This is a genomic window from Pseudomonas akapageensis, from assembly GCF_011355085.1.
Lineage (GTDB): Bacteria > Pseudomonadota > Gammaproteobacteria > Pseudomonadales > Pseudomonadaceae > Aquipseudomonas > Aquipseudomonas akapageensis.
In genome coordinates, this window is the sequence record NZ_VXCP01000016.1 from 221,658 (window position 1) to 277,862 (window position 56,205).

General features: G+C 60.4%; 53 protein-coding genes and 1 riboswitch (2 of these 54 running past the window's edge). Of the genes, 28 read left to right on the forward strand and 25 right to left on the reverse strand.

Features of this window, described 5'->3' with window-relative positions:
- Positions 1–130 carry the end of a type IV pilus twitching motility protein PilT gene (locus tag F2S13_RS13025; protein ID WP_166361343.1) on the forward strand. 905 nt of this gene lie to the left of the window's left edge, so 130 of the gene's 1,035 nt are visible here — the last part of the coding sequence; its start codon lies off the left edge, out of view; the stop codon is at positions 128–130.
- Between the two features lie 44 nt (positions 131–174).
- Here F2S13_RS13025 and F2S13_RS13030 read toward each other — a convergent pair whose 3' ends face one another.
- A complete protein-coding gene (locus F2S13_RS13030) occupies positions 175–795 on the reverse strand; it encodes a C40 family peptidase (RefSeq protein WP_166361345.1) in 621 nt (206 codons plus the stop codon).
- Between the two features lie 248 nt (positions 796–1,043).
- On the opposite strand from F2S13_RS13030, the gene F2S13_RS13035 reads away from it, so the two are divergent.
- Complete coding sequence (locus F2S13_RS13035) at positions 1,044–1,463, forward strand: NINE protein (RefSeq protein WP_166361347.1); 420 nt, start codon at positions 1,044–1,046, stop codon at positions 1,461–1,463.
- Positions 1,464–1,603: 140 nt separating this feature from the next.
- Here the strand turns inward: F2S13_RS13035 and F2S13_RS13040 are convergent, their stop codons facing one another.
- The 7 genes from F2S13_RS13040 to gshB form a co-directional block, all read right to left on the reverse strand.
- On the reverse strand, positions 1,604–2,875 hold the full coding sequence (locus tag F2S13_RS13040) for a dihydroorotase (protein ID WP_166361349.1): 1,272 nt from the start codon (positions 2,873–2,875) through the stop codon (positions 1,604–1,606).
- The gene (locus F2S13_RS13045) at positions 2,872–3,876 is read right to left on the reverse strand and encodes an aspartate carbamoyltransferase catalytic subunit (RefSeq protein ID WP_166361351.1); all 1,005 of its coding nucleotides are present in this window, start codon (positions 3,874–3,876) and stop codon (positions 2,872–2,874) included. Before F2S13_RS13045 ends, F2S13_RS13040 begins: the two co-directional genes overlap by 4 nt.
- Before the next feature lie 12 nt (positions 3,877–3,888).
- Complete coding sequence (gene pyrR, locus F2S13_RS13050) at positions 3,889–4,395, reverse strand: bifunctional pyr operon transcriptional regulator/uracil phosphoribosyltransferase PyrR (protein WP_166361353.1); 507 nt, start codon at positions 4,393–4,395, stop codon at positions 3,889–3,891.
- A 53-nt stretch (positions 4,396–4,448) separates the two neighbouring features.
- Complete coding sequence (gene ruvX / locus F2S13_RS13055; protein ID WP_166361355.1) at positions 4,449–4,889, reverse strand: Holliday junction resolvase RuvX; 441 nt, start codon at positions 4,887–4,889, stop codon at positions 4,449–4,451.
- On the reverse strand, positions 4,889–5,464 hold the full coding sequence (locus F2S13_RS13060; RefSeq protein ID WP_166361357.1) for a YqgE/AlgH family protein: 576 nt from the start codon (positions 5,462–5,464) through the stop codon (positions 4,889–4,891). The genes ruvX and F2S13_RS13060 overlap by 1 nt, the downstream gene beginning before the upstream one ends.
- Positions 5,465–5,525: 61 nt before the next feature.
- Positions 5,526–6,434, reverse strand: a complete 909-nt coding sequence (locus F2S13_RS13065; protein ID WP_166361359.1) for an energy transducer TonB — start codon at positions 6,432–6,434, stop codon at positions 5,526–5,528.
- 107 nt (positions 6,435–6,541) lie between these two features.
- Positions 6,542–7,495: a glutathione synthase gene (gshB, locus tag F2S13_RS13070; RefSeq protein ID WP_166361361.1), complete on the reverse strand. Its 954-nt coding sequence runs from the start codon at positions 7,493–7,495 to the stop codon at positions 6,542–6,544.
- Positions 7,496–7,815: 320 nt separating this feature from the next.
- Between gshB and pilG the strand changes: the two genes are divergently transcribed.
- The 7 genes from pilG (at position 7,816) to trhA (ending at position 18,072) form a co-directional block, all read left to right on the forward strand.
- The gene (pilG, locus tag F2S13_RS13075; protein ID WP_166361363.1) at positions 7,816–8,226 is read left to right on the forward strand and encodes a twitching motility response regulator PilG; all 411 of its coding nucleotides are present in this window, start codon (positions 7,816–7,818) and stop codon (positions 8,224–8,226) included.
- Between the two features lie 45 nt (positions 8,227–8,271).
- Positions 8,272–8,637: a twitching motility response regulator PilH gene (pilH, locus tag F2S13_RS13080; RefSeq protein WP_166361365.1), complete on the forward strand. Its 366-nt coding sequence runs from the start codon at positions 8,272–8,274 to the stop codon at positions 8,635–8,637.
- Between the two features lie 11 nt (positions 8,638–8,648).
- On the forward strand, positions 8,649–9,188 hold the full coding sequence (locus tag F2S13_RS13085; protein WP_166361367.1) for a chemotaxis protein CheW: 540 nt from the start codon (positions 8,649–8,651) through the stop codon (positions 9,186–9,188).
- Positions 9,189–9,204: 16 nt separating this feature from the next.
- On the forward strand, positions 9,205–11,253 hold the full coding sequence (locus F2S13_RS13090; RefSeq protein ID WP_166361369.1) for a methyl-accepting chemotaxis protein: 2,049 nt from the start codon (positions 9,205–9,207) through the stop codon (positions 11,251–11,253).
- A gap of 44 nt (positions 11,254–11,297) precedes the next feature.
- The gene (locus F2S13_RS13095) at positions 11,298–16,850 is read left to right on the forward strand and encodes a hybrid sensor histidine kinase/response regulator (protein WP_166361371.1); all 5,553 of its coding nucleotides are present in this window, start codon (positions 11,298–11,300) and stop codon (positions 16,848–16,850) included.
- Positions 16,843–17,307, forward strand: a complete 465-nt coding sequence (locus tag F2S13_RS13100) for a chemotaxis protein CheW (protein WP_166361373.1) — start codon at positions 16,843–16,845, stop codon at positions 17,305–17,307. Before F2S13_RS13095 ends, F2S13_RS13100 begins: the two co-directional genes overlap by 8 nt.
- 147 nt (positions 17,308–17,454) lie before the next feature.
- On the forward strand, positions 17,455–18,072 hold the full coding sequence (trhA, locus tag F2S13_RS13105; protein WP_166361375.1) for a PAQR family membrane homeostasis protein TrhA: 618 nt from the start codon (positions 17,455–17,457) through the stop codon (positions 18,070–18,072).
- Here trhA and F2S13_RS13110 read toward each other — a convergent pair.
- Together F2S13_RS13110 and F2S13_RS13115 are read right to left on the reverse strand one after the other, a co-directional pair.
- Complete coding sequence (locus tag F2S13_RS13110) at positions 18,069–18,788, reverse strand: 16S rRNA (uracil(1498)-N(3))-methyltransferase (RefSeq protein ID WP_166361377.1); 720 nt, start codon at positions 18,786–18,788, stop codon at positions 18,069–18,071. The genes trhA and F2S13_RS13110 overlap by 4 nt on opposite strands.
- A 54-nt stretch (positions 18,789–18,842) precedes the next feature.
- Positions 18,843–20,249 carry an adenosylmethionine--8-amino-7-oxononanoate transaminase gene (locus F2S13_RS13115; protein ID WP_166361379.1) on the reverse strand — a complete coding sequence of 469 codons (1,407 nt, stop codon included), beginning with the start codon at positions 20,247–20,249 and terminating at the stop codon, positions 18,843–18,845.
- Positions 20,250–20,467: 218 nt separating this feature from the next.
- On the opposite strand from F2S13_RS13115, the gene F2S13_RS13120 reads away from it, so the two are divergent.
- The 3 genes from F2S13_RS13120 (at position 20,468) to F2S13_RS13130 (ending at position 23,666) form a co-directional block, all read left to right on the forward strand.
- Positions 20,468–22,255, forward strand: coding sequence for a flavin monoamine oxidase family protein (locus F2S13_RS13120; protein WP_166361381.1), 1,788 nt, complete (start codon positions 20,468–20,470; stop codon positions 22,253–22,255).
- Between the two features lie 230 nt (positions 22,256–22,485).
- The gene (locus F2S13_RS13125; protein WP_166361383.1) at positions 22,486–23,037 is read left to right on the forward strand and encodes a cytochrome b; all 552 of its coding nucleotides are present in this window, start codon (positions 22,486–22,488) and stop codon (positions 23,035–23,037) included.
- Between the two features lie 32 nt (positions 23,038–23,069).
- Complete coding sequence (locus F2S13_RS13130) at positions 23,070–23,666, forward strand: YceI family protein (protein ID WP_166361385.1); 597 nt, start codon at positions 23,070–23,072, stop codon at positions 23,664–23,666.
- 69 nt (positions 23,667–23,735) lie between these two features.
- Here the strand turns inward: F2S13_RS13130 and rhlE2 are convergent, their stop codons facing one another.
- The 5 genes from rhlE2 to ahcY form a co-directional block, all read right to left on the reverse strand.
- Positions 23,736–25,604: an RNA helicase RhlE2 gene (gene rhlE2 / locus F2S13_RS13135; RefSeq protein ID WP_166361387.1), complete on the reverse strand. Its 1,869-nt coding sequence runs from the start codon at positions 25,602–25,604 to the stop codon at positions 23,736–23,738.
- Between the two features lie 222 nt (positions 25,605–25,826).
- Entirely contained in the window at positions 25,827–26,645 is an 819-nt protein-coding gene (locus tag F2S13_RS13140; protein WP_166361389.1) for a substrate-binding periplasmic protein, read from the reverse strand.
- A gap of 61 nt (positions 26,646–26,706) precedes the next feature.
- Positions 26,707–27,792 (reverse strand): hypothetical protein, encoded by a 1,086-nt coding sequence (locus F2S13_RS13145; protein WP_166361391.1) that lies wholly within the window; start codon positions 27,790–27,792, stop codon positions 26,707–26,709.
- Between the two features lie 76 nt (positions 27,793–27,868).
- Positions 27,869–28,714 carry a methylenetetrahydrofolate reductase [NAD(P)H] gene (gene metF, locus F2S13_RS13150; protein ID WP_166361393.1) on the reverse strand — a complete coding sequence of 282 codons (846 nt, stop codon included), beginning with the start codon at positions 28,712–28,714 and terminating at the stop codon, positions 27,869–27,871.
- Between the two features lie 134 nt (positions 28,715–28,848).
- Positions 28,849–30,258 (reverse strand): adenosylhomocysteinase, encoded by a 1,410-nt coding sequence (gene ahcY / locus F2S13_RS13155; RefSeq protein WP_166361395.1) that lies wholly within the window; start codon positions 30,256–30,258, stop codon positions 28,849–28,851.
- 22 nt (positions 30,259–30,280) lie between these two features.
- A riboswitch (S-adenosyl-L-homocysteine riboswitch) is annotated at positions 30,281–30,387 on the reverse strand.
- 197 nt (positions 30,388–30,584) lie between these two features.
- On the opposite strand from ahcY, the gene F2S13_RS13160 reads away from it, so the two are divergent.
- The 4 genes from F2S13_RS13160 to F2S13_RS13175 all read left to right on the forward strand — a co-directional run bounded on the left by F2S13_RS13160 (position 30,585) and on the right by F2S13_RS13175 (position 33,075).
- Positions 30,585–30,986 (forward strand): acyl-CoA thioesterase, encoded by a 402-nt coding sequence (locus F2S13_RS13160; protein WP_166361397.1) that lies wholly within the window; start codon positions 30,585–30,587, stop codon positions 30,984–30,986.
- 18 nt (positions 30,987–31,004) lie between these two features.
- The gene (locus F2S13_RS13165) at positions 31,005–31,748 is read left to right on the forward strand and encodes a GNAT family N-acetyltransferase (RefSeq protein WP_166361399.1); all 744 of its coding nucleotides are present in this window, start codon (positions 31,005–31,007) and stop codon (positions 31,746–31,748) included.
- 96 nt (positions 31,749–31,844) lie between these two features.
- Positions 31,845–32,678 carry an EamA family transporter gene (locus tag F2S13_RS13170; RefSeq protein ID WP_166361401.1) on the forward strand — a complete coding sequence of 278 codons (834 nt, stop codon included), beginning with the start codon at positions 31,845–31,847 and terminating at the stop codon, positions 32,676–32,678.
- A gap of 13 nt (positions 32,679–32,691) precedes the next feature.
- Complete coding sequence (locus F2S13_RS13175; protein WP_166361403.1) at positions 32,692–33,075, forward strand: MAPEG family protein; 384 nt, start codon at positions 32,692–32,694, stop codon at positions 33,073–33,075.
- Between the two features lie 14 nt (positions 33,076–33,089).
- Here F2S13_RS13175 and mltA read toward each other — a convergent pair whose 3' ends face one another.
- Positions 33,090–34,262, reverse strand: a complete 1,173-nt coding sequence (mltA, locus tag F2S13_RS13180; RefSeq protein WP_166361405.1) for a murein transglycosylase A — start codon at positions 34,260–34,262, stop codon at positions 33,090–33,092.
- 130 nt (positions 34,263–34,392) lie between these two features.
- Between mltA and F2S13_RS13185 the strand changes: the two genes are divergently transcribed.
- Complete coding sequence (locus tag F2S13_RS13185) at positions 34,393–34,842, forward strand: c-type cytochrome (RefSeq protein ID WP_166361407.1); 450 nt, start codon at positions 34,393–34,395, stop codon at positions 34,840–34,842.
- Positions 34,843–34,993: 151 nt separating this feature from the next.
- Here the strand turns inward: F2S13_RS13185 and F2S13_RS13190 are convergent, their stop codons facing one another.
- Together F2S13_RS13190 and ligB are read right to left on the reverse strand one after the other, a co-directional pair.
- Positions 34,994–35,389 (reverse strand): DUF1090 domain-containing protein, encoded by a 396-nt coding sequence (locus F2S13_RS13190; RefSeq protein WP_166361409.1) that lies wholly within the window; start codon positions 35,387–35,389, stop codon positions 34,994–34,996.
- Positions 35,390–35,502: 113 nt separating this feature from the next.
- Complete coding sequence (gene ligB, locus F2S13_RS13195; protein WP_166361411.1) at positions 35,503–37,188, reverse strand: NAD-dependent DNA ligase LigB; 1,686 nt, start codon at positions 37,186–37,188, stop codon at positions 35,503–35,505.
- A 519-nt stretch (positions 37,189–37,707) separates the two neighbouring features.
- Between ligB and F2S13_RS13200 the strand changes: the two genes are divergently transcribed.
- Positions 37,708–38,004, forward strand: a complete 297-nt coding sequence (locus F2S13_RS13200) for a DUF6124 family protein (protein ID WP_166361413.1) — start codon at positions 37,708–37,710, stop codon at positions 38,002–38,004.
- 187 nt (positions 38,005–38,191) lie between these two features.
- On the opposite strand, the gene metK is transcribed toward F2S13_RS13200, so the two are convergent.
- Positions 38,192–39,382, reverse strand: coding sequence for a methionine adenosyltransferase (gene metK / locus F2S13_RS13205; RefSeq protein ID WP_166361415.1), 1,191 nt, complete (start codon positions 39,380–39,382; stop codon positions 38,192–38,194).
- 18 nt (positions 39,383–39,400) lie between these two features.
- Positions 39,401–40,396: an ArsR/SmtB family transcription factor gene (locus tag F2S13_RS13210; RefSeq protein WP_166361417.1), complete on the reverse strand. Its 996-nt coding sequence runs from the start codon at positions 40,394–40,396 to the stop codon at positions 39,401–39,403.
- A gap of 247 nt (positions 40,397–40,643) precedes the next feature.
- Between F2S13_RS13210 and tkt the strand changes: the two genes are divergently transcribed.
- The 6 genes from tkt to fba all read left to right on the forward strand — a co-directional run bounded on the left by tkt (position 40,644) and on the right by fba (position 46,752).
- Positions 40,644–42,641 (forward strand): transketolase, encoded by a 1,998-nt coding sequence (gene tkt, locus F2S13_RS13215; RefSeq protein ID WP_166361419.1) that lies wholly within the window; start codon positions 40,644–40,646, stop codon positions 42,639–42,641.
- A gap of 78 nt (positions 42,642–42,719) precedes the next feature.
- Positions 42,720–43,781 (forward strand): erythrose-4-phosphate dehydrogenase, encoded by a 1,062-nt coding sequence (gene epd / locus F2S13_RS13220; RefSeq protein ID WP_166361421.1) that lies wholly within the window; start codon positions 42,720–42,722, stop codon positions 43,779–43,781.
- 22 nt (positions 43,782–43,803) lie between these two features.
- A complete protein-coding gene (locus F2S13_RS13225) occupies positions 43,804–44,967 on the forward strand; it encodes a phosphoglycerate kinase (RefSeq protein WP_166361423.1) in 1,164 nt (387 codons plus the stop codon).
- 32 nt (positions 44,968–44,999) lie between these two features.
- Positions 45,000–45,221, forward strand: coding sequence for a hypothetical protein (locus F2S13_RS13230; protein ID WP_166361425.1), 222 nt, complete (start codon positions 45,000–45,002; stop codon positions 45,219–45,221).
- 38 nt (positions 45,222–45,259) lie between these two features.
- Positions 45,260–45,586: an MliC family protein gene (locus tag F2S13_RS13235; RefSeq protein WP_166361427.1), complete on the forward strand. Its 327-nt coding sequence runs from the start codon at positions 45,260–45,262 to the stop codon at positions 45,584–45,586.
- Positions 45,587–45,687: 101 nt separating this feature from the next.
- Positions 45,688–46,752: a class II fructose-bisphosphate aldolase gene (fba, locus tag F2S13_RS13240; protein ID WP_166361429.1), complete on the forward strand. Its 1,065-nt coding sequence runs from the start codon at positions 45,688–45,690 to the stop codon at positions 46,750–46,752.
- 55 nt (positions 46,753–46,807) lie between these two features.
- Here fba and F2S13_RS13245 read toward each other — a convergent pair whose 3' ends face one another.
- A complete protein-coding gene (locus tag F2S13_RS13245) occupies positions 46,808–47,479 on the reverse strand; it encodes a polysaccharide lyase family 7 protein (RefSeq protein WP_166361431.1) in 672 nt (223 codons plus the stop codon).
- 313 nt (positions 47,480–47,792) lie between these two features.
- On the opposite strand from F2S13_RS13245, the gene F2S13_RS13250 reads away from it, so the two are divergent.
- The 3 genes from F2S13_RS13250 to F2S13_RS13260 are packed head-to-tail and all read left to right on the forward strand — an operon-like array spanning position 47,793 to position 50,779.
- A complete protein-coding gene (locus F2S13_RS13250) occupies positions 47,793–49,913 on the forward strand; it encodes a putative bifunctional diguanylate cyclase/phosphodiesterase (RefSeq protein ID WP_166361433.1) in 2,121 nt (706 codons plus the stop codon).
- Positions 49,914–49,953: 40 nt separating this feature from the next.
- Positions 49,954–50,466 carry a M48 metallopeptidase family protein gene (locus tag F2S13_RS13255; protein ID WP_166361435.1) on the forward strand — a complete coding sequence of 171 codons (513 nt, stop codon included), beginning with the start codon at positions 49,954–49,956 and terminating at the stop codon, positions 50,464–50,466.
- Between the two features lie 16 nt (positions 50,467–50,482).
- Positions 50,483–50,779: a winged helix-turn-helix domain-containing protein gene (locus tag F2S13_RS13260; RefSeq protein WP_166361437.1), complete on the forward strand. Its 297-nt coding sequence runs from the start codon at positions 50,483–50,485 to the stop codon at positions 50,777–50,779.
- Here the strand turns inward: F2S13_RS13260 and F2S13_RS13265 are convergent.
- Positions 50,770–51,231 carry a GNAT family N-acetyltransferase gene (locus F2S13_RS13265; RefSeq protein WP_166361439.1) on the reverse strand — a complete coding sequence of 154 codons (462 nt, stop codon included), beginning with the start codon at positions 51,229–51,231 and terminating at the stop codon, positions 50,770–50,772. The genes F2S13_RS13260 and F2S13_RS13265 overlap by 10 nt on opposite strands.
- A 279-nt stretch (positions 51,232–51,510) precedes the next feature.
- On the opposite strand from F2S13_RS13265, the gene F2S13_RS13270 reads away from it, so the two are divergent.
- Positions 51,511–52,248, forward strand: a complete 738-nt coding sequence (locus F2S13_RS13270; protein WP_166361441.1) for a substrate-binding periplasmic protein — start codon at positions 51,511–51,513, stop codon at positions 52,246–52,248.
- Here the strand turns inward: F2S13_RS13270 and yccS are convergent, their stop codons facing one another.
- The 3 genes from yccS to dbpA all read right to left on the reverse strand — a co-directional run.
- On the reverse strand, positions 52,249–54,429 hold the full coding sequence (gene yccS / locus F2S13_RS13275) for a YccS family putative transporter (protein WP_166361443.1): 2,181 nt from the start codon (positions 54,427–54,429) through the stop codon (positions 52,249–52,251).
- A gap of 120 nt (positions 54,430–54,549) precedes the next feature.
- Positions 54,550–55,728, reverse strand: a complete 1,179-nt coding sequence (locus F2S13_RS13280) for a BaiN/RdsA family NAD(P)/FAD-dependent oxidoreductase (protein ID WP_166361445.1) — start codon at positions 55,726–55,728, stop codon at positions 54,550–54,552.
- A 137-nt stretch (positions 55,729–55,865) separates the two neighbouring features.
- Positions 55,866–56,205: the final stretch of an ATP-dependent RNA helicase DbpA gene (gene dbpA / locus F2S13_RS13285; protein ID WP_246237887.1), read on the reverse strand. It continues 998 nt past the right edge of the window; the window shows 340 of its 1,338 coding nt (coding positions 999–1,338); its start codon lies off the right edge, out of view; it ends in the stop codon at positions 55,866–55,868.

Consider the following 56,205-nt stretch of genomic DNA (forward strand, 5'->3'; position numbering starts at 1 on the left):
TTCGTCGATCCAGACCGGCGGAGCGTTGGGCATGCAGACGCTGGACATGAGCCTCAAGGAATTGCTCGCAAAAGGCGTGATCACACGTGAAACTGCAAAAGAAAAGGCCAGGTCACCAGATAATTTCTGAGACCTGGCCTTTCTTTGTAAGTGGCCTGGAGGGAGGAGCGCCGATCAGCGCTGGCTCAAGGTCAGGTTTTTCTGCTCGTTGGGCAGGACGCGTTTGGCGACCACATAGTGGTTTTGCCAGTACGGCTTGTTCAGGGTGTCGATGGTGACCGACTTGCCCCGGCGTGGCGCGTGGATGAAGCGATCATTGCCCAGGTAGATGGCCACATGATTGACGCGACGGCTCTTGATGTTGAAGAAGATCAGGTCGCCGGGCTTGAGGTCCTTCTGGTCGACCTTCTGGCCGTGGCCGCTGGCCATGGCGTTGGAAGTGCGTGGAAGGTCCACTTCGTCGATGTCATTGAAGGCGTATTTCACCAGGCCGCTGCAGTCGAAACCTTTGCTCGGGCTGCTGCCGCCCCAACGATAAGGGGTGCCAAGCACGTTGACGGCACGGCTCAGTACATCGCTGCTCTGTTTGGCCGACACCTGGGCATTGGTACTTTTGCCAGCAGTGTACGACACGTGTCTGGCGGTGGTACTGGTGCCCTTGCGGGTGTAGGTAACCTTGGATTTTGCAGAGTATCCGTTGAAACCTTCGGGTAAGCGTTGCTCACGATTGGTGGCGTGGGCGGCCAGTGGCAATAATAGGCAAATAGTTAGCCATGTCTTGAAAAAAGGACGCATTCGGCAGGGCTCATGTTGGTTAGCGCGAAACTTTATAACAGCTTTGTGGTCGTTTTTTGTTCCGTCTGTCGTCTCGAACAGGGGGCGAAAAGTGATCAAGGTGCTTGAATCAGGGGCGATTACTGTGCGCAAGTCAGGCAGGACAAGCGTTTGCGCGGACCGTTCGGTCAGAAGACCACACGTCGGGTCGACACACAAAAGTCACATGTTTCTTTAGAAAATTTCTCTATAAACCGAAGGAGCTGGGAATGAACGGTTATCAACAGGATGTCAATTCGCAAGATACGCACAGCAAGGTGATCGGGTATTTGCTGTGGATTTTCGGTTTCACCGGTGCTCATCGCTTCTATTACGGCAAACCGGTTACCGGGACGCTCTGGTTTTTTACCTTCGGCTTGCTGGGGATCGGCTGGCTGATCGACCTGTTCCTGATTCCGGCGATGGATCGCGAGGCGGACCTGCGCTTTAACGCCGGCTCAACGGACTACAACGTGGCCTGGATTCTGCTGACATTCCTGGGGATTTTCGGTGTACACCGGATGTACCAGGGCAAATGGATCAGCGGGATCATTTATCTGCTGACGGGTGGGTTGTTTCTGGTGGGGGTGTTGTATGACTTCTGGACGCTCAATGACCAGGTGTCGTTGAAGAACGCCCAGCGTCGGTAGGATTGCGAGCGCTTTGCGCTCGATCGCTGCGGTCCGGCGATCCGGCAAGCCAGCTCCCACAGGATTCGGTGCAATACGATCCTCTGTGGGAGCGGCGGTGCGGCGATCCGACTTGCCTGCGATTAAGGCCCGAAGGGCCTTCAGCTGCTATGACTGATATGCCCATCCACCAGGGTATACCGCACCGCCCCCGGCAACGTATGCCCCAGGAACGGGCAGTTCTCACCCTTGGACAGCCACCGCTCACCGGCAACAGTCGAAACGGCCGGGTCGAACAGCACCAGATCCGCTGCAGCACCGACTTTCAACTGCCCGGCCGGCAAGCGCAGGGCCGCAGCCGGGCCGGTGCTCAGGCGAGCCAGCAAGGTTGGCAGATCGAGCAGGCCATCCTCAACCAAAGTCAGGGCCAGAGGCAGGAACAGTTCGACACTGCTGATCCCGGGCTCCGTGGCGCCGAACGGGGCGAGCTTGGCATCACGCTCGTGGGGCTGGTGATGGCTGGCGATGGCCTGGATCACGCCGGATTTCACCGCGGCGCGTAGCCCTTCGCGGTCTGCGTGAGTACGCAGCGGTGGCTGGACGTGATAGAGGCTGGAGAAGCCGGTCAGGGCCTCGTCGGTCAGGATCAGCTGGTACAAGGCTACATCGGCGGTCACCGGCAGGCCACGAGCCTGGGCCTGTTCGATCAATTGAACGCCACGGGCGCTGGTCAACTGGCTGAAATGCGCGCGTACGCCACTCTGCTCGACCAGCAGCAGGTCACGAGCCAGCGCCACGGTTTCGGCAGTCTCGGGGATACCCGGCAGGCCGAGGAAACTGGCGGTGGGGCCTTCGTGGGCCAGGCCGCCCTGGGCCAGGTCGCGGTCTTGGGAGTGAAAGATCACGGTCAGGTCGAAAGTGGCGGCATATTCCAGGGCCCGGCACAGGGTGCGGGTGTTGTGGAAGCTATCCAGGCCATTGCCGAAAGCCACGCAGCCGGCATCGCGCAGCGCTACCAGCTCGGCCAGTTGCTCGCCTTCCAGGCCCTTGCTCAAGGCGCCGATAGGGAACACTTTGCAATGGCCGGCCTCGCGGGCGCGGTCAAGGATCAGTTCGGCCACGGCGGAAGTGTCGAGCACCGGTTTGGTTCGTGGCGGGCAGCACAGGCTGGTGACGCCACCGGCGGCAGCGGCACGGGTTTCACTGGCGATCGAGCCTTTGCGGCTATAGCCGGGTTCGCGCAGCGAGGCGCTCAGGTCGACCAGGCCAGGCGCGGCCACCAGACCCTGGGCTTCGAGGGTCTGGCTGGGGCTGAAACCGGCCGGGGCAGCACCGATGGCAATGATTTTGCCTTCGCTGACATGCAGGTCGCTGACTTGATCCAGGCCGCTGGCGGGATCGATGACGCGGGCACCGAGAATGCTGAGACTCACTGGGCGTTCTCCTGCTCGAACTGACGTTGCGCGGTCTGGCCGCTCATGGCCATGGACAGCACGGCCATGCGGACCGCAATGCCATAGGTAACTTGATTGAGGATGACCGAGTGGGCGCCGTCGGCCACTGCCGACTCGATTTCCACGCCCCGGTTGATCGGCCCCGGATGCATGACAATGGCATCCGGCTTGGCGCCGGCCAGGCGCGCGGTGGTCAGGCCGAACAGGCGGTAGAACTCGCCCTCGCTTGGCAGCAGGCCACCCTGCATGCGTTCACGCTGCAGGCGCAGCATGATGACCACGTCGACATCCTTCAGGCCCTGCTCCAGGTCGGTGTAGACCTTGACTCCGTACTGCTCGATGCCGATCGGCAGCAGGGTTTTCGGGGCGATCACGCGGATGTCCGGGCAACCCAGGGTTTTCAGTGCCAGCATGTTCGAGCGCGCGACGCGCGAGTGCAGGATATCGCCGACGATCGCTACCGACAGATTCTCGAAGCTGCCCTTGTGGCGGCGAATGGTCAGCATGTCGAGCATGCCCTGGGTCGGGTGCGCATGGCGGCCGTCGCCACCATTGATGATCGCCACTTCCGGGCACACGTGCTCGGCGATGAAGTGAGCGGCTCCCGAATCACCGTGGCGCACGACGAACATGTCGGCGGCCATGGCTTCCAGGTTGCGCAAGGTGTCGAACAGGGTTTCACCCTTGCTGGTCGAGGAAGTCGAGACGTTCAAGGTGATAACGTCGGCCGACAGCCGTTGGGCGGCCAGTTCGAAGGTGGTACGGGTACGGGTGGAGTTCTCGAAGAACACGTTGCAGACGGTCTTGCCGCGCAGTAACGGGACTTTTTTCACCGCCCGGGCGCCGACTTCAAGGAAGGAGTCGGCGGTGTCGAGGATTTCGGTGAGCAACTCGCGGGGCAAGCCGTCGAGCGAGAGGAAGTGGCGCAGCTGGCCCTGATCATTGAGCTGCAGCGGGCGCTTGGCGTCGATAGGCGTCATCGCAATGGACTCTTAAAGGGCGAGATCTTGAATTTCAAGTTGGAACGGCGCGGGGCCGGACAATTTTACCCGCTGGTTCGGGGCAAGGGACAGCGTGGCGCCCACCACATTCGGCCTGATTGGCAGCTCGGCGGCATCCAGGTCCAGCAGGCTGACCAGGGTGACACTGGCCGGGCGCCCGTAATCGAACAATTCATTGAGGGCAGCGCGGATGGTGCGACCGCTCATCAGCACGTCGTCGACCAGCACCAGGTGCTGGCCTTCGATTTCGAAGGGCAACTCCGAAGGGCGCACCTGAGGGTGCAAGCCGTTCTGGCTGAAGTCATCGCGGTAGAACGAGACATCCAGCGTACCCAGTGGCGAATCGTTGCCAAGTGCTTCAAGCAGGGCCTGGGCAACCCACACACCGCCGGTCCGGATGCCGATGTAGCGCGGTTCGGTGATAGTGCGACGAGCCAGATAGGCGTTGAGGTCAGTGGCCATCTGACTGATCAGGTCAGCGGGATTGGGTAGGCTCATGCTTGCTCCTCGAGAGGCCGGGTGCGCAATCACGCCCGGCTTGAAATCGTATGTCAGGAATCGAACTGCCCCGCATTGGCTTCCAGCCAGCCTTGCAGCAGCAGTGCCGCGGCGATGGCATCGACAGGGTTGTCGCGGAAACTGCCGCGCTGACCGCCACGAGCCATGCGCTCGCCCTTGGCTTCAAAGGTGGTCAGGCGCTCGTCATGGGTATGCACGGGGATGTTGTATCGGCCGTTGAGGCGTCTGGCGAATTTTTCTGCCCGGGCGCTCATCTCGCTGGGCGTACCGTCCATGTTCAGGGGCAGGCCGACCACGATGGCGTCGGGCTTCCATTCCTTGATCAGCGCCTCGACCTGGTTCCAGTCCGGAACGCCGTTCTGGGCCTTGAGCGTACACAGCTCGCGGGCCTGGCCGGTAATGACCTGGCCAACTGCCACGCCAATCTGTTTGGTGCCGTAATCGAAGCCCAGCAGTAAACGCAATGCTACCATCAGGCGTGACCCGCCTGGCTGGTGAGCAGGCTCAGATTGATGCCCAGTTGGGCAGCAGCCGCTTCCAGGCGCTGCTCGCTGGCGAGGCTGAAGATGATCTCGGGGTCGAACGGGCAATTGAGCCAGGCATTATCGGCAAGCTCCGCTTCCAGTTGCCCGGCTTCCCAGCCGGCGTAGCCGAGGGTAATCAGGCTTTGCGGGGGGCCGACGCCATCGGCAATGGCGAACAGCACATCTTGAGAGGTCGACAGCGACAGACCACCCAGATCGACAGTGGCCTGGTATTGGTACTCGGGGCCGCTGGGGTGCAGGACGAAGCCGCGGTCGGTCTGCACCGGACCGCCGATATAGATCGGCACGTCCTGGCAGCGCGCGGGAGGCTCGATGTCGGGCCGCAGTTGCTCAAGGATATCCGCCAGGTTCAGTTCCTGCGGGCGGTTGACCACCAGCCCCATCGCGCCATTGGCAGTGTGCTCGACGATGTAGGTCAAGGTTTGCGCAAAGTGCGGATCGGCCATGTGCGGCATGGCAATCAGGAATTGATGCTTGAGGTAACTCGGGCTGACGTTTTTCATGACTATTAGTGTGGCGGTGGGTTGGCAGGCTGGCAAGCGAGGAAATGGAACATTGCACGCCTTAATTGCTGGAAAGCCGATCCCCGCGCGCAAAGCGCCATGTCCGAATGATTTCCAGGCGGTCGACATCCGACAGGTCGCCCGTGAAGGGCGCGAACGGTGCTGCCAGCCGCACGATACGCTGGGCGGCCTGGTCCAGCAGTGGCTGCCCGGAAGACTCCAGCACCAGCACTTCATACAACGAACCATCGCTGTTGATCGAAACCATCAGGCGCAGGCTGCCGTAGATCTGTTGCCGGCGCGCTTCGTCGGGGTAGTTGAGGTTGCCGATGCGTTCGACTTTCTTGCGCCATTCGTCCTTGTACCAGGCGCCCTTGTCGCGCATGGTCGAGGCCGCACTCAGGCGGTGGATGCGCGGGCGCTTGGCGTATTGCTGTTGTTCATTGGACAGCTCGGCCTCAAGGCTGGCGATCTCGCTGGAGAGCTGCGAACTGTCGAAGTCCGGGGTCACGGTCTTGGGCTTTTCGACCGGTTTGACGTCCTGCTGGCGCTTGGTTTCAACTTTCTGGGGCTTGGGCGCCTTGGTGACGACGGCAGTTTTGGGCGTCTGCGGTTGCACCTCGGGTTCCGGCTTGGCCGCTGGCGGTGGTGTCACCTTGTTGATCTGGTTGTCCTGGAAGGGGGCGACTTCGGTGGTTTTGGGCAGGGCTTTCTTCTCGAGGGTGCCGCTGCCCTGCTGGTTTTCCTGGGCCAGAAAGTCCGCTTTCTTCGGTGCGACTTCGCTCTTGAAAGTCGCCAGGGTGATTTCCAGGGTCTTGCTGATTTCCTTGGGCGTTTCGAACGTGAAGCTCACGCCCAGCAGCAGTGCCAGGTGCAGCAATGCGGCGAGGAACAGGGTAAAACCGAGCCGATCCGCCGGGCGCACGCCAGCGTGGGAGAGTTCGGCAGGAAGGTCGGCAGGTAGTGTCATTGAATATCCAGCAGCCATGCAGCCAGGGAAAGACCGGCGGTGCGCACGTCCCAGTCAAAAAGGGTGTGCATCATAGCGCACTGTGCGGTCTTTCCCTGTGTCGGGCGTCAACGAGCCTTGAGCTTGCGATCAATGGCATCCATCAACTGCACGCCGATCCGGGTGCCGAAGGCATTGTCGATCTCGCGGATGCAGGTCGGGCTGGTGACGTTGATTTCGGTCAAATGCTCACCGATCACGTCCAGGCCGACGAACAGCAGGCCTTTTTCGCGCAAGGTCGGGCCGACCTGTTCGGCGATCCAGCGGTCGCGGTCAGTCAGTGGACGTGCTTCGCCCCGGCCACCGGCTGCCAGGTTGCCACGGGTTTCGCCGGCCGCCGGAATACGGGCCAGGCAGTAAGGCACCGGCTCGCCATCGATCATCAGGATACGCTTGTCGCCGTCCTTGATCGCGGGCAGGTAGCCCTGTGCCATGATCTGCTGGGTGCCATGGGCGGTCAGGGTTTCGAGAATCACCGAAAGGTTCGGGTCGCCTGGGCGATGACGGAAGATCGAAGCACCGCCCATACCATCCAGCGGCTTGAGGATCACGTCGCCCTGTTGCGCAGCGAACTCGCGCAGGATGTCCGCGCGACGGCTGACCACGGTCGGTGGCGTGCATTGCGGGAACAGGGTGGCAAAGAGCTTTTCATTGCAGTCGCGCAGGCTCTGGGGCCGATTGACCACCAGGGTGCCCGCGGCCTCTGCCTGTTCGAGCAGGTAGGTGGCGTAGACGAATTCCAGATCGAAGGGCGGGTCCTTGCGCATCAGGATCACGTCCAGGTCGCCCAGGGCGGCATCGCTTTCGGCTTCCAGTTCGAACCAGTGCTCCGGGTCGGCGAACACTTTCAAAGGTCGCATCCGTGCACGCGCCTGGCCGGCGCTTTGATAGAGGTCCTGCATTTCCATGTAGAACAACGACCAGCCGCGCTCCTGGGCGGCGAGCAACATGGCCAGCGAGCTGTCCTTTTTATAGGAGATGCGCGCAATGGGGTCCATGACAATCCCGAGGCGAACGCTCATGGGGTAATTCCTCTCGTCGGCAAGGCCACCGTGGCGTGAACAAAAAGTGGCTTGAATAAATTGGCGTCAGGGTGGCGCCCGGGTGGCTTGCGGTCAAGGAAAAACCGCAAGTACGCCATAGGTCGCCGGATGCTTTGCCAGCGTTGATTCCGGGTCGATGGAATGCACAGGGAGAGTGTGCTAAAAAGGTCGGCAAGCGCTCTGCGCGTGCACATTCATAGCATCCACAGACCTGGCCTTCGGGATCATCCCCGCTGGTCGAACGCGACCCCGGCCTCCAGCGGGCAAGCCCCGCTCCTGCAGGCGATGGTAGACCAATCATGGAACAGCATTCCACAGCCTTGAAGGTGATGGTGATCGACGACTCCAAGACTATTCGCCGTACCGCCCAGATGCTGTTGAAAAACGTCGGGTGTGAAGTCATCACGGCCATTGACGGTTTCGATGCGTTGGCCAAGATTGCCGATAATCATCCTGGAATCATTTTTGTCGACATCATGATGCCGCGGCTCGATGGCTATCAGACCTGCGCCCTGATCAAGAACAACAGTGCATTCAAGACGACGCCGGTGATCATGCTGTCGTCCCGGGATGGGTTGTTCGACAAGGCCAAGGGCAGGATTGTCGGCTCTGATCAGTTTTTGACCAAGCCATTCAGCAAGGAAGAACTGCTGGGCGCGATCAAGGCGCATGTGCCGGGTTTCGTCGCAGAAGAACAAAACGCACCATGACGTCCAGCGACCGGTTCGCGACGTCTTTTCCGTATGGGGTACAGCATGGCTCGAGTTCTGATCGTCGATGATTCGCCGACTGAAATGTACAAACTGACTGCAATGCTCGAGAAACACGGGCATCAGGTCCTCAAGGCCGAGAACGGTGCCGATGGTGTGGCACTGGCCAGGCAGGAAAAGCCCGATGCGGTGCTGATGGATATCGTCATGCCCGGCCTCAATGGTTTTCAGGCCACTCGCCAGTTGACCAAGGATCCGGAAACCAGCGCGATTCCGGTGATCATCATCACCACCAAGGACCAGGAAACCGACAAGGTCTGGGGCACGCGCCAGGGCGCCAGGGACTACCTGACCAAGCCGGTCGATGAAGAGACCCTGGTCAAGACCCTGAACGCAGTGTTGGCAGGCTGACGGCGCAAGTGATGGCACCGACGCAGACGGCCTTCGAGCTGCTGCTGGACATCGACCGGCGCTGTCGGTTGCTGGCGGCGGACCTGCCTTCGCAGGAGTCGCGCCTGGAAACCTGGAGCGGAATCGGCTTTCGTATTGCCGAGCACTGGTACGTGGCGCCCATGGGGGAAGTCGCCGAAGTGCTGCATGAGCCCCGCATGAGCTCGATTCCAGGGGTCAAACCCTGGGTGATGGGCGTGGCCAACCTGCGTGGGAGGCTGCTGCCGGTCATGGACCTGTGCGGCTTCCTTGGTTTTGAATTATCAGCGTTGCGCAAGCAACGGCGGGTGCTGGTGGTCGATCATGCAGAGATCTTCGCCGGCCTGATGGTCGATGAAGTGCTTGGCTTGCAGCATTTTCCCCTGCACAGCCTGGATCTCTCGCTACCGGTGGCAGTGCAGGCAAACCTGGCACCATTCATTCAAGGGCATTTTCAGCGGGATCAGATCTGGGAGGTGTTCAGTTTGTTTGCCCTGGCGCAAGCGCCGGGGTTCCTCGATGTGGCACTTTAAGTCGCGAGACAAGGTAATGACCAAGGCAAAGACCGGCACAACGGCGCAGGGCTCGCGCAGTAGCGCACAGATCGCAGGGCTGTTCGTCGCCCTGATTATTTCGATCATTCTGCTGTTCGCCAATTTTGCCTACCTCAATACTCAATCCAACCACGACAAGCAGTACATCGGCCATGCCGGCGAGCTGCGGGTGTTGTCGCAGCGCATTGCCAAAAACGCCACGGAAGCGGCGGCAGGCAAGGCCCAGGCATTCAAGCTGCTGAGCGATGCCCGCAATGATTTCGAACAACGCTGGGGCTACCTGAAAAAAGGTGACCACGACACCGGATTGCCACCCGCACCCAGTGCTGTCCGCGAGGAGATGCGCGCGGTCCAGCGTGACTGGGAGGGCCTGCGCAAAAACACCGATGTGATTCTGGCCAGCGAGCAGACCGTCCTGTCGCTGCATCAAGTCGCGGCAACGCTGGCCGAAACCGTGCCGCAGTTACAAGTCGAATATGAAAAAGTCGTCGAAATCCTGCTGCAGCGGGGAGCCCCGGCGGCACAAGTGGCGGTTGCGCAGCGCCAGTCGTTGTTGGCCGAACGCATTCTGGGATCGGTCAACACGGTATTGGCCGGTGACGAAACAGCTGTCCAGGCTGCCGATGCCTTCGGTCGCGATGCTGCCCGCTTCGGTCAGGTACTTGATGGCATGCTTGGGGGCAATGCGGCGATCCAGGTTACCCAGGTCCAGGACCGTGACGCCCGGGCGCGCCTGGCAGAAATTGCGGAGCTGTTCCAGTTCGTTTCCGGCTCCGTGGATGAAATCCTCGAGACCTCGCCGGAGCTGTTCCAGGTTCGCGAATCGGCCGGCAACATTTTCGGCCTCTCGCAGACCTTGCTCGATGAAGCCTCGCACCTGGCCAACAGCTTCGAGAATCTCGCCAGCGGGCGCTCGCTGGATACTATCGGCGGTTATGTTCTGGGCCTGGTTGCACTGGCTTCGATCATCCTGATCGGTCTGGTGATGGTCCGCGAGACGCACCGGCAGTTACGCGAGACGGCCAAGAAGAACGAGCGCAACCAGCATGCGATCATGCGTCTGCTGGATGAAATCGGCGAGCTTGCCGACGGCAACCTGACGGTGACGGCCTCGGTGACCGAGGATTTCACCGGCGCTATCGCGGACTCGATCAATTACTCCATCGACCAACTGCGCGATCTGGTGGCGACGATCAACCTCAGCGCCGAGGAAGTGGCAACGGCGGTCGAAGATACCCAGGCGACGGCCAGGCAGCTGGAACGCGCGTCGGAACATCAGGCGCAGCAAATCAGCGAAGCATCGATGGCCATCAGTGACATGGCCCAGTCGATCGATCGGGTATCGGCCAACGCCTACGAGTCGGCCAAGGTGGCCGAACGGTCGGTCGACATTGCCAACAAAGGTAATGAAGTGGTGCATAACACCATTCACGGCATGGATAACATTCGCGAGCAGATCCAGGACACCGCCAAGCGGATCAAGCGTCTGGGTGAGTCTTCTCAGGAGATTGGCGATATCGTCAGCCTGATCGACGACATTGCCGACCAGACCAATATCCTGGCCCTCAACGCAGCCATTCAGGCGTCCATGGCGGGCGAGGCGGGGCGCGGCTTTGCGGTGGTGGCAGACGAGGTTCAGCGTCTGGCAGAGCGTTCATCTTCGGCGACGCGGCAGATCGAAACCCTGGTTCGGGCGATTCAGGCCGACACCAATGAAGCGGTTATCTCCATGGAACAGACCACAGCCGAGGTCGTGCGCGGTGCGCGGTTGGCGCAGGATGCCGGTGTCGCCCTGGAAGAGATCGAGGGCGTTTCGCAAAACCTGGCCGAGCTGATTCAGCGCATCTCCAATGCCGCACAGCAGCAAACCTCGTCGGCCGGGCAGATCTCTCATACCATGTCAGTGATCCAGCAGATCACCACGCAGACCTCGACCGTTTCCACGGCAACGGCGGAAAGCATTGGCAACCTGGCGCAAATGGCCAGCGAAATGCGCCGTTCGGTGTCGGGCTTCACCTTGCCGCAGGCTCAGGAGGCGCGTTGATCGGCGCGCGCTGGGAGCAGGCATGAATCATTACTGGAGTCGTTATGGCTGATCGGCACGACTATGTCGCCCTGGAGTGGGTCAAAGGCGAGATTGCCGAAACGCTGAAACTGGCCCGCCAGGGGCTGGAAGCCTTTGTTGCCGACGCGCATGAGACGGACGGGATCAAGCATTGCCTCGATTGCCTGCATCAGGTCCACGGCAGCTTGCAGATCGTCGAGTTCTATGGCGCGGCCCTGCTCGCCGAGGAAATGGAAAAGCTCGCCCTGGCACTGCGTGGGGGAAAAGTATCCCGACAGGCCGAGGCGGTGAGATGGCTGCTCAAGGCCATGGTGCAGCTGCCTGACTACCTGGAACAGGTGCAGAGCGCCCGGCGTGACTTGCCGCTGCAAGTGCTGCCTTTGATCAACGAGTTGCGCAGCGCCCGGGGTGAGGCACTGCTTTCGCAGGCTAGCCTGTTCAGGTTGACGTTGCTGACGCCCTCGGAACTGGATTCCGGCCAACCCGCTGAAAGCGGGCCTCCCCAATTACTGACCGGACATGCGCTCGTCGCTGATGAGCATACTCGACTGGAAGGCCCCGACCGCGATGCGATGCGTTCGGTGGTGGCGGCCTTGTGCGAGGAGCTGGTACGGGTCAAGGAGCACCTGGACCTGTTCGTGCGCAGTGACAGGGAGCACACGGGCGACTTGATGAACCTGCTGCCGCCACTGCGGCAAATAGCCGATACCCTGGCGGTACTGGGCTTTGGCCAGCCGCGAAAGGTCATCATCGACCAGTTGTCCGTGGTCCAGGGGCTGGCCCAGGGGCACCGGGAACCCAGTGACTCGGTATTGATGGATGTTGCCGGGGCCTTGCTCTACGTCGAGGCGACGCTGGCCGGCATGATCGGGCCCAACGAGCAGGCCAGTCGGGAGCAGAGCCCCCTGCCGACTACGGATATGACCCTGATCTACCAGTTGGTCATCAAGGAGGCGCGCTTCGGCCTGCAGCAGGCAAAGGACTTGATTGTCGACTATATCGATTCGAATTGGGATCGACAGCGGCTGGCGCCTCTGCCGGAATTGCTTACGCAAATTCGCGGTGCACTGGCGATGATTCCCCTCCATCGTGCAGCCGGCTTGTTGCGAACCTGCAATGACTATATTCAGGCTCATCTGCTGTCCGAGCAGGGCCAGCCCCAGGGCGTCGAGCTCGAACGCCTGGCCGATGCGATTACCGGCATCGAATACTATCTGGAACGCTTGAGCGATGACCCCGAGTCCTCCGGCGAACAAGTTCTCGATGTTGCCGAGCAGAGTCTCGTCGACCTTGGCTATGAGCCTGTCGAACTCGAGGTGCCGGCACTCGGCGAAGTCCTCGGCCCGACCGAGGAGCCAGTGCTTGCGGACATGCCGCCATCGGACAACTCGCAGGGGGTGCAATCGCTGGCCGACGCGCTGGCTCACCCGGTTTCGGGTTTCAATCCGCCCGCCCGATTCGTGCCGAGCAGCCTGCTGCCGCCGCCCGCCCATGAGCCACCGGTGGATGATGAGCTGCGCGAAGTCTTTCTCGAAGAAACGGCAGAGGTACTGCAGGTGTTGCATGAACACCTGCCGCGTTGGGCCGCCAACCCGGGCGCAGAGCAGGAACTGATCGAATTGCGCCGGGCTTTCCACACGCTCAAGGGCAGTGGCCGCATGGTTCATGCGCTGGTGTTGGGCGAACTGGCGTGGGCTGCGGAAAACCTCCTCAATCGGGTGCTGGAACAGAGTGTCCGGCCAGTGCCCGAGATTGCCGACCTGCTCGATGAAGTGCTTGAACTCTTGCCGGCACTGGTCTGCGAGTTTGCCGAACAGCGTCAGCGTCAGCGCGACGATGTCGACCTGTTGGCGGCTCGCGCACACCTGTTGGCCAAGGGCGAACGACTGCCGCTGGATCCTGTCACTCATGACGCGGCCATCGATCCGCAATTGCTGGAAATCTTCCGCAATGAGGCGCTCAACCATCTGGCCAGCCTTGACCGTTATCTGCACGTGACGCACGAGCAGTTACCCTTGATGGTCAGTGATCCTTTGCAACGCGCCTTGCATACACTCAAGGGCAGTGCCTACATGGCCGGGGTGCTGCCGATCGCTACGCTGGCCACGGCTCTGGATCTGCTTGCGCGAGAATTCAAGGCTCACCTGATCCCGTTGGAAAGGGAAGACATCTCACTCCTGCAAGCGGCCGAACCCTTGTTGCGTCAAGGGCTTGACCATCTCTCCAGCGACCCGTTGAAACCGATTGAAGGTGCGCAAAGGCTGATCGAGCGCATCGAGCAAGCGGTAGCCTCGCGTCTGGAGGCCATTTTGAGTGCGCCCAGCAGTAACCTGCGACTCAAGCGCGATCCGCAATTGATTGCCGGTTTTCTCGCCCAGGGCATGGATATTCTGCTCGATGCCGAATCGCTGCTGCGCCGCTGGCAGTTGCATCCCGGCGAGCGTCAGGAGCTGACAGCCCTGCTCGATGAGTTGACGACGCTGGGCGAAGGGGCGCACCTGGCGGACCTGGTTCAGGTTGATGAGCTGTGTGAGGCATTGCTCGATCTGTACGGTGCAGTGGAAGAAAGCAGCCTGGCGGTCAGTGAGCGCTTTTTCCACGAGGCCGAGAGCGCTCATGAAGCCTTGATCAACATGCTCGATCAACTTGCCGCTGGCCAGGAAGTCGATGCCCGGCCCGACCGGGTCAATGCCTTGCGCGATCTGCTTGAAGAGGGCTTGCACCCTTCGGCAACCGGTCTGATTCAGAGCGGCAGCGATCGAACCACGACCATCACCGAATTGTCCACGGCGACACAGCGCATTGCCGGCAGCAGTACGTCCACTCCCGAGCTTGACGACGAGATCGTTTCAATTTTTCTCGAAGAAGCCGTCGATATACTCGACAGCGCCGGCCAGGCCCTGCAGCGCTGGCTGCAAGACCCGGACAATGCGGTGCCGCTGTCGTCATTGCAACGCGATTTGCACACGCTCAAGGGCGGTGCACGGATGGCTGAAATAGGCCCGGTTGGCGATCTTGGCCATGAGTTGGAGTCTCTCTACGAGGGGCTTGTCGACCGACGCTACAGCCATTCGGGCGAACTGGCCCGCTTGCTGCAAAACAGCCATGACCGGCTGGCCCAGATGCTCGAACAACTGCAGAACCAGCAGCCCCTGAGTGAGCCGATCGCGTTGATCGAAGCGATCCGGGCGTACCGCCAGAACAGCGGCCAGCCGTTGGCTGCCGACGCCAGGCCAGCGGTGCCGGACCTGGTGTCTTCTACCGGCGAACAGGATGCGCCAGCGGCTGACAATGAACTGCTGGAAATCTTCCTCGAGGAAGGCTTCGATATCGTCGAAAGTTCGGGGGCCGCGTTGCTGCGCTGGCAGGCCGAGCCGCGAAACACGCTGGAAGTGGAAAACCTTCTGCGCGACCTGCACACCCTCAAAGGTGGCGCACGCATGGTCGAAATTGCCGCCATCGGTGACCTCGCCCACGAGTTGGAATTTCTTTACGAAAGCCTGTCGGCCGGCCATTTGCAACCCAGCGCCGAACTGTTCAGCCTGTTGCAGAATTGCCACGACCGGTTGGCGCACATGCTCGATGCCGTGCGTCTGCATCAGCCGGTGATTGCCGCCACGGCCTTGATTGAATGTATTCGCACCTTCAGCAGCCCGTCGCTTGAAACGCAGCCTGAGGCAGAGCCCGCGACTGCCGCGCAGGAAAGCGCGCCAGTGCCCGAGCGAGCGCCGGCGGACATGGTCAAGGTCGCGGCGGAGCTGCTGGACGACTTGGGTAACCTGGCGGGCGAGACTTCGATTTTCCGGGGGCGGATCGAGCAGCAGGTCAATGATGCCCAGATCGCCTTGAACGAGATGGAAACCACCATCGAGCGGATGCGTGATCAGTTGCGCCGGCTCGACACCGAGACCCAGGGCAGGATCCTCAGCCAGCAGAGGGTGGATACCGAGCGTCAGGATTATGAAGAGTTCGACCCTCTGGAAATGGACCGCCATTCGCAGCTGCAGCAGTTGTCGCGAGCGTTGTTCGAGTCTGCCTCCGACCTGCTGGATCTGAAGGAGACCCTGGCTGCACGCAGCCATGAAGCGCAAACCTTGCTGGCCCAGCAGGCACGGGTCAATACGCAATTGCAGGAAGGTCTGATGCGTACGCGCATGGTGCCCTTCGGGCGCATGCTCCCGCGTTTGCAGCGGATTGTCCGACAGGTGTCCAGCGAGTTGGGCAAGCAGGTCGAGTTCGTAGTCGGGAATGCCGAGGGCGAGATGGATCGCAGCGTTCTGGAGCGCATGGTCGCGCCACTTGAACACATGCTGCGCAATGCCGTCGACCATGGCCTGGAACCTCGCGAGGTGCGTCTGGCCGCCGGCAAGCCGGAGCAGGGCCTGATTACCCTGAACCTGGTGCACGAGGGCGCCGACATCGTTATCGAGATGAGCGATGACGGCGCCGGTGTGCCACTTGAAGCTGTCCGTCGTAAAGCGATCAAGCGAGGGCTGCTGGATCCGGCGGCCGAGATCAGCGACCACGACGTGATGCAGTTCATTCTTGAACCGGGCTTCTCCACAGCCGAGAAGATTACCCAGATATCCGGCCGTGGCGTGGGCATGGATGTAGTGGCCGAGGAGGTCAAGCAGCTGGGTGGCTCGATGGTCATCGATTCGAGCCCGGGCAAAGGAGCACGCTTCCTGATACGCCTGCCGTTCACGGTCTCGGTCAATCGCGCCTTGATGGTGCAATGCGGCGAGGAACAGTACGCGATCCCCCTGAACACCATCGAAGGCATTGTCCGGGTGCTGCCCTCCGAACTCGAGGGCTACTACCAGCTCGAACCACCGCGCTATCAGTACGCCGGGCACAGCTACGAATTGCGCTATCTCGGCGAGCTGCTGCAAGGCCCCCGCCAGCCCAAACTGTTGGGGCAGAACTTGCCGTTGCCGGTGCTGCTGGTGCATTCCCACGACCACCAGGTCGCGGTCCAGGTCGATGCGGTGGCCGGTTCACGGGAAATCGTGGTCAAAAGCCTGGGGCCACAGTTCAATGCCGTACAGGGGCTTTCCGGTGCCACCATTCTGGGGGACGGGCGCGTCGTCCTGATTCTCGATCTGCTGGCCCAGATCCGTGTGCTGCAGGCGCGGCATTCGGCCCAGGTCTCGTCGCGGATTGAGGGGGCGTCGCTGCGCACCGCCGATGTCGAGCAGGCAAGGCCGTTGCTGGTGCTGGTCGTCGACGATTCGGTGACGGTGCGCAAGGTGACCAGCCGCCTGCTCGAGCGCCACGGGATGAACGTCCTGACGGCCAAGGACGGGGTCGATGCCATGGAGTTGATGCAGGAACACACCCCCGACATCCTGTTGCTGGACATCGAAATGCCGCGTATGGATGGCTTCGAAGTGGCGACCCAGGTACGGCGCGATGCCCGGCTCAAGGACTTGCCCATCATCATGATCACCTCGCGAACCGGGCAGAAGCACCGGGACCGGGCCATGGCCATCGGCGTCAATGATTACCTGGGCAAGCCCTATCAAGAGTCGGTATTGCTCGAGAGCATTGCTCAATGGAGTAGAAGCCATGCTTGATCATTTGTCGGGCACGACGCGTAGTAGCGTGACTGGGTTGCTGCTGCCACTCGCCGACCGTTGCCTGCTGCTGCCGAATGTGGCCGTCGCCGAGTTGATCGGCTATCAGCACGCCACGGCAGGGCCTTTTGAACCGGCCTGGAGTCTGGGGCAAATCAGCTGGCGCAAGCAGCGGGTGCCGCTGATCAGTTTCGAGGCAACCTGCACCGGGCAGCCGGTAATCGGCGAGCGGGCGCGAATCGTTGTGCTCAATGCCTTGGGTGACAGCCGGCTTCGTTTCATTGCTCTGTTGGTCCAGGGTATCCCGCGCTCGTGCAAGATCGATAACCAGTTGAACTATGTCGACGTACCGCTGCTGCCGCTGGAGCGTGCGGCCGTGCAAGTGGGGGAGCAGGTGGCAAGGGTGCCGGATCTGGATGGGCTTGAGAGGATGCTGATGGAGGCAGGACTCGCCTGACGCTCGTTCCCACGCTCTGCGTGGGAATGCATCCTGCGATGTTCTGCGTCGCACCCGGACGACGACGCTGGAGCGTCTGACCCGGCATTCCCACGCGGAGCGTGGGAACGAGAGGCGCTGCCTTCAAACACAGGAGGACTGAACTGCATGTACCACGGCGAGCGTTTCAACGCCTGGACCCACCTGGTGGGTGCCGTGCTGGCTTTTATCGGTGTTGCCTGGCTGATAGTCATGGCAAGCCTGCAAGGGGATCCATGGAAGATTGTCAGCATGGCGATCTATGGGGCTACCTTGCTGGTGCTCTACAGCATTTCCACGGTCTATCACAGCGTCCAGGGGCGGGCGAAGGTGATCATGCGCAAGCTCGATCACTTGTCGATCTACTTGCTGATTGCCGGCAGCTACACGCCGTTTTGTCTGGTTACGCTGCGGGGCCCCTGGGGCTGGAGCCTGTTCGGCATTGTCTGGGGGCTGGCGCTGATCGGCATGCTGCAAGAGATCAAGCCGCGCTCGGAAGCGCGTGTCCTGTCGATCATCATTTATGCCGTGATGGGCTGGATCGTGCTGGTCGCGGTCAAACCCTTATTGGCCGCCCTGGGCCGTGCAGGCTTCACCTGGTTGGCCGCGGGCGGGGTGTTCTACACCGTCGGTATCATCTTTTTTGCCTACGACAGCCGATTCCGCCACTGGCATGGCATCTGGCACTTGTTTGTCATTGCCGGGAGTCTGCTGCACTTCGTGGCGATTTTCTTCTACGTGCTCTAGAAGTCTCCCCAGAGCTGCTGGGCAACCGCCAGCGCCACCACAGGGGCCGTTTCGGTGCGCAGCACGCGCGGACCCAGGCGGGCGGCGTGAAAGCCCGCGGCCTTGGCCTGGTCCACTTCGCTATCGGTCAATCCACCTTCAGGGCCGATCACAAATGCCAGGTTCGCAGGTTTTGCATGACTGACCAACGGCTCGGCCACCGGGTGCAGCACCAGCTTCAATTCGGCTTCGGTGTGCTTGAGCCAATCACTCAGGGCCAGGGGCGAATGGATCACCGGCACCGTGGAGCGGCCACATTGCTCGCAGGCGCTGACCGCAATCTGCCGCCAGTGGGCCAGACGCTTGTCGGCGCGTTCGTCCTTGAGGCGAACTTCGCAGCGCTCGCTGACAATCGGGGTGATTTCAGTGACACCCAGCTCGGTGGCTTTCTGGATCGCCCAGTCCATGCGTTCGCCACGGGACAGACCCTGGCCCAGATGAATGGGCAAGGACGATTCCCGCTGGCCGGTGAATTGCTCATCGAGTTGCACTCGTACGCGTTTCTTGCCGACTTCCAGCAATTGGCCGCGGTATTCCTGGCCGCTGCCGTCGAACAGTTGCACGGCATCGCCTTCGACCATGCGCAGAACACGGCCGATATAGTGGGCCTGGGCCTCAGGCAGTTCATGCTCACCCAGGCTCAGGGGAGCATCGATGAAAAAGCGCGACAATCTCATGGTCTGACTCTTTAAAAAACGGGAACAGGCGCATTGCTGCGCCTGGAAGCAGGGTTAGCCCGGATCGCGGAAGCCCGGGTGGAAATCGGCCGGCACCTGTACGCTGAGGTTCGAGCGGGTCGCGATGTCGATGCCTTCGCTGGCAACTTCGGCCAGGAAATCGATCTGCTCCGGGGTGATCACATAGGGCGGCAGGAAGTACACCACACTACCCAGCGGACGCAGCAGGGCGCCGCGTTCCAGAGCATGTTGGTAGACTTTCATGCCACGGCGTTCCTGCCAGGGGTAGGCCGTCTTGCTGGCCTTGTCCTGAACCATTTCGATCGCCAGGGCCATCCCGGTCTGGCGAATTTCGGCGACATGGGCGTGATCGGCCAGGTGCGCGGTGGCGCTGGCCATGCGCTGGGCCAGTGCCTTGTTGTTCTCGATGACGTTGTCTTGCTCGAAGATATCCAGGGTCGCCAGGGCCGCGGCGCAGGCCAGCGGGTTGCCGGTGTAGCTGTGCGAATGGAGAAAGGCGCGCAGGGTTGGATAGTCGTCGTAGAAGGCACTGTAGACATCGTCGGTGGTCAGGCAGGCCGCCAGTGGCAAGTAACCACCGGTCAGGGCCTTGGACAGACAGAGGAAGTCCGGGCGGATGCCGGCCTGCTCACAGGCGAACATCGTGCCGGTACGGCCGAAGCCCACTGCAATCTCGTCATGGATCAGGTGTACGCCATAACGGTCGCAGGCTTCGCGCAGCAGCTTGAGATAAACCGGGTGGTACATGCGCATCCCGCCGGCGCCTTGAATCAACGGCTCGACGATCACGGCGGCGACACTGGCGTGATGTTCGGCCAGGGTCTGCTCCATGGCCTGGAACATGTTCCGCGAGTGCTCTTCCCAACCCATGCCCTCGGGGCGCAGGTAGCAATCGGGGCTGGGTACCTTGATGGTGTCGAGCAGCAGCGCCTTGTAGGTTTCGGTGAACAGCGGCACATCACCGACCGACATCGCCGCAATGGTTTCGCCGTGGTAGCTGTTGGTCAGGGTGACGAAGCGCTTTTTATCCGGCTGGCCACGATTGACCCAGTAGTGGAAGCTCATTTTCAGCGCCACTTCGATGCAGGATGAGCCGTTGTCGGCATAAAAACACCGCGTCAGCCCGTCGGGTGTGATTTTCACCAGGCGTTCCGATAGCTCGATCACCGGTTGGTGGCTGAAACCGGCCAGGATGACATGCTCGAGCTGGTCGACCTGATCCTTGATCCGCTGGTTGATACGCGGGTTGGCATGCCCGAATACGTTGACCCACCAGGAACTGACGGCATCGAGGTAGCGCTTGCCCTCGAAGTCTTCAAGCCAGACGCCTTCCCCGCGTTTAATCGGGATCAGCGGCAGTTGTTCATGATCTTTCATCTGGGTGCAGGGGTGCCACAGGACCGCGAGGTCGCGTTGCATCCACTGGTTATTGAGGCCCATATTTTCTCTCCTGGCAGCAACGGTCTGGACGTGCTCGGCAAACAATGCCGCAAGCCTATGCAATGCCCGGCCGCGGGACAACCCATCAAACCCAATCTATGCTTTGCAAACGCCCCCCCAGTTCACCGCTGGCAGGGCTTTGAGGCGTGGCGTATCCTGCGCGCTCAATTGACCTTCCGGGGAATATTTCCCCATTGCCTTGATCCGGAGTTCGCAGAATGTCTGCTGGTTGGCTACGCGCCTGTGCGCTGGTTTTGATAGGACTGTTCAGCGTTTCGGCGCTGGCCAAGGACAAGCAATCGACGGCCATTGTGGTCGGGGGCGGCTTGGCGGGGCTGACGGCAGCGTATGAGCTGCAGAACAAAGGCTGGCAGGTCACGCTGCTCGAAGCCAAGCCGGACATGGGCGGTCGCTCGGGCCTGGCCGCCAGCGAGTGGATCGGCAACAGCAAGGCTCAGCCGGTGCTCAATAGCTACCTGGACGCCTTCAAGCTGAGCACGCTGCCGGCGCCGGAGTTTGTACGTGTCCCCAGCTATCTGATCGATGGCGAATATTTCACTGCCGCCGATCTGGCCACCAAGCAACCGGCAACCGCAGAAGCACTCAAGCGCTACGAAAAGACCCTGGACGAACTGGCGGCCTCGATCAGCGATCCGGAAAACCCGGCCGCCAACAGCACGCTGTTCGCCCTGGATCAGATCAACGTATCGAACTGGCTGGACAAGCTGCAACTGCCCACGACCGCGCGCCAGCTGGTCAACCAGCAGATCCGGACCCGCTATGACGAACCTTCGCGCCTGTCGCTGCTGTACTTCGCTCAGCAGACCCGGGTCTACCGTGGTGTCAGCGACCGCGACCTGCGCGCCGCACGACTGCCAGGCGGTAGCCCGGTATTGGCCCAGGCTTTCGTCAAACAGCTGAAAACCATCAAGACCAGCTCCCCGGTCTCGGCGATTACTCAGGACAAGGACGGCGTGACCGTGAGCGTCGGTACGGTCAGCTACAAGGCTGACTATGTCGTACTGGCGGTACCGCTGCGGGCGCTGAACAAGATTCAGCTGACGCCATCGCTCGATACGCTGCACCTCAATGCGATCAAGGGCACCAACTACGGTTGGCGCGATCAACTGATGCTGAAATTCAGCAATCCGGTCTGGGACAGCAAGGCTCGCCTGTCCGGTGAGATCTACAGCAATACCGGCCTGGGCATGCTCTGGATCGAACCGGCCATCAAGGGTGGCGCCAATGTGATCATCAACCTGTCCGGCGATAACGCCCGACTGCTGCAGACCTTCGGCGACAAGCAAATGGCCGACCAGGTACTGATTCGCCTGCACGCCTTCTACCCGAAGGCGCGCGGTGCCTTCACCGGCTATGAAATTCGTCGCTACAGCACCGACCCGGGCACGGGCGGCGCGTACCTGGCATTCGGCCCTGGCCAGATCAGCAAATACTGGCGCCTGTGGGAGCGTCCGGTACAACGGGTAGTCTTCGCTGGTGAGCACACCGACGCCTTGTACCCGGGCACCCTGGAAGGCGCACTGCGCAGTGGTCAGCGGGCCGCATCCCAGGTCCAAGGCCTGTCTGCGGGTAAATCCTTCGACCCGGTGAGTGCTGCACCGGTAGCTGCAGCGGCTGCTGTCGCCGCCAAGGAAAGCAAAGGCGGGTTCTTCTCCAACCTGTTTGGTGGTTCGGACAAGGCTGCCAGCAAGCCGGTCGAAAAAGTGGCCGAAGTTCCTGCGCAGCCGGTACCGGCGCCAGTAGCTCCTGTGGCAGCTCCCGTAATCGCACCTGCACCTGTCGCTGCTCCGCAGGCCAAGGTCGAACCGGTGAAGACCGCGCCTGTTAAAAAGGCTCCAGCCAAAGCCCAGCCGGCGAAGAAACCGGTCGCCAAGGCCGAAGCGGTCAAGAAGCCTGCGGCACAGGCCAAGCCGGCACCGGCCAAGGAACAAGCCGCTAAAAAGCCTGCTGCCAAGCCGGCGACCGTCGCTGACGCCAAGTCATAACGGCACACGTTGCATCACCTTCAGGCGCGATCGTCCGATCGCGCCTATTCTTGATCCGGTCGCATGCTCATGCGATCGGTTCAAGGCTCCCAGGATGTTTATTAATGTTTCCTTAACGTGCCCGTCTCAGATTACCGATCGTATTTCCCGATATTTCAAAGCGAAATTTTCCGCTTTAATTCGATACGTAAATCTTTAGTCTTGAGCACAGTTCTTACAGGAAAACGGCAATGCAATTGCGCAACACTACCTCTCGCTATGGTTGGGTCAGCATCACGCTGCACTGGGGTGTAGCCCTTGTTGTGTTCGGTCTGTTTGCGCTGGGCCTGTGGATGGTCGGTCTCGACTACTACAGCACATGGCGCAAGGATGCTCCGGACCTGCACAAAAGCATCGGTCTGACACTCTTCGCTTTCATGCTGTTGCGCCTGCTCTGGCGCTTCATCAGCCCGCCACCGCCGTCGCCATCCAATCACGGGCCATTGACCCGGCTGGGAGCCAGGCTCGGTCACGGGCTCCTGTATGTCGGCCTGTTCGCCCTGATGATTTCCGGTTACCTGATTTCCACCTCGGACGGGGTCGGCATTCCGGTATTCGGGATGCTCGAAGTGCCCGCGTTGATCAGCGGGCTTCCCGACCAGGCCGACGTCGCCGGCGTCGTTCATCTCTACCTGGCGTGGGCGCTAGTGATATTTGCCGGTGTCCATGCATTGGCTGCCTTGAAACACCACTTCATTGACCGTGACGCGACCCTGACACGCATGCTGGGACGCAAAGCCTGATGTTCAACCTCAACTCCAAAGGAATAGAATGCATGTTGAAAAAGACTTTTGCCGCTCTGGCGATCGGGACTGCGCTGTTGTCGGCAGGCAACGTGATGGCAAACAACTATGTTGTCGACAAGGAAGGCCAGCATGCCTTTGTCGACTACAAGGTCAGCCACCTGGGTTACAGCTACATCACCGGTACCTTCAAGGATATCGATGGCAAGTTCAGCTTCGATGCTGCCAAGCCTGAAGATGCCAAGATCGAGTTCAACGTACGCACTGCCAGCAACTTCACCAACCACGCTGAACGCGACAAGCACATCGCCACCCCTGATTTCCTGAACGTGGGCAAATTCGGCGAAGCCAAGTTTGTCTCCACAAGCGTCAAACCCACCGGCAAGAACGCCGATGGCAAAGAAACGGCTGACGTGACCGGCGACTTGACCTTGCTGGGCGTGACCAAGCCAATCGTGGTGAAAGCGACCTTCCTGGGTGAAGGCAAGGATCCATGGGGCGGCTACCGTGCTGGCTTTGAGGGTGTCACCCGCATCAACCGTATGGACTTCGCCAAAATGAAGGACTTGGGGCCGGCTTCCAATGAAGTAGAGCTGTACATCTCGTTTGAGGGTGTCCAAGCGAAGTAATCATTTCGCCTGACACAAAAAAATGCCCCCGGTCTCGCGACCGGGGGCATTTTTTATGTCTGCGATAAATCAGCGGTTGCGGGTCAGCAACGCTGGTTTCTCGCCGCGTGGGCGGCTTGGCAGTTGATCCAGCTGCTCAGGCGTCGGGAATCGATCGATTTTCGATTCCTTGTGCATGATTTTCGGCTGGTTCTGGCTTTCACGCGGGTTTTTCACCGCGGGTTCCTGCCGGGCCGAGTCGTCGCGTGCCGGACGGCGATTGCGCGCCCCGCCTTCACGACGCGGCTGGCCGTCACGCGCTGCACCATCGCGAGCGCCGTTACGGGGTCCGCTGCGTTTTCCGGAAGCATCACCAGTGCTGGCACCGCCGCCACTGCGTGGGCCACTGCTGCGACCCTGATTGCGCGGAGCTTGCCCGGCACCACCGGCCCCGGCCTGAGCTGGAGCGCCCGGGCGACGGTTGCGGCCCTGGTTCTTGTTCTGGTACGGGCTGACGTAGTCGGCCCGGTTACCAAAATTGTCGATCTCGTCATCCAGGAACTCGTCCGGTGCGCGGTCGGCGCGAGCCACCGGTGCGGCCGGCTGAGCGTCCTGGGCCTGACGTGGCTTCTTGTCACGGGGTTGGCGTTCTTGACGCGCCCCGGCGGGCTTTTCCTTGCCTTTATCCTTGCCTTTATCCTTACGGCCACCACCGCTGGCGTTAGCGCCATCGGCGCGTGCACCACGGGCGTTGCGAGGATTGTTGGCTTGCGGGCGTTCACGCACCTCAGGCTTTTCGGCCTCTACTGCACTGGCATCGAAACCGAGCAGATCACCGTCCGGGATCTTCTGGCGGGTCATGCGCTCAATGCCCTTGAGGAGCTTTTCTTCGTCAGGCGCGACCAGCGAAATCGCTTCACCGGTGCGACCGGCACGGCCGGTCCGGCCGATGCGGTGCACATAATCTTCTTCGACGTTAGGCAGTTCGAAGTTGACCACATGGGGCAACTGGTCGATGTCCAGGCCACGGGCGGCGATATCGGTGGCGACCATGATCCGCACAGCACCGGCCTTGAAGTCGGCCAGGGCTTTGGTGCGGGCGTTCTGGCTCTTGTTACCGTGGATGGCCACAGCGCTGAGGCCATGCTTTTCCAGGTATTCAGCCAGGCGGTTGGCGCCGTGCTTGGTGCGGGTAAAGACCAGCACCTGTTCCCAGGCGCCGGCAGTAATCAGGTGCGCCAGCAGTGCACGCTTGTGGCTGGCCGCCAGGCGGAACACGCGCTGCTCGATCCGCTCGACCGTGGTATTCGGAGGCGTGACTTCGATGCGCTCGGGGTTGTGCAGCAGCTTGCCAGCAAGGTCGGTGATGTCCTTGGAGAACGTTGCCGAGAACAGCAGGTTTTGCCGCTTGGCCGGCAAACGCGCCAGAACCTTCTTCACGTCATGGACAAAGCCCATGTCGAGCATGCGGTCTGCTTCGTCCAGTACCAGGATTTCGACGTGAGACAGGTCGACGCTGCCTTGGCCGGCGAGGTCGAGCAGACGACCGGGGCAAGCCACCAGTACATCGACGCCACGGGCCATGGCCTGAACCTGTGGGTTCATGCCGACGCCACCGAAGATGCAGGCGCTGACGAACTTCAGGTCACGGGCATAGACCTTGAAGCTGTCATGGACCTGGGCTGCCAGTTCACGGGTTGGGGTCAGGACCAGTACGCGCGGTTGGCGCGGGCCGTGACGTTGGGATTTGTCCGGATGACCGTTGGGGAACAACCGTTCCAGGATCGGTAGGGCGAAGCCGCCGGTTTTACCAGTACCTGTCTGTGCCGCGACCATCAGGTCGCGACCTTGCAACACGGCGGGGATAGCCCGCTGTTGCACCGGAGTAGGCTGGGTGTAGCCCGCTGCCTCGATGGCGCGGACTAGAGCCTCGGAGAGACCGAGGGAAGCAAAGGACATGAGTAATCCTGTTCTAGTGAGGGCCTTGCCCAATGGGATGATCTTGCCTGGCGCGACGGGCATCCTGTGATGCTGTCGCGTCCGGTCCTGCCGGGTCTGCAATGCACATCCGAAGGCGTCCAGAGGGGCTTGAGCCGCACTGTCCTGCTGGTCGGAATGCCTTTGGCGAGGCCGAGCGTCCGGGCGTAAGCCTGGCGGGAATGCCCGAGTATAACAGAGCAATCACGGCGCGCTGCTTTCCTGCTGCTCAACGGTTTGCCGCACTTCCAGGCGACTGACCTCGGGAAAGGTTGTGCCGGCAGTGTCCTGATAGTCGTATCGAGCACTGAGTTGTGCGTACGCCGGTTCACGCTTGAAGCGTTTGAGCTCGGCGGCGAAGCGCTGTGCCAGAAGGTCCATGCCGACATTGCGGCGTACGGCCAGATACTGTTTCTGGCGGCTTATCACCAATGGCAGCTCGCTGATCTGGTTCTGAAGCCCCAGGTCTTTGACTACCTGACGCCCGACCCTGCGGTCAGTAATGAACAGATCGATCCTGCCTTTGACCAGCTTGCCGAAGTTTGCCTCATGGGTGGGCCCGGGCTCGCGTTTGAATGCGCTGGATTCCCTGAATGCTTCGCTGTAGGTGTATCCGGGCGAAATGCCAACGGTCAGGCCCTGCAGATCATCGAGGGTCTGGACCGGGTGCGGGCGGGCGTTTGCGTAGAACAGTACGAACTCCACCTCGGATAGCGCTTCGCCGGGGTAGAACAGCTGGCTTTCGCGCTCCCTGGTCTGGAATATATCCAGGGCGCCATCGGCCTGGCCTTGCTCAAGCATTGCCAGGCAACGCTTCCAGGGCAGGAACTGCCATTCGACGTCTATGCCCAGGCGCTGGAAAACCAGTGCTGTGGCCTCGTAGTCCAGCCCCTTGGGTTTGCCGTTTTCCAGATAGACATACGGCGGCCAGGGTTCGGTGACAATGCGCAACTTCTCGCCATGAGCGGTCAAGCTCAGGCAAGTGAATAGCAAGGCTGTCAAAAGCTGGACAATAGATGGCATGGCTGGAGAGTACGACGACCGGCCGAGGATGGCTAGAGGCGTAGCGCTCTGGGTTGCACCTTCAGCTGGCTTGTTGGTGTGTCAAGTGCTGATAGATCACCTTGCGCTGGCTGCCCAACGCCAGCCGCAGGATCGGCTGATTCAGCCAGCGTTCGAGCAACTGGGGCTCCAGCGGCTTGCCCAGGCGTTTTTCAGCGTTCGCCTTGGCCTTTTCCCACCAGACTGGCGCGCAGGCCTGATCGAACTCGTTTTTATGCCGGTAGCAACCGTAGAGAATCTCGAGGGAAAACTGGCGTTGTTGCGCCGGCATTCCCACGGTGAGGCATTTGTAGCCCAGGCGCTGGATTGCGGGTGGGCGAGGCAGTTGCGCAGTGACCAGACGCGTATCGTCGAGTGCTTCCTGCGTGAGTGGGGCGGCTTCGTGCTTGCGTAGCCAGGCTTGTATCTTTGCCCGGAAAAGCTCTTTTCGGCTCCAGTAATGGTGAATCAGGTCGGGGCACTCACGCACCTGGCAGGATCGATAGGCTGCCACCGACAAACAGAACTCTTCAAGGTTGTAAGGGCCTTCAACCATCAAGGGGAAGCATTCGTCGATCAGCTCGATGGTTTTGTCGAGTACGTGGACGTCACTTTGATGCAGGCCAATGACGCCGGAGTTGAGCAGGGGCGTCTGGTCGTCCGCCAGGCCTCGCGCGCTCAACAAGGGCGCCAGATAGCGGTAGTGCGGGGTGGTTTTATGAGTACCGAAACGTTGGAGAATGGCATTGCACAGCAGGGTGCCAGGCTCGATGCGACGAAACAGTTCCAGGGGGGATGCATGGAAAAAGGTGTCGGTGTCGATCAGCAGGGCCAGCGTCGACTCGTCCAGCACTTTGCGCAAGGCAACGGGTTTGGCCCGAAAGTGATAGCCATGGGGGCCGCTCCAGGATTGGCGTGTGGTCTCGTCCAGCGGGCGCACACGCACCGGTAGCTGGCGATAAGGCTCGGCGTTGTCGCTGAAAACCTGGATGTCGAGTGGTTCGCCCGGGGTTTCGCGCATGCCGGCGAGGGCACTGGCAATACTGAAGACGGCTTCCTGATGGTAGGTGTCCTTGCCATATACCAGGTAGACCAGTTGCGGGGCGGTGCTGCTGTCCGTCGAAAACATTGGGCGTCATTACCCCTGAGTCGGTACCGGAAAAGGCCTTGAGCTTACGCCAAGGCCTTTTTCAGGGGAATGCAGGTTAACGCGGCAGCTGGAGATTGTTCCAGATCGCCAGGCTTGGCTCTGCCTGATTCAGGGTATAGAAGTGCAGCCCTGGTGCCCCGCCTTGCAGCAGGCTTTCGCACATTTCGCTGATGATCTGTTCGCCAAACGCCTGGATGCTTTGTACATCGTCGCCGTAGGCTTCCAGTTGTTTGCGAATCCAGCGCGGAATCTCTGCACCGCATGCATCGGAGAAGCGCGCCAGCTTGCTGTAGTTGGTGATCGGCATGATGCCCGGCACGATCGGAATGTTCACACCCAGCTTCTGTACGCGCTCGACGAAGTAGAAGTAGCTGTCGGCATTGAAGAAGTACTGGGTGATGGCACTGTCGGCGCCGGCATTGGCCTTGCGAACGAAGTTGTTCAGATCGTCTTCGAAATTGCGCGCCTGCGGGTGCATCTCAGGGTAAGCGGCGACTTCGATATGGAAATGATTGCCGGTTTCTTCACGAATGAAATCGACCAGGTCATTGGCATGGCGCAGCTCGCCGCTGGCCATCCCCATACCTGACGGCAGGTCACCGCGCAGGGCAACGATGCGCTTGATGCCAGCGGCCTTGTACTGGGCCAGCAACGAGCGCAAATCGTCCTTGCTGTCGCCGACACACGAGAGGTGCGGAGCAGCAGGGATTTTTACTTCGCTTTCCAGTTGCAGCACGGTATTGAGCGTGCGGTCGCGGGTCGAACCGCCAGCACCATAGGTGCAGGAAAAGAAGTCCGGGTTGTAGCTGGCCAGCTGACGGGCAGTGGCGAGGAGTTTTTCTTGCCCAGCATCGGTCTTGGTCGGGAAGAACTCGAAACTGTAGCGACGTTCTTGGGACATGGTCGTATCCTTGGAAGCTCGAAGGCCGGACGCTCCCCGTGTAGGAGCTGGCTTGCCAGCGATTCAGGCAACGCGGTGTGTCAGACACACCGCATCGCGGGCAAGCCCGCTCCTACAAAGGGAGCGGGGGCTGATCAGTAGCGGTAAGCGTGAGGCTTGAACGGGCCTTCGACGGTAACGCCGATGTATTCAGCCTGTTGCTTGGTCAGCTTGGTGACCACGCCACCGAAACCGCGGACCATTTCCAGGGCCACTTCTTCGTCGAGTTTCTTTGGCAGGACTTCAACGGTCAGACGCTCGGCCTTCTGTGCAGGCGACAGGTCGGCGTACTTCTGGGAGAACAGGAAGATCTGCGCCAGTACCTGGTTGGCGAACGAACCGTCCATGATCCGGCTTGGGTGGCCAGTGGCGTTGCCCAGGTTCACCAGACGGCCTTCGGCCAGCAGAATCAGGTAATCGTCGTTTTGAGCGTCGAAAGCGCCCGGGCCGGTACGGTGGATTTTGTGTACCTGTGGCTTCACTTCTTCCCATGCCCAGTTCTTGCGCATGAAAGCCGTGTCGATTTCGTTGTCGAAGTGACCGATGTTGCAGACGACAGCGCGCTTCTTCAGGGCCTTGAGCATGTTCGCGTCGCAAACATTGACGTTACCGGTGGTGGTCACGATCAGGTCGATCTTGCCCAGCAGTGCGGTGTCGATGCTGGCAGCGGTGCCGTCATTGACGCCATCGATGAACGGCGAAACCAGCTCGAAACCGTCCATGCACGCTTGCATGGCGCAGATCGGGTCGACTTCGGACACCTTGACGATCATGCCTTCCTGGCGCAGGGACTGGGCCGAGCCCTTGCCCACGTCACCGTAACCGATGACCAGCGCTTGCTTGCCGGACAGCAGGTGGTCGGTGCCGCGCTTGATCGCATCGTTCAGGCTGTGACGGCAGCCGTACTTGTTGTCGTTCTTGCTCTTGGTGACCGAGTCGTTGACGTTGATGGCCGGGATTTTCAGCTCGCCCTTGGCCAGCATGTCCAGCAGGCGGTGTACGCCGGTGGTGGTTTCTTCGGTCACGCCGTGGATCTTGTCCAGCATGGCCGGGTATTTCTTGTGGATGATCTCGGTCAGGTCACCGCCGTCGTCGAGGATCATGTTGGCATCCCAAGGCTGGCCATCCTTGAGGATGGTCTGCTCGATGCACCACTCGTATTCTTCTTCGGTTTCACCTTTCCAGGCGAAAACCGGGATGCCGGCAGCAGCGATTGCGGCAGCGGCCTGGTCCTGGGTCGAGAAAATGTTGCAGGACGACCAGCGTACTTCGGCACCCAGGGCAACCAGGGTTTCGATCAGCACGGCAGTCTGAATGGTCATGTGGATGCAGCCGATGATTTTCGCGCCCTTGAGCGGCTGCTCACCAGCGTACTTGCGGCGCAGACCCATCAGAGCCGGCATTTCCGATTCGGCGATGATGGTTTCGCGACGGCCCCAGGCGGCCAGGGACATGTCGGCGACTTTGTAGTCGTTAAAATCTGCAGGCGTGATTACAGCGCTCATGAAAGAGCCTCCATTCGTAGTGTGCGAATGGGCGCCGTTGTGCGTTTAAGGCCCGGCCGGAACATTCTGGCCAGACAACGCCCCATCCGAGCCTGACAGGACCAGCCTGCTGCAGCGCCCCTCGGACAGGTGGCGGGAAAACGGTAGCAAGTGAAGATGACCGTTTTGAAACGGAGGCGATTATAGCCGTGCCGACGCTTCTGCCAAAGGATTTCCGTCGGGCGATGTTCGAACGGTTAATTCAGACCATGGTCGATACTCCATAGAGCCCCGTCCGTGGGTCTGCCATGATGGTTGTATCAATCGGCAGACGGTCAGGAGTGAGCATGAATTTCCACACCCGCAAATGGGTCAAGCCCGAAGACCTCAATCCCAATGGCACCCTGTTCGGTGGCAGCCTGTTGCGCTGGATCGACGAAGAAGCGGCGATCTATGCCATCGTCCAGCTGGGTAACCAGCGTGTGGTGACCAAGTACATCTCTGAAATCAACTTCGTCAGCGCTTCTCGCCAGGGCGACATCATCGAACTGGGCATCACCGCCACCGGGTTCGGTCGCACGTCCATTACGCTGCAGTGTGAAGTGCGTAATAAGATCACCCGCAAGAGCATTCTCACGATCGACAAAATGGTCTTCGTCAATCTGGGTGAGGACGGCTTGCCTGCGCCCCATGGCCGCACTGAAATCAAGTACATCAAAGACCAGTTCGGTGCTGATCAAGTGGAGTGAAGCAAGGGGGGCTGACAGATGAGCCTGGCACGCACCCAGCAGGGCAATTTTCTGGAAGTTCTTCAGCGAATGTCGACTGTGCCCGGCTGGGAAATCCTGCAATCCGATCGAGTGATGGCGCTCAAGGCGCCCGGTGAGATTCCCTTTGTCAATATGGCCTGGGGAATACCGAGCGTTGAGTCCATCAAGGCAGTGCGGCAATTTTATACGGGGCGCCCCTATTGCTGGCTTGCCGAAGGTCATCCATCAGGTCTTGAAGATTACGGTTTCCTGGCGGCTACGGAGTTTCCGGAGATGCTGCTGTCTCTGGACACCTATCCCTCACTCACATACTCCTCAAAGATAACGGTAGAAGAAGTCTCTTCCGATTCGCAGCTTCAGGTTTGGTCGGCAACGGCTGTCGATAGCTTCGGATTCGATATCACCTGCTTCCGGGATTTCTTCTATCCCATCATCAGGGTTGCGGGCTGCCAGCCTTTTCTGGCCTGTTACGAGGGGGTGCCGGCGGCTACTGCACTTATCTACAACGGACAGTTCGAAGTCGGCGTCTATACGATGTCGACAAGGGTGGAGTTTCGCCGCAAAGGGCTTGCAAGTGCTGTCCTGGCAGCCGCGCTGGAAGTGGCCAAAGCAAATGGCGCGCGCTGTGCAGTGCTTTATGCCACCGAAATGGGCGAGCCTTTGTATGATCGGTTGGGTTTTGCAGTGACCAACCTCTTCAATGAGTTCAGTTTTGTGGGTAGCAAGCCAAGAGGGAATTGATTTAATTGTCATGGGCGTAAATAGTGGGCCGCCGCAGTAAAAGCAGCTGCGTACCTGTGACTCATCAATTCCGTCGACCCGGACAAGGAGCGGACCGTGCTGGCGACAGCCCTGGTGTTAATGGCGGCGCTATTGCATGCGGCCTGGAATACCCTGATCAAATTCAGCGCGGAGCGCCTGCTGGTCGTGGCCTGCATGGACGCCGTGGCGTTGCTGGTCGTGGTGCCACTGCTGGGTTTCGTCTCGCTCCCACCTGCTGCAATCTGGCCTTGGCTCATTGCCTCGGCGCTGTTCGAATTGCTCTATCGCTACCTCTTGATCAAAGCCTATCGGGTCGGCGACCTAGGCCTGGTCTACCCTTTGATGCGCGGTCTTTCGCCGCTGGTGGTGCTGGCCCTGACCCTGATATTTGCCGGTGAGGTACTCAGCACTCAGCAGATCGTCGGCATCCTGTTGATTCCATTCGGGATGCTCTGCCTGCTTTGGCAGGGTGGTGGTGGCGATCGCCTGCCTTGGTCGATGTTGCCGGTGGTCTTGCTGATAGGCCTGTGCATCGGCTGTTACACCTTTCTCGACGGGCAGGCCTTGCGGCGCTGGCCGCAGCCTCTGGATTACCTGGTGTGGTTGACCCTGATCAGTGCCTGGCCATTCCCGCTATTGGCGCTGACCCGCAAGCGGCCTGCATTTTCGTTGTTCTGGCGCACGCAATGGCGACTGGGGCTGAGCGTCGGTTTCTGTGTGTTGTTCAGCTACGCTTTGGTGCTCTGGGCCATGCAGTTGGGCTCGATCGCCGAGGCGGCGGCATTGCGCGAGATCAGTGTGATTCTGGTGGTGTTGCTGGGGATGCGTTACCTCAAGGAGCCGTTCGGCCGACCGCGACTTCTAGCGTGCACTCTGGTGTTGGTCGGCATGCTCGTGATGAAACTCTGAAAAGGATCTACCCATGATTGTTGCTTTCTGGTGTGTATTGATCGCCATCTTCCTGCCTTTCCTGTGCGCCGTGATCGCCAAGGCTGGCGGTGGCTACGGGCTGAAGCAGAACCACGATCCACGTGCCTATCTCGACAGCCTCCAGGGTTATGCCCGGCGCGCCAATGCAGCGCAATTGAACAGCTTCGAAATCATTCCAGCGTTCGCGGCGGCGGTGATCATTGCCTACATCACCGAAGGTGCAGACCTGGTGACCATCAATGTATTGGCAGTGATGTTCATCACCAGTCGTCTGCTCTACATCATTTGCTACCTGGCAGACTGGGCCGTTTTGCGTTCGCTGGTGTGGTTCGTCGGCATGGGCATTGTCGCCAGTTTCTTCTTCGTTTCGATGTGAGTGGGCACCGACACCTATTGGGCGTCGGCGACCTGAGGAACCTGAGGCAGCGCGACCCCCTTGGGCCACAGCATCCAGATCTGGCCTTGCTGCTTCATGTCCCCGGCCAGCTTGCCGGCGGCATCTCCGGTCCCCCAGAACAGGTCGGCACGGACTTCGCCGGTGATAGCGCCGCCGGTATCCTGGGCGGCCACGGGGCGTACCAATGCACTGCCATCGGGCGTGGTGGTCGACAGCCATAGCAGGCTGCCGAGAGGAACCACTTTGCGGTCCACCGCGACGCTATAGCCGGCGGTCAACGGAACATTGAGCGAACCCCGCGGCCCCTCGTTGCTGTCCGGGCGGGTGCTGAAAAAGACATAGCTGGGGTTGCTTGCCAGCAGTTCGGGGATCCGCGTCGGATGGGCCTTGGCCCAGGCATCGATGCTGCCCATGGTGACGTCTTCTTTTTTCAATTCGCCTTGTTCGACCAGCCAGCGGCCGATGGGCCGATAGGGGTGACCGTTCTGATCGGCATAGCCGATCCGTAGCTGCCGCCCGCCCTCGAGCTGGATGCGCCCCGAGCCCTGGATCTGCAAGAACTGCAGGTCCATCGGATCGGTCAGCCAGGCCAGCACCGGAGCTTTCACGCCCTGTGCGTTGATAACGCCTGCAACATCGTAAGGCTTGAGGGTGCGGCCCTCGATCCGCCCGCGCAGGCGTTTGCCCTTGAGTTCCGGGTAGACGCTGTCGAGCGCGACCACGATCAGGTCTTCGGGCACGCCGTAGACCGGAATGTTGTGCTCGCTGGTTTTCACCAGGCTGCCAGGGTAGACCGGTTCGTAATAGCCGGTGATCAAGCCGTTGGGCGTGCCATTGGCCGAGCGCAGGCCGTAGACATCCAGATGCTCCTGAAGAAAACCTCGAATGGCTTGCGGCGTCTGGGTCACGCCGGCCGCTGCGCTGCAGGTTGGGGCCCAGTTGGCATCGGCCTTGAGTCGCTCGCAAGCGCTGCGCCAGGAAGCGAAGCCGGCCAGCAGGTCATTGTCGGAAACGGCAGGCAGTGCGTCCCAGCTTGCATTGGCATAGGTTGCAACGGCATGCGTGTGGGGTTTTTCATTGTTGCCGCCATTGCAGCCGGCAAGCAGTGTAGCCAGCGGCAAAGCCAGGCTCAGGCTGCGGCACCACTGCTTGTAAGGGATGTTCATGAAGTTTTTTCCTTGGAAGGTTACCGGGTGCCTTCGAGTGCCCGTGCAACCCGCATTATTAATGTGGCTATTGGTCTTTGCCGATGACGCGAGGATACTGGCCGCCGTTTTCTCGTGATTTGAAGCCATCATGACTCTTAAAAGACTTTCCGTTGTATTGCTGGCCTGTCTGTCCCTGTCCGCCTGCGGCGGGGTCGATCCGAACTCTCCGCTGGGTCAGCGCAAAGCCATTTTCAAGCAAATGCTCAAGACCAGCGAAGACATGGGCGGAATGCTGCGTGGTCGCCTGCCGTTCGACGGGCAGAAATTCGCCGATGGCGCGGTCAAGCTCGACGCCTTGTCCCATGAACCCTGGAAGCATTTTCCGCAGGTCAGGGAAGAGGATCACACCAGCGCCAAGGCCGAAGTCTGGCAGAAACAGGCGCGTTTTCAGGAGCTTGCACGGTCGCTGGAATCGGCGACAGGAGAGCTGGTCATCGCCACGCGAAACCAACCACTACAAGCTCCGAACTTGACTGCCCCGATGCAAAAAGTCGAAGACAGCTGCAAGGCCTGCCACACCGAGTTTCGCGATCACTGACAAACTTCGTAGATACACTCGTTCCCACGCTCTGCGTGGGAATGCCTCCCCTGACGCGCAGTAAAGCGACGCAGAGCGTCTGTCACTGCATTCCCACGCAGAGCGTGGGAACGAGGTCACAGCTGCTACGGAAGTGGGCGGTCACATCGGATCATTTGTCCAGTTCGTCCAGTGCCTCTTGCAGCTCCTTGCGCGATTCGGCCAGTTTGTCCTTGCGCGAATTGATCTTGTCCGGATCGCCTTTGCTCATTGCTTTTTCCAGGTCGGCCTGACGCTTGCTCACTTCATGTCTGGCCTCGAGCACTTTGTTTTCGCGCTCTTTCTTCAAGGATGCATCGTTGCAGTTGGAGGTCACTTCACTCAACGCAGTTTCCAGGCCCGCCTGCTGATCGCTGTTGCCGTTGGCGCGCGCTTGTTCGAGCTGATCGCTGATGGCCTGGCGCTTGGCTGCGCAGCCGGTGAGGCCTGGCGCGTCTTCGGCTGCCATGAGCGGTGTGCACAGCAATGCGCAGACTGTGATCAGGGCCAGGCGAGAGGGGAAATTCATAGAGGCTCCATAGGCAAGATAGCGCTGGAGACTCGCTACTTGCGGTTGTTCAGTCAGACCCGTTGGAATCGAACCGGGTTCCATGCCCCGAATCCTGCCGCGATCGCGGGAAATTAGAAACCCTCGATTTGAGCCGCACGCAATTTATTGCTTACCGCGATGACCTGTGGATGGCGAAAAAAAGCACTCAATTGCGCAGCGCGACCGGGGCCGATACCAGGTTCGGCTTGCCATTGCGCTTCGCTGCGTGCTGCCAGGGTTACCCAGTTGCCTTCCAGTTCGAGACCTTTGGGGGCGGGTAGGCCAAGCGCAGTCAGCCAGGTTCGGAAAGACTGGTCTCTGGCCGAGCGCAAACTGTCGAGCAGTTTAGCGCCGCTGCGCTGGCCCAGCCCGGGAATGTTTGTAAGGTTTTCGGTCTGCAGATCGAGCCAGTCGACCAGCCCGTTGACCTGCCCACTAGCGATCAGTTTCTGCCAGGTACCGGGGCCGATGTGCTTCAGGGCCAGCCCTTGCTTGCCGCCCAGCCAGTCCAGTCGGGCGAGGAACTGTTTCTCGCAGCCGGGCGTGGGCTGCCAGCAACTGAGTGCATGATAGGCACCCTCTGCAGGAGGGCTGACTTCGGCTCGATGTACGCTGCGCAAAACCACTCCATCGAGCCGAGCGATTGTCAGGCCGGCGAGGCTGACAGCGACTTGATCGCCGGGGCGGATATCAAGGCTTTTCCAGCGATCAAGGGATCCGACGCTGACCTGTCTGATCAGGCGATCATCCAATTGCACGGGTTCAAGCGTGAGCACCGGCGTGATCCGACCGCTACGGCCAACATTGAAATTGACCTGGCGCACTTCAGCCAGTGCCTGGGCCAGCGGGTATTTCCAGGCGGCTATCCAGTATGGCGCCCGGGCCTGCCAGCGTTCAGCTGCTGGTCGTCGGCTTTGGCGCAGGACAACACCGTCACTGGCAAATGGCAGCGGGGCGCGGTACCAGCGTTCGCGCCACTGGGCGGCTTCGGCAAAATTCGTGATGGGCATGCTGTAGCGCGCAGGCTCGGCAAAGCCCAGTTCGACCAGGCCGGTCAATCGTTCGGCCTGAGTCGTCGGGCCTTGTGGCCAGTCCCAGGCGAACAGGCCAAGTTCGGCACCTTCAGCAGCACTCAACTGGTGACGGGACATGAAACCGGCGACCTTGCTACGAGCGTTGAGACTGCCCGAATGTGCCTGCACATGGTCCGGCAAACGCCAATAGAGTTCGCCTTGAAGCAACAGGTCGATGGGTTTGGGCAGTTGTTGGACAAGGCTTGTGAGCGCGGGAATATGACGACTCCAGTCATGGCCCGTGGCGCCGTCACCACGGCTGATGAGTTGCGTCAGTATTCCCTTTCGGTAAACGAGCGTGACCGCTACACCGTCGATCTTGGGCTGAATCCACAGGTCGTTACGCCCGCGTATCCAGGCCTCGACTGCCTTGTCATCGGCCAGTTTGTCCAGGCCGGTATGCGGTATGGGGTGCTTGAGTGGCCCGCTGGCTGTCTTCAGCGGGTTGCCATCGGTAGCGACTGGCTGGGCGAAGCACTGACGCAAACCCTGGAGCCGGGCACGGCTCTGGTCATACAGTTCGTCGGCGACCAGGGAAACGCCTTGGCGATGATAATGGTCGTCCCAGCCGGCAATGCGCTGGCTCAGGGCTTCGATTTCAATTCGCGCCTGGGTGGGTGGCCACTCCGGGCAGATGAAGGCATGCGTCTGGCCTGCACAAAGGGCAAGCAGCAGGGCGCAGAAGGACTTCAGGTTGGGCAACATGCTGAGCATCCTTGCTCGATGAAGAGGAACTCAAAGCCTAGGAACAAAAAAGCCTCGGCGTCAGCGAGACTTTTAAGCGGATATGTCGGCCTAATCGCTGGCAAGCCAGCTCCCACAGGGCACCCACTGAGATCTGTTGTGAACTCTGTGGGAGCTGGCTTGCCAGCGATAGCGGACTACCTGTAGGCGAATTCTTTATTTCTTGAGTGACATTTCCCAAGCATAATCAGCACGCCTTGAATGCGGTTGCGCCAGTGTTTACCGATGGCTAGTCTTGCCCAGTCGTTGACAATTCAACGACCGGGCTTGGTAACCCACGGAACGAAAGGCGCAACAGCGCCCATTCTACGATTGCAGGCGTTTTTTTCATGTCTGCATTTGCGTTTTATGGCGGCTGTGCGCGGGAGGCATTCGTGCCTGCCGGGTTCCTTTCGTCCCGGTTTACCAACCTGCGTACAGCTGCCACCCTAATTCGCTTGGTAACGAACGTGGCAGCTCCACTACGAGAGGAGCTACACCATGATCAAAATAGTCCCCGATCCACCCGCATCAACCCCCTCACTGTTCACCTACGAAAAACCCTTCGGCACCGTCGACAGCAACGGCCAGCCCATGTTCACCGTACGCGGCGGCATCCCGGCCGAAGACGCCCTGGCCCATGCCACGACCTTGATCGAATACGCCGAAGCCATGGCCTGGGATGTGGTCGATCACTTGCACCTGAATGACAAATCGCTGGTGCTCGGGCTGATTCATCAGCTTGATGCGGCGCAGGCGTTTATTGGCGCGGTGCTGGAGCAGCCCGGTACTCGCTGACCAACGCCGATCCCTCGTTCCCACGCTCCGCGTGGGAATGCATCCCGTGACGCTCTGCGTTACGCTCCGGGGCGACGACGCTGGAGCGTCTTGCTCTGCATTCCCACGCGGAGCGTGGGAACGAGAAAAATAGATAAAAAAAGCCCCGGCCGGTTTTCCGGTCGGGGCTTTTTGCCAGCGGCGGCGCTTACAGGCCAGCAGCAGCGCGCAGTGCGTCGGCGCGGTCGGTACGTTCCCAGGTGAACGTGGTGAAGGTGTCGTCGCCGACGGTCTTCAGTTCCGGAGTGCGGCCGAAGTGGCCGTAGGCTGCGGTTTCCTGGTACATCGGGTGCAGCAGGTCGAGCATTTTGGTGATCGCGTATGGACGCAGGTCGAAGTGCTCGCGTACCAGCTGGATGATTTTCTCATCCGCCAGTTTGCCGGTGCCGAAGGTGTTCAGCGAGATCGAGGTCGGTTGAGCGACGCCGATTGCGTAGGAAACCTGAATCTCGCAGCGATCGGCAAGGCCCGAGGCCACGATGTTCTTGGCAACGTAACGGCCGGCGTAGGCGGCGGAACGGTCAACCTTCGATGGATCCTTGCCGGAGAACGCGCCACCACCGTGACGGGCCATGCCGCCGTAGGTGTCGACGATGATCTTGCGGCCGGTCAGGCCGCAGTCGCCCACCGGGCCACCGATGATGAAGTTTCCGGTCGGGTTGATGTGGAACTGAGTGTCCTTGTGCAGCAGCTCGGCTGGCAGCACGTGCTTGACGATCAGCTCCATCACGCCTTCGCGCAGGTCTTTGTAGGAAACCTCAGGGTTGTGCTGGGTCGACAGAACGACAGCATCGATACCCACGACACGGCCGTTTTCGTAGCGGCAGGTCACCTGGGACTTGGCGTCCGGGCGCAGCCAAGGCAGCAGGCCGGATTTACGAGCTTCGGCCTGACGTTCCACCAGACGGTGGGAGAAGCAGATCGGCGCAGGCATCAGTACGTCGGTTTCGTTGCTGGCGTAGCCGAACATCAGGCCCTGGTCGCCAGCGCCCTGATCTTCCGGCTTGCTGCGGTCAACGCCTTGGGCGATGTCTACCGACTGCTTGCCGATGATGTTCATGACGGCGCAGGTGGCGCCGTCGAAGCCGACGTTGGAACTGTTGTAGCCGATGTCGACGATGACTTTACGGACGATGTCTTCCAGATCGACCCAGGCCGAAGTGGTGACTTCGCCGGCGATGATGGCAACGCCTGTTTTCACCAGAGTTTCGCACGCAACGCGAGCGAATTTGTCTTCGGCAATGATGGCGTCCAGCACCGCATCAGAAATCTGGTCGGCGATTTTGTCCGGATGCCCTTCAGACACGGACTCGGAGGTGAAAAGGGAGTATTCGCTCATCTCGACGGTTTCCTAAATTTACCGATGGTGAGTGTCGCCAGTCGGTCGCTGAAAATGGCGGACCTGAATCTGGAAACCATTACGTAAGCCTACATAGAGGCTGTCCCCGGGAACGAGTCCCGCAGCGGTGGCCCAACGGGCCAGATCATCCTGTTCAAAACCCAGCCAGAGATCACCGCAGGCCTCCTTGGCCCAACTCTGGTCGTGGCTGCACAACTCTGTCACCAACAAGCTACCACCGGGTTTCACCCGTGTGGATAATTGCTTGAGGGCGTCGGCCGGCGCGGTGAAATGGTGCAGTACCATGTTCAACACGACGCAATCGGCCTGGCTACCGGGCTCGCTCAATGCATCGGCCAGTTGCAGGGATACGTTAGCCAAGCCTTCGCGCAGGCAAACCTTGCGTGCCAGCTCGAGCATTGCCGGGCTGTTGTCCAACGCGGTGACCTGCGCGAAGCGCCTGGCCAGCTCGGGGAGGAATTCACCATCACCCGGGCCCACTTCAAGTGCGACGGCCTGGCTGTCGAAATTGAGGTTGTCGAGCAAGGCCAGCAGGCTTTCGCGATATTGCGCAAGGCCGGCAATCAAATCCTGCTGGGCGCGGAATTTCTCCTCGACCCGGGAAAAGAAATCCTGACTGGCAGCAGCACGCTGCTGCTGGACCTGGCGGATGCGCATTTGCACATCAAGCGGCAGATCCAGGCTGTCGACCTCTTCAAGCAGCGCCGCATGCAATCGGCCGCCCACGTCAGTGGGATCGGGCAGGGCGCGGCGATAGAAGATGGCATTACCTTCGCGCCGGGTCGCCACCAGGTCGGCCTGGGCCAGGACCTTCAGGTGATGGCTCATGCCGGACTGGCCGATGGCGAAGATCTGCGCCAGTTCCAGAACGCCGAACGAATCATTGGTCAAGGCGCGCAACACATTCAGCCGCAGCGGGTCACCGCCGGCCTTGCACAGGGCAGCCAGCTCGTCGCAGTGTTCATGGCCGATAGTGGGTACGCGCAAGTTCATGGGGCGGCAGTCTAGTGAGCGGGGGCGCTGCCTGCAAGGGCAATATCAAAAAGTTTTGATATTGCACGATGAGCGGAGTCGAAATGCCCGTTAAGCGGTCAATAATCAGGCGTTGCCTCGGGTTTGCCCGCTCAATGACAGGAAAAATGCGATCAACGACCATCTGTCATTGCCCAGAGGCATGTTTCTCGGGGAAAATGCCTGTCTTTTTTCCGTTTCGTTCTATTTAAGCCCCAGGAGATAAGCGATGCCCAGCCGTCGTGAGCGTGCCAACGCCATTCGTGCCCTCAGCATGGATGCCGTGCAAAAAGCCAACAGCGGCCATCCCGGTGCCCCAATGGGTATGGCGGATATCGCCGAAGTACTTTGGCGTGACTTCCTGAAACACAACCCAAGCAACCCGGCCTTTGCCGACCGCGACCGTTTTGTCATGTCGAACGGCCACGGCTCGATGCTGGTCTATTCGTTGCTGCATCTGACTGGCTACGACCTGTCGATCGACGACCTGAAAAACTTCCGTCAGCTGCACAGCCGCACGCCGGGTCACCCGGAATACGGCTACACCCCGGGTGTCGAGACCACCACCGGTCCTCTGGGCCAGGGCCTGGCCAACGCCGTGGGTTTTGCCCTGGCGGAAAAAGTGCTGGCAGCCCAGTTCAACCGTGAAGGTCACAACATCGTCGACCACCACACCTATGTGTTCCTGGGTGACGGTTGCATGATGGAAGGCATTTCCCACGAAGTCAGCTCCCTGGCCGGTACCCTGGGCCTGGGCAAACTGATCGCCTTCTACGACGACAACGGCATCTCCATCGACGGCGAAGTCGAAGGCTGGTTCACCGACGATACGCCAAAGCGTTTCGAAGCCTACAACTGGCAGGTGATCCGCAATGTCGACGGCCATGACGCCGACGAAATCAAGACCGCCATCGAAACCGCGCGCAAGAGCGATCGGCCAACCCTGATCTGCTGCAAGACCACCATCGGCTTCGGCTCGCCGAACAAGCAAGGCAAGGAAGACTGCCACGGCGCGCCACTGGGTGCCGAGGAAATCGCCCTGACCCGTGCTGCGCTGAAATGGAACCATGGCCCGTTCGAAATCCCGGCTGATATCTATGCCGAGTGGAACGCCAAGGAAGCCGGTGCTGCTGTCGAAGCCGAGTGGGACCAGCGTTTCGCTGCTTACTCCGCTGCGTACCCGGAGCTGGCTAACGAGCTGATCCGTCGCCTGAGCGGTGAGCTGCCGGCTGACTTCGCTGAAAAAGCGACCGCTTACATCGCTGAGGTCGCTGCCAAGGGCGAAAACATCGCCAGCCGCAAGGCCAGCCAGAATGCCCTGAATGCATTCGGCCCGTTGCTGCCGGAATTCCTCGGTGGTTCGGCTGACCTGGCCGGTTCCAACCTGACCCTGTGGAAAGGTTGCAAGGGTGTCAGCTCTACGGATGCCAGCGGTAACTACATGTTCTACGGTGTGCGCGAGTTCGGCATGAGCGCGATCATGAACGGTGTAGCCCTGCACGGTGGTTTCGTGCCGTACGGCGCGACCTTCCTGATCTTCATGGAATACGCGGCCAACGCCGTGCGCATGTCCGCACTGATCAAGAAGCGTGTGCTGTATGTGTTCACCCACGACTCCATCGGTCTGGGCGAAGACGGCCCGACGCACCAGCCAATCGAGCAGTTGGCCAGCCTGCGCTGCACGCCGAACCTCGATACCTGGCGTCCAGCTGATGCGGTCGAATCGGCCGTGGCCTGGAAGTACGCTATCGAGCGCAACGATGGCCCGTCGGCGCTGGTGTTCTCCCGCCAGAACCTGACGCATCAGAACCGCACGGCCCTGCAGATCGGCGACATCGCTCGCGGTGGCTACGTGCTGCGTGACTGCGCTGGCGAGCCGGAGCTGATCCTGATCGCAACCGGTTCGGAAGTGGGGCTGGCTGTTCAGGCCTTCGACAAACTGACCGAGCAAGGCCGCAAGGTGCGTGTGGTTTCCATGCCGTGCACCTCGGTGTTCGATGCCCAGGACGCCAGTTACAAGCAGTCGGTACTGCCGCTGCAGGTCAGCGCGCGGATCGCCATCGAAGCCGCTCACGCCGACTACTGGTACAAGTATGTTGGCCTGGAAGGCCGCGTCATCGGCATGACCACCTTCGGCGAGTCGGCGCCTGCGCCAGCCCTGTTCGAAGAGTTCGGATTCACCCTGGAAAACGTCCTGGGTACGGCTGACGAGCTGCTGGAAGACTAAGTAGCTAGCTGAGCTCAGCTCCCACAAAAGCAGGTCTTTGTTGTACCTGACAATGGCTTCAGTACTTGCGAGCGCCTCATGCCTCAATCGCGTCCCTACAAAGTTGCACTCAACGGCTACGGCCGTATTGGTCGTTGCGTCTTGCGAGCGCTGTTCGAGCGAGGGGCGAAGGCCGGTTTTGAAATTGTTGCGATCAACGATCTGGCCGATATGGCCAGCATCGAATACCTGACACGCTTCGACTCCACCCACGGGCGTTTTCCCGGTGAGGTGAAGGTCGAAGGAGACTGTCTCTATATCAACGGCGACTGTGTGAAGGTTCTGCGCAGCGCTACGCCTGAAGGCATCGATTGGGCCGCCCTGGGCGTCGATCTGGTGCTGGAATGCTCGGGTGCCTATCACACCCGCGAAGACGGCCAGCGGTTCCTCGATGCCGGCGCTCCCCGGGTGCTGTTCTCGCAGCCGATGGCCAGCGAAGCGGACGTCGATGCCACGATTGTCTATGGCATCAACCAGGATCGCCTGACCGGCAACGAACGTCTGGTGTCGAACGCATCCTGCACGACCAACTGCGGTGTCCCCCTGTTGCGTCTGCTCGATCAGGCCTTCGGCCTGGAGTACGTTTCGATCACCACCATTCACTCGGCGATGAACGATCAGCCGGTCATCGACGCCTATCACCACGAAGACCTGCGGCGTACCCGTTCGGCCTTCCAGTCAGTGATTCCGGTGTCCACCGGCCTTGCCCGAGGAATCGAACGCTTGCTGCCGGAACTTGCCGGGCGAATTCAGGCCAAAGCAGTGCGTGTGCCGACCGTCAACGTGTCGTGCCTGGATATCACCTTGCAGACCGCTCGCGATACCGATGCGACCGAGGTCAACCGGGTCCTGCGCGAAGCCGCCTCGAGCGGCCCGCTCAAGGGGCTGTTGGCCTACACTGAATTGCCGCACGCCAGTTGTGATTTCAACCACGATCCTCATTCGGCCATTGTCGATGCGAGTCAGACCCGTGTTTCCGGCCCGAGGCTGGTTAACTTGCTGGCCTGGTTCGACAATGAATGGGGTTTTGCCAATCGCATGCTCGACGTTGCGGAGCACTATCTGCACGTCTTACACCAACCCAGCCTGCAAAAACTGTAAACAGCCCTGAAGGACTGCATTCATGACCGTGTTGAAGATGACCGACCTCGATCTGCAAGGTAAACGCGTACTGATCCGCGAAGACCTCAACGTCCCTGTGAAGGACGGCGTGGTCACCAGCGACGCGCGCATCCTTGCCTCGCTGCCGACCATCAAGCTGGCGCTGGAGAAAGGCGCGGCCGTAATGGTTTGCTCGCACCTGGGGCGTCCGACCGAAGGCGAGTTCTCGGCCGAAAACAGCCTCAAGCCCGTTGCCGATTACCTCAGCAAGGCGCTGGGCCGTGAAGTCCCGCTGGTTGCCGAGTACCTCGACGGCGTCGACGTGAAGGCCGGTGACATCGTCCTGTTCGAAAACGTGCGCTTCAACAAGGGCGAGAAAAAGAACGCCGACGACCTGGCGCAAAAATACGCTGCGCTGTGCGACGTGTTCGTCATGGATGCCTTTGGCACCGCGCACCGTGCCGAGGGTTCGACCCACGGCGTGGCCAAATTTGCCAAGGTCGCTGCTGCCGGTCCTTTGCTGGCGGCCGAGCTGGAAGCACTGGGCAAGGCCCTGGGCGCTCCGGCCAAGCCAATGGCTGCCATCGTTGCCGGCTCCAAGGTTTCCACCAAGCTGGACGTGCTCAACAGCCTGAGCCAGATCTGCGACCAGTTGATCGTCGGTGGCGGTATCGCCAATACCTTCCTGGCGGCAGCCGGGCATAAAGTCGGCAAGTCCCTGTACGAGCCAGACCTGCTGGACACTGCCCGCGCCATCGCGGCCAAGGTCAGCGTGCCGCTGCCGGTCGACGTGGTGGTTGCCAAGGAGTTTGCCGAAAGCGCCGCTGCGACCGTCAAGCTGATCGCCGATGTGGCCGATGACGACATGATCCTGGACATCGGGCCACAGACCGCCGCGAATTTCGCCGAGCTGTTGAAGTCGTCGAAAACCATCTTGTGGAACGGTCCCGTCGGAGTCTTCGAATTCGACCAGTTCGGCAACGGTACCAAGGTGCTGGCCAAGGCCATCGCCGAGAGCTCGGCGTTCTCGATTGCTGGTGGTGGCGACACCCTGGCGGCCATCGACAAGTATGGCGTTGCGTCTGATATCTCCTACATTTCGACCGGCGGCGGTGCTTTCCTCGAGTTCGTCGAAGGCAAGGTCCTGCCGGCTGTAGAAGTGCTGGAGCAACGGGCCAAGGCCTGATTCCCGGCATGCTCGGCAAAGGGAGAGTCCTGATGGTCAAGGCATTGCCGCTACTCATCATTGCAGGCCTGGTCACCGGCTGCGCCAGTTCGTCGCAGCCGGCGTCGGAACAGACGCCAGGCCAGCCGAAAGGCGGCTGTTATCAGTCCGAGTGGCAGGCGGAAACAGTGCCAGTGATCAACAAGCGACTGGGCCCCGACGGCCTGGAAAAGTATGACGTCGAGAACCAGCAAAAAGCCCGCGGTTGTCCTTGAACGATCCGGGCAGCTGCTGTTCTGATTAAGGATGTGTAATGAAGGGACTTATAGCCCTGGCAGCAGTTGCAGTGCTCGGCGGTTGCGCAAGCTTCCAGAGCCAGACTCCGACGCCGGAAAACTGGACGCGCTGGGTTTGCGATACCCAGACCGAAGTGCTCTGGCGTTTTGCCGACACTGACCGTCAGCAAGTCGATGTACGCCTGGGTGGCGGTGATCAGGTGTATCGTTTGAAGTCTGAGCCCGGTGCATCGGGTGCGCTTTACAGCGATGGCGTCCTGGCGTTCCACACTAAAGGTGATGAAGGCCTGATTTACTGGGTCGCCACCAACGATTTGATAGGCCGGGGCTGCAAGGCACCGTGACTGGCCGGATCGGCTCGAGCCGATCCACACTACTTGAATAGCAGCCGCCGCTACGGCAGGCTTGCACGATTAACGACCCTCGTCCGGGAGAGATACAGATAATGGCACTCATTAGCATGCGCCAGATGTTGGACCACGCCGCTGAATTCGGTTACGGCGTTCCAGCTTTCAACGTCAACAACCTTGAGCAGATGCGCGCCATCATGGAAGCCGCTGACAAGACTGACTCTCCGGTGATCGTCCAGGCTTCGGCCGGTGCACGTAAATACGCCGGCGCGCCTTTCCTGCGTCACCTGATCCTGGCCGCAATCGAAGAATTCCCGCATATCCCGGTGTGCATGCACCAGGACCACGGCACCAGCCCTGACGTCTGCCAGCGCTCGATCCAGCTGGGCTTCAGCTCGGTAATGATGGACGGTTCCCTGGGTGAAGACGGCAAGACGCCGACCGACTATGACTACAACGTCCGTGTGACCCAACAGACCGTGGCCATGGCTCACGCCTGTGGCGTGTCGGTAGAAGGCGAGCTGGGCTGCCTGGGCTCCCTGGAAACCGGTATGGCCGGTGAAGAAGACGGCATCGGCGCTGAAGGCGTTCTGGATCACAGCCAAATGCTGACCGACCCGGAAGAAGCCGCTGACTTCGTCAAGCGCACTCAGGTCGACGCTCTGGCCATCGCCATTGGCACCAGCCACGGTGCCTACAAGTTCACCAAGCCACCTACCGGTGACGTGCTGGCCATCGACCGCATCAAGGAAATCCACAAGCGCATCCCCAACACTCACCTGGTGATGCACGGTTCTTCCTCGGTACCGCAAGAGTGGCTGGCGATCATCAACCAGTACGGCGGTGACATCAAAGAGACCTACGGCGTACCGGTTGAAGAAATCGTCGAAGGCATCAAGTACGGCGTGCGCAAGGTCAACATCGACACCGACCTGCGCCTGGCTTCCACCGGCGCCATGCGTCGCCTGATGGCCACCAACCCGAGCGAGTTCGACCCGCGCAAATTCTTCGGTGCCACCGTCACCGCCATGCGTGATGTCTGCATCGCCCGTTACGAAGCTTTCGGCACCGCCGGCAACGCCTCGAAGATCAAGCCGATCTCCCTGGAAGGCATGTACCAGCGTTACCTCAAGGGTGAGCTGAACGCCAAGGTCAACTGAGTTCGACCCGGTATGAAAAAACCCGCAGCGATGCGGGTTTTTTTATGCGCGGGGTTCAGGTCTTGTTGTGATCGATATCCAGCTTATAGAACGTCACTTTCCCGCCCTCGCTGGTGTAGCCGGTATTGTCCTGGGTATAGACACCGGCCTTGAAGTACAGCGGCTTGTCGCGCCAGGTCTTGCTGATCGGGCTATCCCAGTGAGAGCCGGCCGCCGCAATACCCAACGCGCCACCCGGACTCAGGTGAATCAAGTAGGAAAACTGCCTGTTGAGCGCCACGTTCTCGGCGATGATGATGACCCGGCCTTCATCGTCGTCGGGGCGGATGCGGACCTTGGCAACGATGTTGCCTCTGTTTGTGCTGCTCTTGTACTGGTACTCCACCTTCACAAGAGGCTTGGTACTTCCGTAGGCGTGTATCTGGCCGATCACGACCTTGCCTGATGAGGGCACCTGGTTCACGGCCAGGGTCGCCCTGAGCAAGTTATCTGCGCTTGGGTAAGTCCAATTGTGCAAGGTGCCATTGGAATAGGTTTCGCGAAGTTCGGTGCGAGGGTAGATGGCATTCTCGGTTTTCGAACCGGTGACCGGTGCCCAGAAGAACAGCGTGCCGTTCTCGGAATTGAAGTATTGGTCCTTGAAACCATTGACCAGGCGGGGGGTGTCGATGGTGGCAGGTGGGCTGCCGACAGGAACGCTCAAGTTCCAGGTAGCGAGGTCAATCATGTTCAACCTTCTCGTCATGCACGACCTGAAACGGCCGGAAAAATCGACCCGATGGCTTTGGCACGGGCTTGCGCGGCGGTCTTTATATCGCCTGGCAGCCGGATTGTTAATGCTGTTTTGCCGAGCGCAGGGCGGCTGGCTTTTTGCTACGACTGCTGCATGCCCGGCAGGAGCGGCGTTGCGGGCTATGACCGTTAGTCGGTTCGGGGGCAATTAATGGCGTGATGGCACTTTGGTTACTTCAGCTTTATTGGATCCACGGCTAGAGTTAGTTTCAGCCAAACTCCGGTATGTCTCTGCAACGAGAAGCAGCATGGAATGCGTGCAACCCCAGACTCACGATGGCGACTCGGTGATACTGGTCGTCGATGATTATGTCGAAAACCTGATCAGCATGCGTGCTCTGCTCGAGCGTCATGACTGGAAGGTGTTGACTGCACAATCAGGCGTCGAGGCGCTCAACGCCTTGCTTGAGCAAGAAGTCGACCTGGTGCTGCTCGATGTACAGATGCCCGGCATGGATGGCTTCGAAGTGGCGCGTTTGATGCGCGGCAGCCAGCGTACATGCCTGACGCCCATCATCTTCCTGACGGCCAACGAGCAATCCCAGTCTGCCGTTCTCCAGGGCTATGCCAGTGGTGCCGTGGATTATCTGTTCAAACCCTTCGACCCGCAGATCCTCAAACCCAAAGTACAGGCACTGCTGGAACATCAACGTGATCGGCGTGCGCTGCAGCGCCTAACCCATGATCTGGAAGCGGCCAGGGCATTCAACGCTTCGGTTCTGGAGAACGCCGCCGAAGGTATTCTGGTGGTCGATGAAAGCGGCCGGATCAGTTTTGCCAACCCGGCCATTTCGCGCCTGCTCAACGCCACGGTGCAGGAATTGCAGGGTGTGGAACTGTTGCGGTTCATCCAGTCGCCACCGGTGACCATTTGGCGTGAGTCGGCGTTTTACCGGGCTTATCTCAATCATGACACCTACAGGGTTCATGATGCGGTACTGCGCACCGCGCCTGGCCAGCTGTTGCCGGTGGCCTTGTCTTGCGCGCCATTGCCCGGAGAGCAGCGGGCCATGGTGGTGACGATTCTGGATATGTCGGTGGTACGCAGCCTGCACCAGCAGCTCGAGTATCAGGCCGTGACCGACCCCTTGACCGGTCTGCTCAACCGCCGCGGTTTTTATCAGACCGCGGAAAGTACGCTATTGCGTAACGAGCGCTCGGACAATGTACAGGCGTTGCTCTACCTGGACCTCGATGGCTTCAAACGCATCAATGACTGCCATGGGCATGATGCGGGTGATCGAGTGCTGCGCTGGGTTGCAGAGCAGTTGAAGGAGTGCCTGCGCCCCTATGATGTCGTGGCGCGCATGGGAGGGGATGAATTCACCGCGTTGCTCGATTCGCTGGAGTATCCCGAACAAGCCGCCAACGTCGCGGAAAAGCTCATCGAGCGCATGTCGGTCTGCCGCCAGATTGACGGTCTGGATGTCACCCTGGGTGTCAGCATCGGGATCGCGACCTATCCCGAATGCAGCGCTACGCTCGATGGTTTGCTGCGCGCAGCCGACGCCGCCATGTACGCCGCCAAGCAGGCCGGGCGGCAGCAGTATCGCTTCTATGATCAGGACCTCAACGGAAGGGCCCGCTCGCGGTTGTTGCTTGAGAGCAGCGTGCGCAGCGCGATCGAGAACAAAAACTTCACGATGGTGTATCAGCCGCAGGTGGCACTCGAAGGCGGGCGCCTGCGAGGATTCGAGGCATTGCTGCGCTGGCACCATCCCAGCGTCGGTGATGTTTCGCCAGGCCTGTTTATTCCATTGCTGGAGGAGGCTCGCCTGATCAATCAGCTGAGCAGCTGGATCTATTCCGAGGCTGCAGTCCAGCGCAGATCCTGGAAAGGCCGTTTCGCTCCGGACCTGGTGTTGAGTGTGAGCCTGAGTAACGCGCAATTCACCTTGCCCAACCTGGTCACCGAGTTGCGGCATGTGATTGCCTGTAACGAGTTGCAGCCCTGGCAGTTGGAAGTCGAGGTAACCGAGAGGATCTTGATGCTGAATCTGGAAGAGTCCGGCAAGCAACTGCGACGTCTGCGTGAGTTGGGCGTGCGCATTGCCCTGGATGATTTTGGAGCGGCAAACTGTTCCTTGAGCCTACTGCGTGATTTCCCGATCGATACCCTCAAGCTTGACCGGAATCTGATCGCGCAGGTCACGCAATCGCCCCGCGACGATGCCTTGGTGCGCAGTATTATCGACCTGTGCAGGCAGTATGAAGTGGCCGTGATTGCCCAAGGAGTCGAGACCTCGAAACAATCCCGCTGGTTGAGGGATAACGGTTGTGAATTCGTCCAGGGCTTGCTTGTGGCCCAGCCAATGACGGTTGAAGACGTCGATGGTTTTCCGATGAGGTTTGACTGGGGGGCGCTTTAGTTCGATACACTGATGCTTCCACCCTATCTATCGCTGCCCCATGACCCCGCTCAAGTACCTGCAAGCCTACCCTCAGACCCTGCAAGATCAGGTGCGCCAGATGATCGCCCAGGACCGCCTGGGTGCGTATTTGCAGCAGCGCTATCCCGATCGCCATGCCGTGCAGAGCGACAAGGCACTCTATGCCTACGTATTGGCCTTGAAGCAGGCGCATTTGCGCAACGCGCCAAACCTGGACAAGGTGTTGTTCGACAACCGCCTGGATCTGACGCACCGGGCGCTGGGCTTGCACACGGCGGTCTCTCGCGTACAAGGTGGCAAGCTGAAGGCCAAGAAGGAAATCCGCATCGCCTCGTTGTTCAAGGAGGCTGCACCGCAGTTTCTGCGAATGATCGTGGTGCACGAACTGGCGCACTTGAAAGAGTCGGACCACAACAAGGCGTTCTACCAGCTCTGCGAGTACATGCAGCCCGGTTATCACCAGTTGGAGTTCGACTTGCGCGTCTACCTGACTTACCGTGACCTGCCCGGCGTCGCCATTACTGCTCCGTGACCAACAAGGATTTTCGATGGAAGTCAGCAAGACCAAAACCAGCTTCTACCGCCGCCTGTACGTGGCCTGGCTGATCGACAGCCAGGTCGCCACCAGTGTTCCGGCCCTGACGGAGGTCACCGGAATGCCGCGGCGCACGGCCCAGGACACCATCGCGGCCATGGCCGAGCTGGATATCATTTGCGAGTTCGAACAGCAGGACGGCGCCCGCAACCATGCCGGGAACTACCGCATACGTGATTGGGGAGCCATCGACAAACGCTGGATCGCCCAACACCTGGAGCAGATCAAGCAGGTGCTCGGTTACCCGTGATGGCCGCGGCGCATGCCGATGTGCGGGATGTTGTCCTCGAGGTACTCGGTGCCTGTCGCTACAAAGCCATAACCGGCGTAATAGGCTTGCAGGTGAGCCTGGGCCGACAGGTAGACCGGTAGTTCAGGCCAGCGTTTTTCGGCTTGCTTGAGCGCTTGCTCCATCAACGCGTGGCCAAGCCTTTGACCGCGAGCGGCCGCAGCGACCACCACACGGCCGATCACCACGTCACCGCCCTGAGTCTCGGGATCGAGCAAGCGCAAGTAGGCGACCAGCTCGCCATCCTGCCAGCCCATCAGATGGCAGGTATCCCCTTGCAGATCCTGGCCATCGACGTCCTGATAAGGGCAATTCTGTTCAACCACGAATACTTCCGTGCGCAGCTTCAGGATGGCGTAGAGTTGCTCCTTGCCGAGGTCCTCGTGATGTTTGCAGATCCAGTCGATGGACATGATGGTTTCCTTGAATAGATGACGGACCCTTCGATCATAAAGCGAGATCGGGCTGTGTCGCATCGCTGAAATCAATTGAATCCCTTTTTTCTGTGCAACTCCAGGAAACGGTGGAGCAGCCGTGCTAGAGGGGCCGCCGATCGGTGGCTGAAATCGCGGTCGAAAAGTGAAGGCATTTTGCTATTTATGCCGCTGCCCCAATCCGACTTCTTTGTGTAATCTGCATTCGGACGATAGTGCTAACGCTCTAACGATTTGGCCCGTTATAGGATCTTGAGCATGCTGCAATCGCTTCGAGTCTTGGGATTGCTCGGGATGCTACTGATGGCGGGTACGGCCTCGGCCGATCGGCTGCGCCTGGTGGCGGATGCCTGGCCGCCTTTCACCGATGCGACCATGGTCAATGGCGGGCTCGCCACCGACATCGTCAGCACGGCATTGGCTCGCGCCGGCTTTGCCAGCGAGTTCGAACAAGTGCCGTGGGCGCGCGCCATGCTCGGGTTGGGCGAAGGGCGCTACGATGTGCTGGTGAGTGCCTGGTACAGCGAGGAGCGGACCCGATTGGGCCAGTTCTCGTCCGGTTACCTGGTGAACCGGATTCGCCTGCTCAAACGCAAGGACGACGCCGTTGATTACAACGCGCTGGCTGATCTTTATTCGCTGCCCGTTGCCGTAGTGCGCGGCTACGCCTATTCCCCGCCTTTCGACAACGATGAAAAGGTGCTCAAGGTGCCGGTGCACAGCTTCTCGATGGCGGCCAAGATGCTGGCCGCAGGGCGAGTAAAGCTGACCCTGGAAGATGAGTACGTCGCCCGCTATTACCTGGCGCGCGAGACACCGCGCCTGCGCAACCGCCTGGAGTTCCTGCCCAAGCCCCTGAGCGAGAACAGCCTGCATATCCTGGTGAGCCTGAAGCACCCGGAGCACCAACGGATCGTCGCCGGTTTCGACAAGGCCATTGCCGAAATGAAAGCCGATGGTACCTACGAGCGTCTGCTCCAACAGCATGGCATGTGATCAGGCCGGCGCGTCCTTGACCAAATGCGCCGCCAGGGTACGCAACGGCCCCAATTGCCGGCAGATCAAGGCCAATTGGGTTTGCACCAGACGCTGACCTTCATCGACCTCTTCAGGCATCTGCTCGAGCGAGTTGGCCAGCGCCTCTTCGTCATCGCTGTGAATGGCAACCGGCAGCTTGCTCGACAGGCCGGCGGCAATCTCGTCGATACTGCAGGCCAGGCTTTCGCCGACGCCATCGATCAATTGCTCGCGCACCGGCGCAGGCAGCGGCGTTTCCCGGTGTGCGCCCAACCCCGAGAGATAGCTGAGCAGCGTGTGCGAGAGCACCAGGAAGCGAAAGCCCACGTCCGCGTCCTTACGAAAGTGCCCAGGCTCCATCAACATGTTGGCCAGCGTGGTCGAGAGCGCCGCATCGGCATTGTGGGCGTTGCGCCGGGCCAGCCGGTAGGCCAGGTCGTCGCGCTTGCCATGGGCGTACTGCTGCATGATCTGGCGCAGGTAGATGCTGTTGCAGCTGAGGGTCGTGGCCAGCACTTTGTTCAGACTCCGGCCCTGCCAGTCAGGAAGGAACAGCAATACCGCCAGGCCCGCGATCAGGCTGCCAATCAGGGTATCGAACAGGCGTGGCAGGAACAGACCGTAGCCATCGCCGATCTGGTTGAAGCAGAACAGCACCATCAGGGTGATCGCAGCAGTCGCCAGGGTGTAGCGGGTGGTCCGGTGGACGAAGAAGACCACGCCTGCGGCGACGGCGAACATCGACTGGATGATCGCGCTGGGGAACAGGTCGAACAAGGCCCAGCCCACAGTCAGGCCGATGGCTGTACCGATGATCCGTTGCACCAGTTTACGTCGCGTCGCGCCATAGTTGGGCTGGCAGACGAACAGGGTGGTGAGCATGATCCAGTAACCCTGGGTGGGGTGGATCAGGTGCACCATGCCATAGCCGATCGACAATGCCAGGGGCAGGCGCAGGGCATGGCGAAACAGCAACGAGGTCGGGGTCAACTGTTGCCGCAGGCGGCTCCAGACATCCGCCAGGTTACGCGGCGAGCGGTCGAGCAAGCTGCTGTCGGTGGCATCGGCAAGGGTGTCCGGGTTGCTGGCGTCGCTGAGCAGGCGATCGAGGGTGGCCAGGTTGGCAGCCAATGCTCGCAATGAGCGCAGCAGGCTGCGCCAGGCAGGGTTGTTCTGGCTGCGCAGATGCTCCAGAGAGGCATCCAGGTCGCTCAGTGCTTCGGCAAAGCTTGCGTCATAGGTGAAGGGCTGGCGTAGCTGGATCGACTCCGAAAGACGCCGACAGGCCGCCCCTTGCTGGCGCAGCAGGCGTTGGCAGCGAAACAGCACGTCGCTATGAAAGAAAGCCTCGGCCAGCGCGTTGTAGGGGTAATGCGAGGAACTGGCGCGTTCGTGAATGTCCTGGGCCAGGAAGTACAGCTTCAAATACCGGCTGACCTTGGAGCCCGGGCGGCCATCGCCGACCCGGTGCAGAATGATTTCCTTGGCGGCATTGAGCGCGGCGACCACGCGGCCGTTTTGCTGGGCCAGCTCCAGACGCCGGGCTTCCACATCGAGCTGGCGGATCGGTTCGAACAGCGTGGCCTTGAGCTTCAGGTAATAGCCCAGCTCGCGAAACAGGCGCGCCAGGCTTTGCTGTACTGGCTGATTGGAAAACAGCACCTGCCACAGCACCGAGAGCAAGCCGTACCAGGCAGCGCCGGCCACCAACAGCAGTGGTTCATGCCAGACGTCGGTCACTTCGCCGCCGCGCTGGTCCACGCCGATCATGGTGTAGACCGAGAGGATCAGCGTGGCCGAGGCAATTGCGCCATAGCGCTCGCCGAGTGCACCGAGCATGGTCAGGCCAAAACTGGCCAGCGCCAGGGCGCAGACGAAAATGATGGGGTAGGGGAACAGCAATTCGACCGACAGTGCCGCGACGGTGAAACACACCAGGGTCACTGCCAGCGCATTGAGCCGGCCTTGCCAGCTATCGTCGGTTTCGGCCAGGGCGCTGGCGATGATCCCGAGAAACAGCGGGATCAACAATGCCATTTCGTCCTGGAACCAGCACAGCGCCATGCTGCCGGTCAGGGCGATGAAGACCCGTACGCTGTAACTGAACTTGTCCAGCGCCCACAGGCGCCGCATGGAGTGGCGAAACGAAGTCGATGACATTTAGGGGAGCAGGCCTGCAGGGCGATTATCTAAATTGAGCCAGTATCGACGGCAGCGCAATGCAGCCGTTCGTTCGTACCGGCAAAATTTGTTCCGTGATACGCCGATAGTACCTGCGATTCAGACGAACTGCGCTGCTGCGTAAGCGCTGGCCCAGGCCCACTGGAAGTTGAAACCGCCCAGGTGACCACTGACGTCCAGTACTTCACCGATAAAGTACAGGCCCGGGCTTTTCAGCGATTCCATGGTCTTGGAGGAGACTTCGTGGGTATCGACCCCGCCCAGGGTAACCTCCGCCGTACGATAGCCTTCGGTGCCGGCCGGAACCACTTGCCAGCTGGCGAGCTTGCCCGCGACCTCGTTGAGCTCGGCCGGAGTGTATTGCTTCATGGGCTTGGACACGAACCACTGGTCCGCCAGCAGGTTGGCCATCTTCTTGGTAAAGATCTCCCCGAGCAGGGTTTTCAACTCGCTGTTCGGACGTTCGGCCTGTTGCTGTTGCAGCCATTCCAGGGCGTCGTGGTCAGGCAGCAGGTTGATCTCGACGCTGTCGCCCGGTTCCCAGAACGAGGAAATCTGCAGGATCGCCGGGCCGCTGAGGCCGCGATGGGTGAACAGGATGTTTTCGCGAAAACTGGTGCCGTTGCAGCTGACCAGGCTGTCGACCGAGGTCCCGGACAGTTCGGTGCACAGTTCCTTGAGCTGGTCGGTGATGGTGAACGGCACCAGCCCCGCGCGGGTCGGCAAGACACTGTGGCCGAACTGCCGTGCGATCTGATAACCGAAGCCCGTTGCGCCCAGGGTCGGAATCGACAGGCCGCCGGTGGCGATCACCAGCGACTCGCATTGCACCTGGCCAAGGCTGGTTTGCAGCAGGTAGCCGACTTCCAGCTTCTCGATGTGGGTCACCGAGGTGTCCATGCGCAGGTCGACCTGGACTTGCTCGCACTCGGCCAGCAGCAGGCCGAGGATGTCGCTGGATTTGTTGTCGCAGAACAACTGGCCGAGCTTTTTCTCGTGGTAGGGCACGCCGTGCTTGCTCACCAGTTCGATGAAGTCCCACTGGGTGTAGCGCGCCAGGGCAGACTTGCAGAAATGCGGGTTCTGCGAAAGAAAATTGCTCGGCTCGGTGTACATGTTGGTGAAATTGCAACGACCACCGCCGGACATCAGGATTTTCTTGCCGGGCTTGTTCGCATGGTCGATCAGCAGCACCTTGCGCCCACGGCCGGCGGCGGTCAGGGCGCACATCAAGCCTGCGGCGCCAGCGCCAATGATGATTACGTCGGTAGAGCGCAAAGCCATTTCCTCGATTGAAACCTTATCTCGTTCCCACGCTCCGCGTGGGAATGCCGTGTGAGGCGCTCCGCGCCGGGACGCAGGAGCGTCCGGGGATGCATTCCCACGCGGAGCGTGGGAACGAGGAATGCAGTGAGTTAGAGAATCCTCACCCGCAACGAACGCCCCTTGATCTTGCCGCTGTTCAAACGCTGCAGCGCTTGTTTGGCGATCCCGCGCTCGACCGCAACATAGGCCTGGAAGTCGAAAATCGCGATTTTGCCAACCTGGGCACCGGGGATGCCGGCTTCACCGGTCAGGGCGCCGAGGATATCGCCCGGACGAACCTTGTCCTTGCGTCCAGCGCCGATGCACAGGGTGCTCATCGGTGGCAGCAGCGGCGCGCCGCCCTGGGATTTCAGCGAATCGAGCTGTTCCCACTTGAGCGGGGACTTCTGCAGGTCCTCGATGGCCTGGGCGCGATGGCCTTCGGACGGC

What these genes read in the sequence shown, in the direction of transcription:
- F2S13_RS13160 (WP_166361397.1), top strand. Translation starts at nt 30,585, where the DNA reads ATGAATTTCCACACCCGCAAATGGGTCAAGCCCGAAGACCTCAATCCC.
- F2S13_RS13200 (WP_166361413.1), top strand. Translation starts at nt 37,708, where the DNA reads ATGATCAAAATAGTCCCCGATCCACCCGCATCAACCCCCTCACTGTTC.
- ruvX (WP_166361355.1), bottom strand. Translation starts at nt 4,889, where the DNA reads ATGGTAGCATTGCGTTTACTGCTGGGCTTCGATTACGGCACCAAACAG.
- tkt (WP_166361419.1), top strand. Translation starts at nt 40,644, where the DNA reads ATGCCCAGCCGTCGTGAGCGTGCCAACGCCATTCGTGCCCTCAGCATG.
- F2S13_RS13030 (WP_166361345.1), bottom strand. Translation starts at nt 795, where the DNA reads ATGCGTCCTTTTTTCAAGACATGGCTAACTATTTGCCTATTATTGCCA.
- ahcY (WP_166361395.1), bottom strand. Translation starts at nt 30,258, where the DNA reads ATGAGCGCTGTAATCACGCCTGCAGATTTTAACGACTACAAAGTCGCC.
- F2S13_RS13255 (WP_166361435.1), top strand. Translation starts at nt 49,954, where the DNA reads ATGACCCCGCTCAAGTACCTGCAAGCCTACCCTCAGACCCTGCAAGAT.
- rhlE2 (WP_166361387.1), bottom strand. Translation starts at nt 25,604, where the DNA reads ATGTCCTTTGCTTCCCTCGGTCTCTCCGAGGCTCTAGTCCGCGCCATC.
- gshB (WP_166361361.1), bottom strand. Translation starts at nt 7,495, where the DNA reads ATGAGCGTTCGCCTCGGGATTGTCATGGACCCCATTGCGCGCATCTCC.
- F2S13_RS13225 (WP_166361423.1), top strand. Translation starts at nt 43,804, where the DNA reads ATGACCGTGTTGAAGATGACCGACCTCGATCTGCAAGGTAAACGCGTA.
- F2S13_RS13085 (WP_166361367.1), top strand. Translation starts at nt 8,649, where the DNA reads ATGGCACCGACGCAGACGGCCTTCGAGCTGCTGCTGGACATCGACCGG.
- F2S13_RS13140 (WP_166361389.1), bottom strand. Translation starts at nt 26,645, where the DNA reads ATGCCATCTATTGTCCAGCTTTTGACAGCCTTGCTATTCACTTGCCTG.
- metF (WP_166361393.1), bottom strand. Translation starts at nt 28,714, where the DNA reads ATGTCCCAAGAACGTCGCTACAGTTTCGAGTTCTTCCCGACCAAGACC.
- F2S13_RS13190 (WP_166361409.1), bottom strand. Translation starts at nt 35,389, where the DNA reads ATGAATTTCCCCTCTCGCCTGGCCCTGATCACAGTCTGCGCATTGCTG.
- pyrR (WP_166361353.1), bottom strand. Translation starts at nt 4,395, where the DNA reads ATGAGCCTACCCAATCCCGCTGACCTGATCAGTCAGATGGCCACTGAC.
- F2S13_RS13110 (WP_166361377.1), bottom strand. Translation starts at nt 18,788, where the DNA reads ATGAGATTGTCGCGCTTTTTCATCGATGCTCCCCTGAGCCTGGGTGAG.
- F2S13_RS13265 (WP_166361439.1), bottom strand. Translation starts at nt 51,231, where the DNA reads ATGTCCATCGACTGGATCTGCAAACATCACGAGGACCTCGGCAAGGAG.
- F2S13_RS13210 (WP_166361417.1), bottom strand. Translation starts at nt 40,396, where the DNA reads ATGAACTTGCGCGTACCCACTATCGGCCATGAACACTGCGACGAGCTG.
- F2S13_RS13235 (WP_166361427.1), top strand. Translation starts at nt 45,260, where the DNA reads ATGAAGGGACTTATAGCCCTGGCAGCAGTTGCAGTGCTCGGCGGTTGC.
- F2S13_RS13045 (WP_166361351.1), bottom strand. Translation starts at nt 3,876, where the DNA reads ATGACGCCTATCGACGCCAAGCGCCCGCTGCAGCTCAATGATCAGGGC.
- F2S13_RS13270 (WP_166361441.1), top strand. Translation starts at nt 51,511, where the DNA reads ATGCTGCAATCGCTTCGAGTCTTGGGATTGCTCGGGATGCTACTGATG.
- F2S13_RS13090 (WP_166361369.1), top strand. Translation starts at nt 9,205, where the DNA reads ATGACCAAGGCAAAGACCGGCACAACGGCGCAGGGCTCGCGCAGTAGC.
- F2S13_RS13115 (WP_166361379.1), bottom strand. Translation starts at nt 20,249, where the DNA reads ATGGGCCTCAATAACCAGTGGATGCAACGCGACCTCGCGGTCCTGTGG.
- F2S13_RS13060 (WP_166361357.1), bottom strand. Translation starts at nt 5,464, where the DNA reads ATGAAAAACGTCAGCCCGAGTTACCTCAAGCATCAATTCCTGATTGCC.
- F2S13_RS13120 (WP_166361381.1), top strand. Translation starts at nt 20,468, where the DNA reads ATGTCTGCTGGTTGGCTACGCGCCTGTGCGCTGGTTTTGATAGGACTG.
- F2S13_RS13230 (WP_166361425.1), top strand. Translation starts at nt 45,000, where the DNA reads ATGGTCAAGGCATTGCCGCTACTCATCATTGCAGGCCTGGTCACCGGC.
- F2S13_RS13130 (WP_166361385.1), top strand. Translation starts at nt 23,070, where the DNA reads ATGTTGAAAAAGACTTTTGCCGCTCTGGCGATCGGGACTGCGCTGTTG.
- F2S13_RS13100 (WP_166361373.1), top strand. Translation starts at nt 16,843, where the DNA reads ATGCTTGATCATTTGTCGGGCACGACGCGTAGTAGCGTGACTGGGTTG.
- epd (WP_166361421.1), top strand. Translation starts at nt 42,720, where the DNA reads ATGCCTCAATCGCGTCCCTACAAAGTTGCACTCAACGGCTACGGCCGT.
- F2S13_RS13175 (WP_166361403.1), top strand. Translation starts at nt 32,692, where the DNA reads ATGATTGTTGCTTTCTGGTGTGTATTGATCGCCATCTTCCTGCCTTTC.
- F2S13_RS13250 (WP_166361433.1), top strand. Translation starts at nt 47,793, where the DNA reads ATGGAATGCGTGCAACCCCAGACTCACGATGGCGACTCGGTGATACTG.
- F2S13_RS13185 (WP_166361407.1), top strand. Translation starts at nt 34,393, where the DNA reads ATGACTCTTAAAAGACTTTCCGTTGTATTGCTGGCCTGTCTGTCCCTG.
- yccS (WP_166361443.1), bottom strand. Translation starts at nt 54,429, where the DNA reads ATGTCATCGACTTCGTTTCGCCACTCCATGCGGCGCCTGTGGGCGCTG.
- F2S13_RS13125 (WP_166361383.1), top strand. Translation starts at nt 22,486, where the DNA reads ATGCAATTGCGCAACACTACCTCTCGCTATGGTTGGGTCAGCATCACG.
- pilH (WP_166361365.1), top strand. Translation starts at nt 8,272, where the DNA reads ATGGCTCGAGTTCTGATCGTCGATGATTCGCCGACTGAAATGTACAAA.
- F2S13_RS13260 (WP_166361437.1), top strand. Translation starts at nt 50,483, where the DNA reads ATGGAAGTCAGCAAGACCAAAACCAGCTTCTACCGCCGCCTGTACGTG.
- F2S13_RS13065 (WP_166361359.1), bottom strand. Translation starts at nt 6,434, where the DNA reads ATGACACTACCTGCCGACCTTCCTGCCGAACTCTCCCACGCTGGCGTG.
- metK (WP_166361415.1), bottom strand. Translation starts at nt 39,382, where the DNA reads ATGAGCGAATACTCCCTTTTCACCTCCGAGTCCGTGTCTGAAGGGCAT.
- pilG (WP_166361363.1), top strand. Translation starts at nt 7,816, where the DNA reads ATGGAACAGCATTCCACAGCCTTGAAGGTGATGGTGATCGACGACTCC.
- mltA (WP_166361405.1), bottom strand. Translation starts at nt 34,262, where the DNA reads ATGAACATCCCTTACAAGCAGTGGTGCCGCAGCCTGAGCCTGGCTTTG.
- ligB (WP_166361411.1), bottom strand. Translation starts at nt 37,188, where the DNA reads ATGTTGCCCAACCTGAAGTCCTTCTGCGCCCTGCTGCTTGCCCTTTGT.
- F2S13_RS13095 (WP_166361371.1), top strand. Translation starts at nt 11,298, where the DNA reads ATGGCTGATCGGCACGACTATGTCGCCCTGGAGTGGGTCAAAGGCGAG.
- F2S13_RS13245 (WP_166361431.1), bottom strand. Translation starts at nt 47,479, where the DNA reads ATGATTGACCTCGCTACCTGGAACTTGAGCGTTCCTGTCGGCAGCCCA.
- trhA (WP_166361375.1), top strand. Translation starts at nt 17,455, where the DNA reads ATGTACCACGGCGAGCGTTTCAACGCCTGGACCCACCTGGTGGGTGCC.
- F2S13_RS13035 (WP_166361347.1), top strand. Translation starts at nt 1,044, where the DNA reads ATGAACGGTTATCAACAGGATGTCAATTCGCAAGATACGCACAGCAAG.
- F2S13_RS13165 (WP_166361399.1), top strand. Translation starts at nt 31,005, where the DNA reads ATGAGCCTGGCACGCACCCAGCAGGGCAATTTTCTGGAAGTTCTTCAG.
- fba (WP_166361429.1), top strand. Translation starts at nt 45,688, where the DNA reads ATGGCACTCATTAGCATGCGCCAGATGTTGGACCACGCCGCTGAATTC.
- F2S13_RS13145 (WP_166361391.1), bottom strand. Translation starts at nt 27,792, where the DNA reads ATGTTTTCGACGGACAGCAGCACCGCCCCGCAACTGGTCTACCTGGTA.